The sequence below is a fragment of the Pleionea sediminis genome, from assembly GCF_007570825.1.
Classification (GTDB): Bacteria; Pseudomonadota; Gammaproteobacteria; order Enterobacterales; family Kangiellaceae; genus Pleionea; species Pleionea sediminis.
Window position 1 is genome coordinate 288,358 of the sequence record NZ_SUNB01000003.1, and the last position, 57,671, is coordinate 346,028.

Here is a 57,671-nt window from a genome sequence, read left to right on the forward strand (position 1 = left end):
AATAATTGAATCTTACTTTCATGATGATTCGGCGCACTGTCAATTAGGTAGCTCAAATTAGAGCGATCCATTGCCAATATGTAATCAAACTCTTCATAATCACTCATCGAGACCTGACGACTGGTGATTGATGAAATATCGTAACCTCGACGATGTGCAGCACTTATCGCTCGTGTATCAGGAAATTCTCCGGCATGATAACCACTGGTACCCGCTGATTCGATTTCTATGTCATCTGCCAATCCATTTTCATCGACACGTTGTCGAAAAACACCCTCTGCTGTCGGTGACCGACAAATATTTCCCAAACAAACAAACAGTACTTTAACAGTCATTAATCAACTCGCTTAATCCGCATTGTAACCGGCCGATAATTATCAAAAGTTATCTGTAGAATCCTTTAAGACTTTTGTGCTTGTGCATACTCAATAGCCATAAGTAAATCTTTCTCTGTATCAACACCCGCAGGTGGACTTTCAATAGCAACTTCTATTTCGATAGGGTAACCATTTTCCAACGCCCGCAACTGCTCAAGCTTTTCACAAGACTCTAACTGTGACACCGGTAAATCAGAAAACGTTTTCAAAAAATGAAACTTAAATCCATAAATTCCCAAATGACGAAAATAAGGAAGTCCATCGAAAGCTTGTCCATCGCGATTAAACGGTATACCAGAACGAGAAAAGTAAATAGCTCGATTGGATAAGGTTTTTACAACCTTAACAATATTCGGGTTTTGTATATCCGAATCTTCGTCGATAGGAACACAAAGCGTTGACATTACTGAATCAGGTTTAGCTAATAATTTGGCAACTTGCCGTATTGTTTGCGGCGGTATAAAAGGTTCATCGCCCTGAACATTCACAACGACAGCATCATCATCTAAGGACAACTTTTCACACGCTTCGCGAATTCTATCCGTTCCCGATTCATGATCATCTCGCGTTAAGGTAACCGTTCCAGAAAAAGATTCCACATGTTCCTGAATACGCTTATCGTCTGTTGCTATAGCAACACTTTGTGCGCCAGACGCTTTCGCCTGTTCATAAACACGTTGAATCATCGATTTACCAGCAATATCGGCCAGAGGCTTACCGGGAAGCCGCGACGACTGAAAACGCGCAGGAATGATTACGTGAAAGTCCATTAACGGAACCTCATTGATTGTATATCTTCGTCGCTTAACTTTTGCGCCGCATCGATCAACATATTAGGAATACCATCATTGATGCGAAAAGCTAATTTATCAAATGAGCAAACTAAGACATCTCCTTCTTGAGACATTTTTAATTTTCCATTACAACTCGGACAGACCAAAATTTCAAAAATTGCTTTATCCACTGACATAACCTTTAATCGTTATAATTTTTTAAACGCTCAATATTCTTTTGTAGCAACGACTCCAACCGCGCATCCGCTTTCACACCAACTTTTATGTACCACCAGCTAGATTGAGCAAACTCTCGGCATTTAACAGCGTCTTTTTCTGTCATTATAATATTTTTGTCGTTAAAATCCGCAAAATCTTCAACGATAAACTGATGATGATCGCTAAACTCATGAAGATGAAATTGAAACGACAATTGATCTAACGTCGCCTTAAATTTTTCCGGATTGCCAATACCACACACCGCTTCGCAATCAGTAAATGGAAGGTCGCTTTTACCTTCTTTCAGAGGTAGCTCGTCCCCGGTCAAAAGATTGATAAGAGATATCGGCTGTACTTCAAAGCGACCATTACTCGGCCACTTTTGCTCCAGCTCTGAAATAATTTCGGGGCGTCCGCCATTAATAATCCGCCAGTCACATAACCTTCCGCGACTAATCGGTTCGCGCAAAGGACCCATAGGCATAAGCAAGCCATTACCCCAACCACGATAACCATCAACAATACAGATTTCCAAGTCTCGCTCTAACTGGTAATGTTGGAGTCCATCGTCGCTGATAATAACATCCGGTTTCATTGTTTCTAAAACCGATTCGACGGCTCGAGTTCTTAAGGGGTCAACCACAACAGGAACATCCAGTCGCTTAAAAAGCATTTTTGGTTCATCACCACACTCAGCGGCCTTCGTACTTTCAGTGACTTTAAGGGGATATTTAAAACTTTGTCCGCCATAACCCCGACTGATAACCACCGGTTGCAACCCTCGTTGCTTTAAAGATTCTACCAGCCAGGTGATAATCGGGGTTTTACCCGTTCCACCCACCGTTATATTACCAACCACCCACACAGGCACATCGAAATGTTGGGTTCGGAAAAGTCTGACTTTGAAAAAGAAGCGACGCAAGAAAACGAGGCAGTATAAAAGGCAATGAATAGGAAAAAGTATCCACCTGAAAAGTGATCGACGATACCAGAGAGTCTCTATTCGATTCGTACTCATCAGTCTTCTGAAAATTGCATTTGGTAAAGACGGTAGTACTCTCCTTGCTGGCTTAACAAGTCGGCATGCTTACCCTGCTCCACGATTTTACCTTCTTTTAACACAACAATCTTATCGGCATTTTCAACAGTCGATAAACGATGCGCAATCACGATTGTCGTACGATCCTTCATTAAATTTTCTAACGCTAACTGAATCTTCTTTTCTGATTCATTATCCAATGCGCTAGTCGCTTCATCGAGAACCAAAATTGGTGCGTCTTTCAGCAAAGCCCTAGCGATCGCAACACGCTGTCGCTGCCCTCCTGAAAGCTTTGAACCACTGGTTCCCACCATGGTATTTAGTCCATCGTCAAATGAGTCGATAACCTCGGTTAAATAAGCGTTTTCAATGGCGCTATTGAGCGCTTCTTCATCGCATTTAGCTAATTCGCCATAAGCAATATTTGCTTTAATCGTATCGTTGAACAACACAATTTGCTGCGATACATAGGCAAATTGCTCTCTTAATGAATTCAACTCAATGTCATCAAGCGCATTACCGTCTAAGCGAATTTGACCACTTGAAGGATGATAAAATTTCAGTAATAAATTGGTTAACGTGGACTTTCCGCTCCCCGACGGGCCAACTATCGCAACCGTTTGTCCGCTTTCAATATTGAGGGAAACATTATTAAGTACCGGTCCCTTATCATCATACGCAAAGCATACGTTATCAAACTCAATACGCCCTCGAGATCGTTCCAGTTCAAGGGTTCCCTGATTTATTTCATTAGACTTATCAACTTCATGAAAAATGCTTTCTGCTCCGGCTATGCCTCTTTGCAAAACATTATTAACATTCGATAGATCTTTCAACGGCTTTAACATGTACATGATTTGCATAAAAAATGCGACGAATGATCCCTTTGTTAATGTGCCCGCCAAAAACTGCTCAACAGCAACCCAAAAAACAATGGCCATTCCCATACCGGCCAGAACCTGAATTAGCGGTGATGAAAAAGCTTTGACCGTAACCATTTTCATTGCTTGCTGACGATTCTTATTACTTGAATTAAAAAATTTATTTTTTTCATAAGATTCGCCGCTGAAAGTTTTAACAACGCGAATGCCTTCAACTGTTTCCTGAGTCGATTGCGTGACTAATCCCATGCTATCTTGCATGTTATGGCTGATTCTTCGAAATCGCTTAGCCGTTACATTAACGACAATAGCAATCAAAGGTGCCGCTATTAAAAAAGTGAGTGTTAAAGTCACACTGGTTAAAAACATGTAAGTTAACGCACCAATAATCCCAGCCAAACTACGGATTAAATTGGTTACAGCTTGCGTTGTTGCGTTTGAAACCGTCTCGGTATTAAATGTAATACGAGAAACTAAATCGCCACTGTTATTTTTTTCGAAATAATCAATCGGCAAATACAAGTATTTGTTAAATAAATCCGTTCGAAGTTCATGAACAATCCGTCGACCGATCCACTCCATACAATAAGTGGAGAAAAAAGTAGCTAACCCTCGAACGATCAAGATGACAATTAAAATCACGGGCGTCCAGCGTAGAATATCAATATTCTCTGCCGCCAATAAATCATCAATTAATGTTTCAAATTGCGCGATTAATCCAACTTCAATAAGCGCAGAAATAGCGGTGCAGAATAATCCAATAAAAAAAACCGTTTTATAACGACTGGTGTACTTCAATAGTCGTTTATAAATCTGCCACCCTGTCGGCTTACTCACTGACTCGATTCCTTTGGCTTACGCGTTGCCATTGTAAAATTAAAGTAACCTGTTTTACGTGATGCGTCCATAGCCGTTACTACGGACTGATAGGGCGCGTTAGCATCAGCGCTAATAATTACTGGCAAATCTTTGTTGCCCTGACTAATAATGTTTATGGCTTTCATTAAAGTTTCTAATTGAGTATTCACAATGGGTTTTGCATTGACAAAATAACGGCCTTCACTGTCGACACTAATCTCAATAACTTCGGGTTGCGTCTCAAGCGGATCGCCATTGGCTTGAGGTAATTCCAACTTAATTTGCGTCTCTCGATTAAAACTGGTCGACACCATAAAAAAGATAAGTAATAAAAAGACAACATCAATTAATGGCGTTAAATTAACGGAGACTTCTTGTTTTTTGCGACTATGAAACACTGCAGTCCCCTATCGTTCCACCATATCTCGCTCACCGTGGAGCACCTCAACCATTTTCAACGCTTCTTCCTCCATGATAACAACCAACTCATCCACTTTACGCTCAAAGTGCCGATGAAAAACTAATGCCGGAATAGCGACTGTTAGTCCTGCTGCCGTGGTTAACAATGCTTCGGAGATACCGCCTGCTAATGCATTAGCATCACCCACGCCTTGAAGGGTAATCACAGTAAATACTTTGATCATCCCGATAACCGTACCAAGAAGTCCTAATAAAGGAGTAATCACCGCAATAGTACCTAACGTACTTAAGAAGCGTTCAAGACCAACAACGACTTGTCGGCCGGAGTCACGAATGGCTTCTTTCATTGTTTCACGCCCATGCGCATGATTAACAATGCCAGCGGCTAAGATTTCACCTAGTGGCGAAGAATCTTTTAAAGATTTTAACTTCTTTTTATCCAACTGATTGTTTTTCACCCAAGTCCAAACTTGCGCCACCAAATGCCGCGGTGTAATACGAGAGCGACGTAACGTCCAAAAGCGCTCAATGCATATAATCAGTGCAATAACTGAACAGAGCACAATGGGCCAAATGACAAATCCGCCGTTTTTTAAAACATCAAATAACACGTTTAAACTCCCCAAAAATGATTGGCGCTAATTTATCACACTCTGTTGTAAAATTCTGCTTTCAAGTGTGTGGTTCCAAAACTTACCTGACTCACTTCGATGCGCAGAGACATCAATGGTTCCCTGTCCATCAAATTCAATCAATAATCGTCCCGTATCGGCCGTGTTCAAAGTTGAAATATCCAGAGCTTCATATCTTGAGATAACTGATATTGCCGGATGATTAAAACGATTTAAATAACCATTACTCACCACACCAATAGCAGCTTTTGTCGCCACAAGAAATGACCAGGTCGAGGAGGTTTTGCTGCCATGATGAGGAACTGAAATAACATCCGCTTGTAATGGAAACTGATTTTGTTTTATGAGTTCCCGTTCTGCAATTTCTTCTATATCACCCGTTAAGAGGATGGACTGCTCTCCCAAAGTGAAACGAGCCAAACAAGATGAGTTATTTCCTTGCCAAGCATTTTTACCAGATAAGTTGATTGTCGCAAAAGAGGCTTTATCACTGGTATCAATCTTCGAATGGTAGGAAGCAACAGAAGTTGTTTGCAATTTCATATCTCGATGTTTAATTAATTGTGGCGAGCAATTTTCTGCATTACCCCGAGTTGCCTCACCAAAATAAATCGACTTAGGATTAAATTGCTTGATAACCCACTCTAAATCACCACTGTGATCCACATCTTTGTGGCTGATGATCAAAACATCCAACTGACTAACCCCAAGTGAATATAGATAAGGGGCTATAATTTGTTGCGCTGTGCTAAATTCATCATTAGCAAATCCAGTATCGTATAAGGCGTTGAAACCTTCGTATTGAACCAAAATACTTTGCCCTTGCCCCACATCAATAAAATGAACGGACATTCCTTTCTCAGCCGAATCCAATACATATCCAATGCATACGACTAAGAAACTACTTACACATAACACTACAACTAATCGATGACGTAAAATCCATCCTGTAAAAAAACAGCCAACGCCAATCAATAAGAGCATTGCGAAGGACTGAGATAAAAACAATGATGAAAATAATTGATTCAAAAAGTGTAAGAATTGAAGCAAATAACGTAATGGATAATCTGCGATTGAGAATAATACACTCGCTGCTTCAACATGAAATAAAGCAACCAAATAGCCAATTAAATCGAGTGGCAACACGACAAAACTGATTATCGGAATTGCGAGAATGTTAGCAACTATCGAATTGATGCTAAAAATGCCAAACATCAATGAAGCGACTACCGCCATGCCAATGGACAAAAAAGCTTGAAGTTTGAGCCAAAAGACCAAGCCTTTATCGCGCGAACTTCCAGCAAGCCAATAAATCATCACCAAAGCGATTATCGACAGCCAAAAACCTTCACTTAAGACACTTAGAGGATCCAAAAGAAGTAAAACAATTAAAGTGAGTGACAGTAAAGAAAAATGAGACCATTCCATTAGCGTTAAACGACTGATGGACAAAATGGTTAGTGCTACCAAGGCACGTTGGGTGGGCGTATCAAATCCCGCCATTAGCGAGAACCCAGTTGTCAGCAATAATGCACAAAGGATAGATACTCGCTCAGCGGGTATCCATAGACAAAGGCGCGCACTTCTTCGCCACAAAAAATTAACAGCACTGAAAGCCCACAAAAAGACTAATCCGACATGCAGTCCAGAAATAGCAATTAAATGCGCGGTACCTGATCGCTTCAAAGTATCGAGATGTTCATCAGACAACATTTCTCGATAACCTGCCGTTAACGCCAGGTGCCATCCTTGATACTCGGTTTTTGCCGTAGCTTGCTGCAATACCTCGATCAACTCAGCACGCCATTGATTGATATTAGCGAATTGAAACTCTCCATGAATGCGCGCACCTTCAACCACATAGCCTGTCGCATCAATTTGCTCTGTTAATGCCCATCGTTCGAAATCGAAAGTTCCAGGATTTAACTTGGCATAAGGCGTTTTTAATCTTGCTGTCACATTCCAAAACTCTCCCACTTGAGGCATTCGTTCAGTGTAATACCAGGAAAGCAGTAATTTACGAATGGGATAATCAATGGACTCATTGTTTGCTGCTAAACAGAAAAAAAAGCGACTGGACGACCCCTTCTCAGAATCCGAACGCTTTGGTATCGAACACACCTGTCCAGAAACACGCACTTCGATTCGCTCAGAGGTTACCGGCAAACGGAAGCTTAATTGATAAGATGCCATTAAAGTTGCCCATAAACTTCCCAATGAAAATGCCAACGCAAATAGCACTGTGCTACGCAATAAATTCTCGTAAACAGGAGTGCAGGTTGAGCGAAAGTGACGACAAAAACGATAAGCAATAACGGACAATACGACTCCTGCCACCCAAAATAATATTGATGGCAGCTCTGAATAAAACCACAGGGAACTGCAGCCAAGTAAAAGCCCAAATGCAAAATTTTTCATTGATCTCCGTTTAAAATGCGTCTTTCCATGATTAAAGGTAGATTATGTCATAACCCACGGGCTACAATATTCTTATACATTTAATTAATTAGTCTGCAGTATGGCCCGTAAGCTCATTAAAAAGTATTTACCGGACCCTTCTTCCGTTAAAGACAATCGATTTCTCAAAATATTTGGCAACGCGTTACACGATCCTCAATTGTGGCATCTTACGCGTTATTCTGTGGCTCATGCTTTCTCTATCGGCCTATTCTGCGCATTTATTCCTGTACCTTTTCAAATGCTCATAGCGGCTGGTGCCGCCATTTTATTTCGCGCCAATCTTTTGTTGTCCATTGCATTAGTCTGGGTTACCAATCCATTAACCATGCCGGTTATATTCGGCTTTGCCTATTACGTCGGCACATTGTTTTTTCCGGAAGCAAGCGAAGCTTTTCAGTTTGAGCTCAGCTGGGAGTGGCTCAAAACCAGTTTAGGCGAGATATGGCAACCATTTTTACTGGGTTGTTTTGTGTGTGGTTTAGTATCGGCCATCATTGGCCACGCTGCCATCCGTATTTTTTGGCGCATTCACGTTGCTGGACAGTGGAAATTACGTGCCGCACAAAGAAACAAAGCACGCGAGTCCAGCAACTAGTCATCGGATTGATTAATGCGGCATTATTTCTTCTAAAACGCCATTGTGAAGCTCTAGTTGGCGAGAAGCCCGCATTGCCAACTTACGATCATGGGTTACGACGATAAGACTCGTTCCTAACTCTCGGTTGAGGTCAAGCATCAATTCGTAAACTCGTTCGGCATTTTCCTCGTCCAGATTTCCAGTAGGCTCATCCGCTAGAATACAAGCCGGTCGAGTGACCAATGCTCGGGCAATGGCAATTCGCTGGCGTTCACCACCGGATAATTCACCCGGCTTATGCTCACTTCGCTCCGCCAAACCAACTTTATCAATCATTTCACCCGCCTGTTTAAGCGCCGAAGCTTTATCATCGCCACGTACCAAAAGCGGCATAGCAACATTCTCAAGTGCAGAAAACTCAGCCAATAAGTGGTGAAACTGGTAAATAAACCCCAAGTGCTGATTTCGCCAGACACCTTGTTGCCGAGCGTTCATTTTATGAATGCTTTTTCCCATGATAATCACATCGCCAGATGAGGCATCGTCTAACCCTCCCAACAGATGTAATAACGTGCTTTTACCGGAACCAGACGAGCCAATAATGGATAAACTCTCGCCAGAGTTAAGCTGTAAATTCACGCCACGCAGCACAGCAATTTCTCGATCCGCATCCAAATAGCGTTTGGATAAATTTTCCGATTGTAATACTGGCGAATTATTCATACTTCAAAGCCTCCGCTGGACGGGTACGCGACGCTCTCCATGCAGGATAAACGGTAGCTAAAACACTCATCAATAACGCCGCAATAGTAATATTGGTCACATCCGATGTATTGAGTTGGCTCGGTAAAAACCCGATAAAATAGACATCTCCAGGCACCATAGAAACCCCAAACTGCTTTTCTACCCAGGCAACGATATCTGGCAAATTGGTCGCTAAGGCAACACCTGAGATAACACCCAATAGGGTTCCGAGTACGCCATTGACACTTCCCTGAACCATAAATATTTTCATCACCGTTGCAGGGGAAGCCCCTAGCGTTCGCAAAATGGCAATATCGGACTGTTTGTCGGTCACCACCATCACCATCGTAGAAACAATATTAAAGGCAGCCACTGCGATGATTAGCGTCAACAAGATGAACATCATGTTCTTTTCCATTTGAATCGCTTTAAAAAGAGGTCCTTGAGTGCGATTCCAATCCGTCACCCAGTAATCAAACCCAAGTTCGGCTCTCAGTCTTTGGGCAACAATATGCGCACTCAAAACATCATCGGTTTTTAACCGTAACGCGGTAACGCTGTTAGGTTTACGCACAAGTTTTGCGGCATCTTCAATGTGAATCATTGCAATGCGCGAGTCCAACTCAGACTTAGTCTCGAAAATGCCAGTAATGGTAAAGCGCCTGAATCGAGGCGAGATGCCCGCCGGAGAGACCGTCGAACCCTCGAGAACCATCAGCGTTATTTTGTCGCCGTGCCACAAATTCAGTCGTCTCGCTAACGCTACTCCAACGATTACACTGTAGTCTCCGCCTTTAAGATCATTCAGGCTCCCGTGAATCATATATTCCTCAATGACCGACACTTGCGCTTCTTTCTCAGGTAAAACGCCCTGCATGACACCAAATTCGGTGCCACCATAACTGCTTTGGAACATTGCCGTAGAATCAATGTAGGGCGATGCTGCTACCACTCCAGGATCTTTAACGACTCGATCGACTAATCCTTCCCAGTCCTGTAAACCGTCTGCAGTGCGCTCTCCCACAACTATATGCGGTACCGTACCGAGGATTCGCTCTCGCAATTCACGCTCAAACCCATTCATCACTGACATAACGGTAATTAACACCATCACACCAAGGGCGATGCCAATCATCGACGCTAACGCAATAAACGAGATAAAGTGATTTTTACGCTTTGCCCGGGTATATCTCAGGCCAACATAGGTAGAAAATGGAAACTTCATACGATATATTTAAAAACTCGCTAATTTTTAGTAAGTTATCACAGTTTTTTAAGCTATTATATTAAATAATGATGCCAACACTGTTGGGTTCGTCCTAACGAAGGGCTTAAATCAGTGCTAAGGTGTCAAATGTATACTTGAGGTTATTGACCTCTTTAAAGAATGAAAGAGCCGTCAATTCGCCCAGTTCGTTAGCCGCTATTGACCTGGCTCAATCAGTGAGCGACATATGCTACCGGGCCACCTGACGCAGCGCAAAGGTTTTGTTAAAAAATGAGTCAGAATGAAGAAAGACGTGAATTCTTTCGCATTGATGATTGCGTAACTATGCAACTCATACCTTTTAACGCGTCTGATGGAAAGGAAGTAAAAGCACTACCGGAAGAATTTGAAATACTCAATCAATTGCGCAAGGTCGAACTGGAAAGTGCGCAAACGTTTCGCGCGATTCAGGAAAAACACCGCGACATCGCACACTATTTAAAAGTGCAAAATGAAAAGTTCGATATTTTGGCGAATTACATTGCGAATCAATTAAAAGGTTCGTTTGAGCAAGAAAAAGTGAATATTAGCGGTAATGGGTTACAGTTTACGTCACCCAAGCCTTACCCGATTAATTCACGGTGGCATTTAAAGCTGTTGTTATTTCCTGACTGTTATGGCTTGTATTGCGAAGCCAAGGTTGTGAAGTGCGACCCCGTGAAAGACGCACATAAAATTGCCATTGAGTTTAGAAATTTGCATGAACGTGATCAAGATGCTTTGATCAAACATATCACCAAATTACAATCGAAGAAGCTGCGACAACAGCGGCTTAGCAACTAAGGAGTAGCCCATGAAAACATGGCTTCTAGCGGGTATTTTTTTGACGTCAATTTCAACGTTTGCCGCAACAGGCAACCTTGCGATTGGTGAGCAAAGTCAAAACAGCTATGACAAACCTCGCTCCGGTCAAAGTATGAATACCGTTCGTGAAAACTTTGGTACGCCCATTCGCGAAATTCCTGCTGTAGGTGAACCGCCAATCACGCGTTGGGTATACAATGGTTTCACGGTTTATTTTGAGCACGATCGCGTCATTCACGCTGTTGCTCACCGAAGTTAAGTTTTTTTAAGCATTGGTTCTAGCAAAGAGCCAATGCTTCTTAATGACAATCCTTTTCAAAGCCAGACGACGCATTCAGATAATATAGTTCTCTGACTTTTTTAATTTTGCAGACTATTTAATCCTTGCTCTGTTCAATTCCAGCCAATTCCGGTTGACTCATATTAACGTGCAACGTTGATGTTGGAAACGCAATTTCAGCGCCTGCTTGATCAATAATATCAGCAATTTTTAGTAGAACATCTTGCTTAACAGCATGAAACTCAACCCAGTCTTTCGTTTTCGTAAAGCAATAAATGAAAAAGTCGATCGACGATGCTGAGAAAGCATTGAAATTAACAATTAACGTTTTACTTTGCTCAATGTCCTCATGGCTTCTCAGCATATCGGTCACCTGATCCACAATGGATTTCATAGCGCCAATATCATCGTAACGAATGCCTACCGTTTCATAAATTCGACGATTGGTCATCCGAGAAGGATTTTCTACTGCAATATTATTAAATACAGCATTGGGAACATACAAAGGTCGTTTATCAAAAGTACGAATGCGCGTTTGTCGCCAGCCAATATGTTCTATAGTGCCTTCAATATTGCGATCTGGACTGCGTACCCAATCACCATGAGAGAAAGGACGATCCAGATAAATCATTAATCCACCGAAAAAGTTGGCCAGTAAATCTTTCGCGGCGAAACCAATAGCAATTCCGCCAATACCACCAAAGGCAAGCACCGCACTAATACTGACACCTATTGTTTGCAAAATTACCAGTACGACAGTGATGGTCACAGAAACCCGAAGCAACTTGCTGATCGCTTCTATGGTTGTATGATCGATTCGCTCATCTTCTTCTTTATCGACTTGGTGTGCAATCAAGTGCTGTTCTGACTTGCGTATAAATCTTGTTAAAAACCAACCGAATAAACCAATGAGAATCACTTCATTAATCATTACAGCCTGATTTTGACCGTCAAGCTCAATTCGAATTAAATCACTCACGTAATTCGACTGTGAAGAATCAATCGCAAAAGTAATACCGGTTACCCAAATGGCCCAGGTCATTGGTCTGTCAAGAGCCTCAACGAATGCATTATCCCAGTAGTTATTGGATTTCTCCGCACGTTGCAGAATTTTTGCATGCAATCGTCGCCAAACAAAATTAACGATTAACGTTGCTAGAACAATTAAGAAGATTTCGGTGATCCACGCAGACTCACCCTGCAAATGATACAATTGTTCTTTTAAAAACTGATAAACGCTTTTGTCTTGACTATTCATATAGTAGAAACCACTTTGGAAGATTCAATCCAGCGACGGTCAGTGCGAATATTCTCTAAACCAATATTACACTTCCCGTCTGTTTTCATTTTTAAAATTCGCTCACTCGATACGAGACTTTGATAATTTCGCAAATGTTCAAGGACATTGCCAGCTTCGTTGGGTGTATTACACACTAAAACCATATCACAACCGGCAGCAATTGCCGCATCGGCTCTATCATTATAGTCGCCCGCCTGCTCTGCGCCTTTCATGGATAAATCGTCGCTAAACACAACACCATTAAACTGATATTGTTGACGTAATATTGAATCGATCCAAACGTTAGAAAATCCGGCAGGCACCGCATCGATCGCAGAATAAATGACGTGCGCTGGCATAATGCCTTCTAATTGATTGGCCAATGCTTTAAAGACAGCTAAATCATCCTGCTCAATTTCAGATAGCGAGCGTTTATCAACAGGCATTTCGACGTGTGAGTCGCCTTCAACGAAACCGTGCCCAGGAAAATGTTTCCCTGTTGCCGCCATTCCTACCGAATGCATACCTTCTAAATAACGGGTCGCCAACTCAATAATTTTGGCAGGCTCTTCGTGAAAGGCTCGCTCGCCAATAACGCGACTGCTCGAATTACACACATCCAAACATGGAGTAAAACTGATATCAAATCCTGATGCCATAGTTTCTAACGCCATCAAGCGTGCGTGATGGTATGAACGCTCACTCGCCAATGTCATATCATGGTTGGCAGTCGATTCTATATGACGTAATGGCGGCAAAATTGAATATCCATCTTTCAAACGTTGCACACGCCCGCCCTCTTGATCAACAGCCAGTAGTAACGTAGGACGGATTTTGAGGATTTGTTGATTCAAGTCTCGAATCTGTCTGGCATTTTCAATGTTGCGAGAAAAAAGAATTACGCCACCACAAGCAGGATGATGCAACATCTCACGCTCTTCAGCGTCAATGGTAGTTCCTTTCAAATCCAGCATTACCGGGCCAGGTTTCGACATAGTATTCATTCTCTACAGCATTTAAGATGGCTAATGCTAACCAATTGCCCGCTTATCCCGCAATAATAACTTCGGCTCTCTTGAAGTTATAGGCTTGCTTCGTATACTCTTCAGCCTGTCTTAAATGGGTAACAGGTGAGTTATGAAACCAAAATCAAAAATTACCAGCCTGGTTATTGCTAGCGCATTGACTGCCGCGCTCGCTGGATGCCAGCAAGAGAGTAAACCAACCGAACCAAAAACAGAGGCACCGAAAAAGCCTACGGTGGCTGAAGCGACGGCATATGTCGCAGATGCCGAACAACGCATCGAAGATATTTACGAGTACGCTGCCAAGTCTGCCTGGGTTGCTCAAACTTATATCAACTCAGACACTCAGTATCTCGAATCCAAAGCTAACAAAGAATTTAAATTATTAGGCATTGAGCTCGCCAACGGAGCTGCTAAATTTAATGACTTAAAACTTCCGTATGACATTGAGCGCAAATTAAAACTGTTGCGTCTCGGCCTAACGTTACCGGCGCCAGCCAACGAGCCGGAAAAAGCAGAAGAATTATCGAAAATTGAGAGTCAATTATCGGCCATGTATGGTTCGGGCAAAACTCCCGATGGTAATGAATACGACTTAATTCAGTTATCCAACGTCTTGGTCGATTCCGACGACCCTCAAGCCATGCTTGACGCCTGGGTACAATGGCGCAAAGTATCTCCACAAATGAAAGAGCCCTATCAACGATTGGTAGAAATTGCCAATGAGGGCGCTAAAGACTTAGGCTTTAAAGATTTGGGTGCAATGTGGCGTTCTCATTACGATATGGATCCCGACGCCTTCGCACAGGAAATGGACCGAGTTTGGGGGCAAGTTAAACCACTCTATGAATCCTTGCATTGTCACGTCAGAGCAAAATTAAACGAAAAGTACGGTGAAGAAGTGGTTGCGAATAATGGCGCAATTCCGGCTCATCTACTCGGTAACATGTGGGCACAACAATGGGGTAACATTTACGATACGGTTGCTCCAGAAGGTGGCACTGGTGTCGATGTCACAGAACGTTTACAAGCAAAATCTTACGACGCTGTAGGAATGGTCCGAGAAGCGGAAGGATTTTTTACATCACTAGGATTCAAACCTCTACCCGATTCGTTCTGGACAAATTCTTTATTCACCGAACCGCGCGACCGCGATGTTGTTTGTCATGCTAGCGCCTGGGATATCACCACCGAAGATTACCGAATCAAAATGTGTATTCAAATCACGGGCGATGAGTTTAATACCATTCACCACGAATTGGGGCACAATTTCTACCAACGCGCGTATAACCTGACACAACCTATGTTGTACCGTGGGAGTGCAAATGACGGATTTCACGAGGCCATTGGTGACACCATTGCATTATCTATCACACCTAAGTATTTAAAAGAGATTGGATTGATTAATGAAGTTCCCGATGCCGATGGTGACCTACCGTTTCTGATGCGTATGGCGATGGATAAAATAGCCTTCTTGCCCTTCGGTTTAATGGTTGATAAATGGCGCTGGAAAGTCTTCAATGGCGAGTTAACGCCAGAGAGTTATAATCAAGGCTGGTGGCAATTACGTGAAGAATACCAAGGCGTTAAAGCACCTATTGCGCGAACAGAATCCGACTTCGATCCGGGTGCGAAATATCATATTCCTGGTAACACGCCTTATTCAAGATACTTTTTGGCGCACATTTTACAGTTCCAGTTCCACCGTGAGCTTTGTAAAATTGCCGGTCATGAAGGACCTCTTCATCGTTGTTCGATTTACAACAACAAAGAAGCCGGTGCCAAGTTAAAAGCGATGCTTGAAATGGGTCAAAGCCGCCCATGGCAAGAAGCATTAGAAACGATGACTGGTGCCAAACAAATGGATGCTACTGCAGTTCTAGATTACTTTGCTCCATTGCAAGCCTGGTTAAATGAGCAAAATACAGGCCGCGAATGTGGTTGGTAATATTTTGCTCTTGATTTAATGCTTTGAAAAATTTAAGGCAGAAAAAAAGGCGGCATCATGCCGCCTTTCTAACTCATATCAAATACTTCTTCGATCCCTCGTTCCCTAAAGTTTGTTGCTATCCTTAAATCAATCCCTGATGCTTATCTCTCCTGCTGACTTCAATCCACTTGAAGTTGTCATCCAATAACTCAGCACTCATCCTTATATCAATTTATCCTTAAATCCGATTACTCCATCAATCGACGTATCATTCCTTGATACTCCTCCTTCGAATAATTCAGTCCTTAAATCCCGTTTCCTGTCTTCAAAAACACATCCGTTGGCTTCAATCCTTGGTCATTCTTCCGTGGTGGTTCGTCCTGAACACAATTCCTATGTTACGTTTTTCCAAATCTGGAACAACCCTGAAAAAATCCATCTCAAAACCAACAACTTCATCTCATTTTATTTAATACCTTTAACTTCAATAAGTTAGAAATATAAAACCGTTAACTTATCCAATCACTCTGAGTCGATTTAACGAAAAACTGACCGAACCTTGAGACATCGCTTACACCGTCAAACGCTATGAACTGATGCATTGTCCATGTTCCTAAAATGATTCATCAAAATCATTAAGAACCACTTTTCAAAATCACGACTCATCTTCGACTATGACTCTGTTGTTGGCCGAATACGATAGAACATAGCGTACAATACAGGCACGACAACTAATGTTAAAATTGTCGCAAATCCCAAACCAAACATAATTGTTACCGCCATCGAACGGAAAAACACATCAAATAATAGAGGAATCATTCCTAAAATGGTCGTTATCGCAGCCATTGAAACAGGCCGAACTCGACTGACACCAGAGTCGATAATCGCTTGATACGGTTCCTTCCCTTCACATAATTCCAGATTGATTTGATCCACCAAAACAATACCATTTTTAATGAGCATGCCTGACAAACTTAATAATCCAAGTAATGCCATAAAGCTGAAAGAAGCATTCATGGTTAATAAACCGAGCGTCACTCCAATGATCGCCAATGGCACGGTTGCCCAAATGACCAAGGGTGCTCGCAATGCATTAAACAAAAATACGGTGATCATAAACATCGCCAAATACCCCAGAGGCAAAGAGCCAAATATTGCTTTCTGAGCATCACGAGAAGACTCATACTCGCCGCCCCATTCCATGGCATAACCACGCGGTAACTCGATCGCATCAATCGTTGGCTTAACGCGACTTAAAACAGCCGCGGCAGTGTCGTCACTTAAAACATCATGATCGGCTTGAACCGTTATGGTTCTCTTTCGATCGCGCCGTAAGATTAATGAGTTCTCCCACTCTACAGTAAAGTCACTCACCACTTGTGTGATTGGCACATAAACTTTTAATACCGGACTGTAAATTTGTAAGTCATTCAAACTATTAATGGTCAGTCGTTGACTTTCAGGAGCTCGAGCGATGATTGGCAACATATCAGTTCCATCACGATAAACGCCAACTTGTTTACCACTAAAGTTAGTTAACAAGAGTTCATCGAGATCTGACTTACTAATTCCTAACCGTTGCGCTACCGATTCGTTAAATTGTGGTCGAACAAGCTTGGTTTTTTCCTGCCAGGTATGGCGCACATTATGAGCGGAAGGTTCTTCTCTTAAAACTTTTTCTGCTTGCTGCGCCAGCTCTCTTAATACATCAGGACTCGGTCCAGTGAATCGCACTTCTAATTTTGCATCGGTGGAGGGACCAATTTCCATCGGTTTAATTTTTATCATGCCATTAAGAAAGTCAGAATTACCATATTCTCTAACTTTTCTCATGACAGCCGCAACTTGATCGCGACTTTGCACGCGAACAATGACCTGTCCATAACCCGAGTACGACTTTTGTGGTGCATAAGTTAACATAAAACGAGGTGCGCCTTGTCCAACTGTCGAAGTCACTTCAACAACTTCTTCCATGGATAAGAGATATGACTGAACTTTTTTAATATCCGCTTGTGTTTCTCGAATATCGGAACCTTGATAACGCCAATAATCGACGTAAAACATGGGCGTATTAGAAGCAGGAAAAAACGATTGTTTTACTTTTCCAAAACCAACTAATGAAACGAAAAGCAAAATAAATAATCCTAGAACAGTAATCACGCGATGCTTCATGGAGAATGATAAAATACTGCGATAAATATCGAAAATTGCTCCGCGATAGGGATCCGAGTCATTCTCCGACTGATTGGAAGATTCATCCTCACTGTTCGATTGCTTTGGCGACTTAAAAAACAAATCCGCGAAAAACGGTGTTAATGTAATTGCGGTTACCCAACTTAACAACAAAGAAATCAACAAGACATAGAACAAGCTACCGGCAAATTCTCCCGTTGCATCGGAAGATAATCCAATAGGCGCAAACGCAGTAATGGCAATAACGGTCGCTCCCAAAAGCGGCCACTTAGTTTGTCCGACAATGGCAACCGAAGCTTCAACCTTACTCAAGCCTTTTTTCAAGCCGACTAAAATACCTTCCGTTATTACAATGGCATTATCGACCAGCATTCCTAATGCGATAATCAGCGCTCCGAGCGAGATTCGTTGCAAATCAATCGCAAACAACTTCATAAATATAAACGAACCTAAAACGGTCAGCAGCAAAATTAAACCAATTAAAACTCCACTGCGACCCCCCATAAAAACGAGCAAAACCAGAATAACGATAGCAACAGCTTCCATTAAGCTAATGATAAATCCGTCTACCGATTTTTCGACTTCATCCGGCTGTTTGTAAACGGCATTGATTTTCATACCGATTGGGCGCTGGTAATCAATTTCTGATAACTTTTGATCGATGGCGGCACCCACATCAACAACATTAACGTTGCTGGCAAAAGAAACTCCGACGAAAATCGCTTGGTTATTATTGTAATTTACAACATGAGTTGGAACTTCAGCATACTCTTTGGTGACTTTAGCAACATCACCCAGGTAAATTAATTTTGAGTCTCCTGGCTGAGAAATTAATAACATTTCGAGTTCTGATACATCATTAAATTCACCCGTCGGATGAAAACGAATGGATTCACCCCCAACTTTAATTCGACCGGCATTCGAGACTGTATTTTGAGTATCTAACAGTTGAAAGATATAACTTGCGGGGATCCCTAATTGCGACAACCGATGGGTAGAAATTTCAACGACCACTTGCTCTTGTAGCTCACCAGAAACGGAGACTTTGCCAACCCCCGGAACCAGAACTAACTCTCGTTTTAAATAATCAACGTAATCACTCAGCTCTTCATAATGGTATCCGTCACCAGTTACCGCAAATAAAACGCCATAAACATCTCCAAAATCATCAATAACACGCGGCGCACGAACACCGTGGGGTAGTGTTTGTGCTGTATCATCAACTTTGTGTCGCAATTCATCCCATATTTGCTTGAGTTGTTTTTTTCGATAAATACTTTTCATGTCAACAATAATTTGCGATTTACCATTGGATGAAATCGAAGTAACAAAGTCAACATAAGGCAATGATTGAATGGCATTCTCAATTGGGAAAGTCACTTCTTCCTCTACTTGCGTAGGACTAGCACCAGGATAATGAGTAATGATCATCGCTTGTTTAATCGTAAACTCAGGATCTTCTAGCTGACCCAATCCCAGATAGCTGACTGTACCGCCAATCAATAATAACAGTGCCATCATCCAACTGATGACTTTCTTCTCGATTGATAACTGAGCAAGACTCATTACAGACCTCGCTCTTTTGTCCAAGGTTTAACTTTCATCCCTTCTTTTAAATGATGAACACCAGCAACAATAATTTGATCACCTTCACTGACGCCTTGTTTAATGACAACACCCTGACTGTGCACCTGACCAATCGCCACTTTTTGCAAGGTCACCGATTGAGTCTCTTCCAGATACTTCCAAATATACGCCTGTCCTTGTTCAGTTTCTTTCTCATCAGGCACAAATACCGCTTCTACGGGCAAAACAATGCCACTCAAACCCATGTGTGTGACCTGACTCAGATCGATATAAACGGTAGCTGACATGCCCGGAAGCACATTAATCGTTTCTGGTGACGGTAACGAAAAGACGACTTTATAAGTTAATGTTACTGGGTCAGCTTGTGTGTCCCACTCTTTAATTGAGATCAAAAATGGCTGCTCAGGCAAAGCATCAAAAGTGACCGTCGGTTGATAATTGGCGTCCCGTTTGACCATGGCCATAATTCGCTCAGGAACCTGGATCGAAACATCCATTAAATCACGGTTAAGAATACGTAGAATGTTTTGCTTGGCTTGAATATTTTCACGGTTTTTAACAAACACCCGAGCTACGGTTCCCTGATACGGGGCTCTTAATTCGGTATGCTCTAAATCGGATTGCGCTCGTTCCAGTTCTGCTTTTGTAATCAGCAAATTGGCTTGTGCTTCATCCAATTGTGATTGGGCAGCCAAACTTCTTTCTTTGAGAGTTTTTGCCCGTTCGAATTGAGACTTCGCCAGCTCAAATCGAGCTTGACGGTCGTTTAGACGCAACTGAAACTCTTGATCATCAAGACGAGCTAATAATTGTCCTTGCTGCACAACGTCACCAGGCTTAACTAAAAACTCTTCTATTTCACCGCTAACTCGAAATGCCAGGTTAGCCCCTTGGTTAGCCTCTACTATCGCAGGAAACTGACGAACCTGACTCTGAGCCAGAGAGGTCACCGTCATGATTTTCGCGGGACGCACCAAAGGTTCTTGATTATCGACAGGCTCGGGAGTGTCACAGGATATTAACACCAGGCAAGCAAAAAGCGTTATCAGGGATCGTAAGATCATCATGTTTTACCTTAAATCAATTAGTTGCCGCCATATTACGGCAGAAAGTGATAAAATAATATTTAAGCTTTCTTTTTATCTTATTAAGTTTTATTTATGAACTTTGAACAACTTAAAATTCTTCACCACATTATAGAGGATGGTGGCCTCAATGCCGCTGCACGACGCCTTAATAAAACTCAACCTGCCTTGTCGATAGCCATAAAGAAACTTGAGTCGTCCGTGGGCTTCGACATATTAAGTCGCGATCATTATCGCCTCGAGTTAACAGAACGAGGCAAAACCTTTTACCGTCAATCAAAAATGCTTTTGCAAGACATGGAGCGCCTAAAAACACTGAGCCAGCAACTGTCTAAGGGAGAGGAACCTTCCTTTAACATTACTTTCGAGCAGTCTAGCCCGCCCGATCATTACATGCCGGTGTTTAAACAATCGCTGCAGCGGTTTAAGGCCACTCAGTTTAAATTTTCCAGTGGTTATCGATTTTCAGCACTACAACACGTTAGCGAGGGTTTAGCTGATCTGGGTATTGGTCCCTGGTTTCATGTAATGCATTCAACTGGAGATTTTGAAACTTTACCATTAGGGGAATTTCATTTACTGGTTGTCGCTTCGCCCAATTTGATTTCATACAAAAAGCCGATCACGCTCCAATCTCTGAACGATTATCCTCTTATTACCACCCAGGAGAGCGGCCTCAATTTCGATAATGAAAGTTTGTCTTCGTTTAAATCAGCAAGCCAACAGTGCCGTGTTAACTCACCAGAGACTTCTCGCCAAATGTTGATTAATGAGATGGGTTGGGGAATGATTCCTAAACATTACGTTGAAGATGATCTAAAACAAGAACGACTTAAACCGTTAAAAATACTCGACTTTGAATCGGAATTTACTGGCGAAATACGGGCCTTTCGACAAAGGAATAAAACCCACGGACCTGTCGCGGAATTCATATGGCAATCGCTTAAAGAAAACTGCAGTTGATAAATAAATTAAATTAGTTTTGAGACGTTGAAGACTTAGTATTCATGACTCTACTAATCGTCTGACTAAGCTTATTAATATTGTATGGTTTATCAATGATGCCGTCACAGCCCCAGCTTCTCAAGTTTTCGGAGGTTCGAAGATTTAAATAACCAGTCACCAGTAAAATAGGAATGTCAGGTCTAATCGACTTAATTTCTTTCATCAACTCGGGGCCCATCAGCTTTGGCATGGAGTAATCAGTAATAATGAGATCAAATTTATCAGGAGCACTCTTAAAAGCCTTTAAAGCTTTATGACTGTCTAAGAAACTGGTAACGGTGTAACCAAGTTGTGATAAAACCTCTACCCCCATATTGTTGACAACAAGCTCATCGTCAACCAATAAAATATTTCCCTCTCCTAGCAAGAGTGACGGATGAGTTAAAGGCAATATTGCAGAGGATTTACCACTCATAATAGGAAAATAAATTTTAAACGTTGTACCTATATTAAGCTCACTTTCAACTTCAATAAATCCATCATGTTGCTTAACAATATTTGCGATTATTGATAACCCCAACCCGGTGCCGCGATGTTCATCTTTTTCTTTTGTGGTAAAAAACGGATCAAATATTTTTTCTATTGTCGCTTCACTCATTCCGCTTCCATTATCAGAAACGGTTAAACAAATATATTGAAACGCTGTTTTAATTTCATTTGTGGAATCATAAGGCTGAGTTGAATCAAGTGATAATACAACTTTCCCTTTTTGACTGATGGATTGAATCGCGTTCAACATCAAATTTAAAATAACCTGATAAATTTGTGAGGATTCTGCAGCAATGGGTGGTAAATCAGGCTCAATATTAAATTCAATTTGAATGTTAGGTGGTGCCGACGCTTTGATTACTGTCACGACTTCATTGGCGAGCTCATCTAATTGAACCGCATTCAAACTGGGTATTGATGTCCGACTTATCACTAAAATCTTTTTGACTAAATCTTTAGCTCGCTTTGCAGAGTCTTCAATGTGATTAATTTTTTCGATTAGTTTTTCTGATCCTTTTAATTGCAAACGCAACAATTCCGAATATCCAATGATGGGGGCTAGCAAATTATTAAAGTCATGAGCAATTCCACCAGCCAAAGTACCCAAAGCTTCCATTTTTTGAGCTTGCTTTAATTGCTTTTCTAACTCTAACTTATCCTCCTCTGCATGTTTTCTTTCCGTAATATCGACAAAGTTTATAATCGCTTTATCAAGCTCTCCGTCATCAGAAAAAATAGGCGTTGCATTGACCATCACCCAGGTAATGTACTCTCGATCCGGTCGATTTACTCCCAGTACAAGATTTTTAAGTGTCTTTTTAGTCGCAAAAACTTGGCTCACCGGATAATCGCCAACCTGCATTACCGTTAAATCTTCATGCAAGAAGCACCAGGCTTGATCAATAGCCCTCTTACCCGACATTTGCTCACGGTTCAATCCTAAAATATTTGACGCTTCGGGATTACTGTACAAAATACTGGTATCACGATCGTGAACAACAACACCTACCAGCAAGTCATGCAAAGTTGACTCAAAGTCTTGTTCACGTCCGAGACGCTTATTTTGAACTTTTTCACTCACGATAAGCGCTTAAAACAAACTGTTTAATTATGGTGTTCACAAAAACACTCCACGCACAGCTTGATATTGATAACGACTGAAGAAAAACCGACTTCTTACCTTTTCAAAATTAAATATCACCAAATAGAGATGACGTAACCTACGATTCGACAACAATTCCTTAATACAATAAGTATAGTTCAGTTTAAAAACATGACCGTCGATATTGATTAGTATTCATTTTCCTAATCCTAAGTTTCTTGAAATCATATATCTTAACAGCGATTGCTCTTCTTGAGATATCGAGTTTTGTAATCCACTAACCACACCACGCTGATCCGCCAAACTTCGATGCTGCCCCAACTTTTCTTTACCCTCTATCGATTCAATCGTTAATCGAAAACCGACAATGCCTTTGTTCAATTTCTTCTGGTATTCAGAAGTGAGAATTTCAGGCTGCTCCAATAAAGAAGGCTCGTATTGACGAATCAACTTATTAACTAATTTTAATGTTGCCTCTGAGTCGAGTAATTCCGTTACACCGGTAACATGTACGCTGCTGTAATTCCAGGTAGGTACCGCAGGTTTTGATTCGTACCAAGTCGGTGAAATATAAGCATGAGGTCCCATAAAAATGGCAAGTGCTTGTGCGTTATCTAAAGTTCTTGCATGTTCATTGGCAGCTGATACATGCCCCAGCAATGCTGGCTTATCAGCAGATAGATCTAAAACTAAAGGAATTTGGCTCGCGTTTAAGTCAGAGGTAACTAAGGTAGCAAAACCGTAGGTTTTAATAAAATCATAACACACGGAAAGTTCTTCAATGCGCCATTTGGAGGGCAAGTGCATGCTAGTTCGCTTTCTTTTTATAATAAACTTTCAACAATTTAGCATAAAACTTTAAATTTCAGTTAGTACTTCGGGCTTAACTGTCAGCGGACAAAAAATTGTTAACGTCCAGAACTCAGTTAATCAATCGAAATGATTTCAATACTCCAAGCCCACTCGATAAATGACGGCATCATGATAACCGGTAATAACACGTTTTGTTCCAGTCAGCTCCTCATCCAATTCAGGATCGCCACTGTCGATAATTAACGGACGTCCTTCTAATGCCTTCAGTTTTGACTTGGTTGCAATGACATGAATGTTATCCCAACCAAGCCTTCGAATGAATTGTGCAGAGATTTGTTGATTGCCTCGTCCTATGATGTGGCCTTGACCACCAATTAACGTGATGAATACTTCTAGTTCGTTACCCGCTGTTATCAAAGTGATTAAGTCGTGAGCCGTGACATCCGATTGAATGAGCTGTTGATTTTTAATGATATCAACACCAAGCAAAGTATTTTCCAGTCCGAGTTGTTCCATAATAAATGCGCAAGTTGAACCCGAACCAATGGCGTAATACACGTCCGGTTCCATCGATTCGATAACATCAGCCGCAATATCATCAAGGACCAGTTCTTCAACCTCTTTACCGCCTTCCTTTGTAGCCTGAACAAACTGCAAAACATCAGGGACATTCAAGCTGCCAAACGTGCGCGCTCTAACTTTACCCGCACGAAAAGCGTCTTCATCAATATCCATTACAGACGCTTCTTTCAACGATAATAATTCACCCAGTGCTAGTTGATTAATAACAATGCCTGCTGCTTTGGGTGTCACTGCATATACGCCAGAATGAATTTTGCACCCCGCTGGAACTCCAAGAACTGGAATATCTTTTTCCAGCGCGGCAAAAACATCTCGTGCCGTGCCATCGCCTCCAGCGAATAAAATAATATCAATACCCTCAGCTTCCATTGCTTTGACCAACCGTTGAGTATCTTCAGCAGTACTGGGCTGCTCAATACGCGCAAGAATGTCAGGTGTAAAGCCCGCTTCTTTTGCAGACCGTTCTCCCATATTACCCGATGCCGTTAAAATGCGGATGGACGACCGAACTGATGGGTCAATCATGTTAAGCGCTTGGGTCGCTTTGTTCATTGCCAACTGAAGTGCACCACGCGCCAAAGCTTCGTCTCGAATGGCTTCGCCATCACTACCTTTCAGAGCAACACTGCCGCCAATGCCAGCAAATGGGTTAACGATAAGCCCGAGTTTAAATTGCGTCACCACTTATATTTGCTCCATTAGCTGAGGGGATAATTGTGGTCGTCGGCCATTGTGGAATGTTCTTACCAACTGATCAAACAAACATTGTGCTCGCTCAGGCAAACCGCTGTGCCAATAATTCAGAAATTGTTGTGTCACAGCCTGACGAAATGTATCCGAGGGAGCCGCTTGTTCTTCCAGATTATCAGCTGATAAGTTAAAGGTATGCCCACACGCGATCGATAAAGCCCATTCGATTGCTTGTGGTTTCACTTCAACTTGCTCAAAAATCGATTGTTGATCCGCAGTACGCCCATCGGGCTCATACCAATAACCAAAGTCATCGAGTTGGCGCCTCTCAGCACCGGCAATGCTCCAATGAGCAATTTCATGTAAAGCGCTGGATAAATAGTCTTCTCGCGAAATAATTTTTGCGGGCTCGCCCTCTTTTGCCGCTTGATAAAATGGCTCGTCACCACCAAACAACAAACGGGTATTGTAGGTCCGAAAAAATAGTGCCTCGAATATGGATTTTAGTTGTTTCAATTTGGCAACTTCACTCATGCCATTACCCTACTTTATGGTAATCAATCTACCGGCGCTATTTTAAGCAATTTTGATTGAAATTCCAGTTGCAAAAGTGCGATATTTTCTCTCACAAAACATGAGGTTATCTCGACAAAATACTTGACTTGAGATGGGTAGCAAAAACATCCAAATATCTCAATAAAAAAAATTTTTTTTTTAATTTTTCTCTATTTTCAAGGATATAGCGGCCGATTGAATATTCCACAGCCATTTATCGATTTGTTTTGATTTGGCAAAAAAAAAATCTTGCTATATATTGTGTTTACTATCTGGATTCCTCCCACATCTAGTGATTGTTGAAGTCAAACAATCAAGAGGATATCCACAACCCAGTCTTGAGTTATTAACAGATTTACACACAGGCAAGTAAAAGGGATGCAATCACCATGACTGCGCTAAAAAAACAAATAGAAGCTAGCAATTTCGACATCGAACTCCAAACCACCTCCGTTGATATCTGGGATACCAAATATCGATTAAAGACCAAAGATGGAGCGCCCGTCGACAAATCGATCGATGAAACTTACCAACGAGTTGCTCGAGCTTTGGCCGATGTCGAGGCCAAAGACAAGCAAGAAGATTGTTACGAGCAATTTTTGTGGGCACTCAGGCATGGTGTGATTCCAGCCGGAAGGATCATGTCAAATGCAGGTGCGTTAGCGCACAAACCGGCAACATCCACCATCAATTGTACCGTCTCTGGCACCATCGGCGATTCGATGGACGGCATTCTTGAAAAAGTACACGAAGCAGGCTTAACACTCAAAGCAGGCTGTGGAATCGGTTACGAATTTTCAACATTACGTCCTAAAAATGCTTACGTTTCCGGCGCCGGCGCTTACACGTCTGGCCCACTTTCCTTTATGGATATTTACGACAAAATGTGTTTCACCGTATCAAGTGCTGGCGGTCGTCGTGGAGCACAAATGGCCACTTTCGATGTGGGGCATCCGGATGTCATGGACTTTATTCGTGCAAAACGCGAAGACGGCCGATTACGTCAATTTAATTTATCGCTTCTAATCACTGATGAGTTCATGCAGGCAGTAATCAACGATCAAGACTGGCACCTTGCCTTCCCCTTGACCGAAAAAGAAGTTGAAGTTGATAACATCGATATCAAAGATCCAAAACAAGTTATTTGGCGCGACTGGCCGGCAAAGGACAGTTATATCGTTGACAAAGAAGGTCGTGTTGCTTGCCGCATTCACAAAACCATTCACGCAAAAAACCTTTGGAACATGATAATGTCAGCGACCTACGATTACGCAGAGCCTGGATTTATCTTGATCGATAAAGTGAATGAAAAAAATAATAATTGGTTTTGTGAAGACATTCGAGCTACCAATCCTTGTGGAGAACAACCATTACCTCCCTATGGCTCATGCTTACTTGGATCCGTTAACCTGACCAAGTTTGTTAAAAACCCTTTCAGTGAAAAAGCTGAATTCGATTGGGATAAGTTTAAAAAAGCCGTCAAAATTTTCACTCGCATGCTCGATAACGTAGTTGAAATTAATGGATTACCATTAGATGGTCAACGCGATGAAATTTTAAGAAAACGCCGTCATGGTATGGGTTACCTTGGCTTAGGTTCTACTCTAACCATGTTGCGTAAAAAATACGGTTCAAAAGACTCGGTCGACTTTACAGAACAAGTTACTAAAGCGCTCGCAATGGAAGGCTGGCGAGCTTCTCTTGAGTTGGCAGAAGAGAAAGGCGCTGCGCCGATTATGGAAGAAACCTTTAAAGTAACCGGAGAAATGTTACGTAAACGTCCAGAAATGAAAAAAGATGGCATTAAAGTCGGCGATAAAATTAAAGGTAAAGTGTTGCATGCAAAATACAGCCGTTACATGCAGCAAGTGGGTCAAGAAGATCCAGAATTGATCGAGCAACTCGCCAAAGTTGGTGCACGATTTACTCATCACTCATCAATTGCACCAACAGGCACAATTTCGTTGTCATTGGCCAATAATGCGAGTAACGGTATTGAGCCAAGCTTCGCTCACCATTACTCAAGAAACGTCATTCGAGAAGGTCGAAAGTCAAAACAAAAAGTGGATGTATTCTCCTTTGAGTTACTGGCTTATCGAGCGCTCATTAATTCAAAAGCAATGCCCTTTTCGGATCAAGAAGACGAAAAGCTGCCCGAGTATTTCGTAGCGTCAGATGATATTCAACCGATGCAACATGTGGATATTCAAGCCGCGGCTCAAAAATGGATTGACTCATCAATATCGAAAACAGCCAATGTGCCGACCGATTTTGATTATGAAAACTTTAAAGATATTTATCTTTATGCTTACGAGCAGGGCCTAAAAGGTTGCACTACCTTTAGATTCAATCCAGAAGTATTCCAGGGCGTTCTGGTGAAAGAGCAAGACCTGGAAAATACTACCTATCAATTTACGCTTGAAGATGGTTCAACTCTTGAAGTAAAAGGTAATGAAGAAATTGAATACGATGGTGAAACACATACTGCAGCCAATTTATTCGATGCCTTAAAAGAAGGCTACTATGGCAAGTATTAACCAACGAATCTCAATTGTAAGGAATTAATCATCATGGTACACAAAATTACTAAAAGCATTGTTGGTTACAAGGTTAAAAAACCTGACGCGCAAGCGGAGCAACCAGCAGCAGAAGAAGCACCAAAGAAAAGTGCTGATATCGTGCAAATGCACGAAAGTGTTGAACGCCCAGAAATGTTATTGGGCTCCACTTATAAAATTAAAACACCACTATCAGAGCATGCACTTTATGTCACGATTAATGACATAGTGTTAAATCCTGGTACTGAGCATGAACTGCGTCGCCCTTTTGAAATATTCATAAACTCTAAAAACATGGATCACTTTCAATGGGTCGTTGCTTTAACTCGTGTTGTCTCTGCTGTCTTTCGTAAAGGCGGAGATTGCACATTCTTAGCGGAAGAGCTTAAAGCTGTATTTGATCCTAAAGGCGGCTATTTCAAACGCGGCGGTCGCTTTATGCCCTCATTGGTCGCTGAAATTGGCGAAGCCATTGAGTCGCATTTGAAAATGATCGGCTTACTTAAAGATGATGAGTTGGACGAACATCAGAAAAAGCTAATCGCAGAAAAGAAAGCTCAATATGAACAAGTCACTGCCAAAAAATCGGAAAGTGAATTTCCAGAGGGCGCTCAACTGTGTAATAAATGCATGGTAAAAGCGTCAATTATGATGGATGGTTGCATGACGTGTTTGAACTGTGGTGATTCTAAATGTGGTTGAGCAATGAATTTTATATAATAATGTAGACTGCATTATCCACCACAATATTCATTACTAAGCCCCCTAACACTGTGTTTTTGGGGCTTTTTCATGTCTCGATGTCCTACTGATAACACTACCCTGTAATATTCTTTGTTGGCCCCATTCGCATTGAGTAAAACTTTTATCATCTCTCGATATATCAGTAGAAATCTTCATCAATAGTGCGAACTCAGAAAGATGCTCAAAAAAAGGTATTGGAATCTGGATCAATGATATTATCGCAGCCTATTGCGCAACTTTGCTAGGTGCACTAAGCTCTAACGTTATTTATGAATCATCCAACCTAATTCTTATCATTTTTCTAGAGGTCACTCTGCTTAGTACATAGTTTAATTTATTAGAGCCCCAAAAAACAGTGATACGAGATTGACCTAAATACCGTGATTAAAATGTTCTTCTGCTTAAGCAATGTTGGAAAATTTTACGATTAACGTAAATAATTACGTTTAAGACACTTTTTAAAGATTTCGATGTTGAACGCTTAATTAAGAAGTGATTAATGAAAAACATTCTACAATCAACTAAATATCCACCTTAAACTCTATGGCCAATATAACAAGATTGCTGTTTCAATCGTTATTTTATCTTTTATTATTTACACCATGTATTTTGCATCTCAAAGGATATGCAAAAAAAGAGAGCCAAGCCGATCTATTTAGCTTAGGACAATTGAATTTTCAATTTGTCGCGGATGATGCAGCTATCTCCACCTGTTGTACCTCAATAACACAAGACCAGTCTGGATTTATCTGGTTGGGCAGCCAAAGAGGTTTATACAGATTTGATGGCTACGAATTCAAACGATATATACACGATCCCAATCAGAGAGATTCATTAGCCGGAGACTTTGTTTACAGTCTCTGGAGTGCAGCAGATGGAAAAATATGGATTGGTACCATAAATGACGGCGTTTCGACTTACCATCCTGAAACAGATAGTTTTAGCCACTACAGAGGGTCGAAAGAATCGAATACCGGTTTACTCAATAATGAGATACGTACTATAACAGGAGATAACAAAGGAAATATTTTTGTAGGAACCAATGAGGGATTAAGTCACATTAATGTCGAAACTAGAGAAATAACCAACTTTAAAGACATTCAAGGTTGCCCCACTGCTTACCAGACAAAGCAAATACGATCGCTCGTGTATGACGAAAAAGGCACCCTATGGATGGGTACCACATCAGGTCTGTGCCGGTTAACGCTGCCTGAACTCCGGAAGAGTCTCTCGGCACCGAACTGGATTGATTCGGTTAGGGGTGAGGAATGGTCTGACTTTAACTCTCAAACAGTCTATCGGTTGTTTAAATCAAGAGACAATAAGATTTGGGTAGGCACACGCAGTCATGGCGCTGCTAGCATTAACATCGCTACCGGGGAGATAATCCGTATTCCCTATTCACCCGATTCAAATGAAGCACTTGGTCATGGATGGGTATTCGCTATAACACAACCTAACGACACGGATATATGGATAGGTACTTTTGGTGGTGGAATTGATGTTGTCGATGCAAAAAGTGGCAAGGTAAATCAAAAACTACGTCATGATGCCTCTAACGAGAGGAGTCTGAGCTCAGATTACATTGGGGCATTATTAACTGATGAATCCGGGCTTATATGGGTAGGAACCTGGGGAAATGGATTAAGATTTTACAATACTCACAATAATGCGTTTCGAACATTAAGGCATAGTCCTTATAAGCCGATGTCACTTAGCAACTCAGATATCAGTGCTATGATAGAGCTTAAAAATGGCGATGTATGGATCGGCAACCGAAAAACAGGCATTGATATTTTAAAACCAGGAAAGGGATTGGTAAAAGGTATCCGCCCCAACTCAGAGAGCAACTTGAGTCTACCTGATGGTTTTATTAGGGTATTGCTTCAAACTTCCGATGGCGCAGTTTGGATAGGAACTTTTAATTCTGGACTTTACCGTTACACAGAATCTGAACCAGAATTAGAAAGTTTTGCTATCGACAATAAGGTCGCCAATATTCAAATTAGTGCGCTTTACGAGACACCTGACAAACATCTATGGGTCGGCACAAATTACAATATTGCTAAAATAGATTTAACCACTTTGCAATTCACTCCTTTAAAACAGTTCGAAAACATTGATTTAGTCAGAAATAAAGGTATTAACTCATTTAAAATGACGAAAGACGGGGTTTTGTGGATCGGCACCCAAAACGGTCTTTTTGCGCTATTGACTCACAGTAACAAATTACTTCCTATAAGTTTCGCCGCCGGCACTACAAATATATTATCTGATAATACTATTGAAAGTTTGGTGATCGACAATGAAGGAACTCTATTCGTTGGTACTTCTGAAGAAATAGTAAAGTTAGTTAGTTTCGATAACAGCAAGGCTGTTTTTGAGTCTGTTAGTAATAATATCGATACCCCAGACTTCAACAGTTCCAATCTCATGGTTGACCAGTTCGGCAAAATTTGGCACGCAGAAGGTTGGCTAAACCCTAAAGAGAAGACATTCCAATCCTTAAGTGAAGAAGATGGCTGGACTATAGGCAGCAATTGGTCTGGCTCTTACTACCAAATGCGTGATGGAACCCTGCTCTTCGGCGGAACTGAGGGATTACTGATGGTCGAACCAGAATTACTTAAACCTTGGGACTTCCAGCCCAACTTAGTCATCAGCCAGTTAGAAGTGAATAACAAAATAACCACCATTCCTCAAAAATTAACGTTAACACCAGATACCCAAAGTTTTTCTGTCCAGTTTTCAGCTCTGGATTATAGCGCCCCTGGCAAGATTACATACGCCTATCGTCTAGAAGGATATGATAATGACTGGGTTGAAACTAACGCGGGTAACAGACGTGCTACTTACACTAATCTACCTCCTGGCAATTACACACTTAAAGTGAAAGGAACAAATCGACACGGAAAATGGAGCGATAAACGGGTTAAGTTTGCCATTGTGCAGCAACCAGCTTGGAATGAGACTTGGTGGTTTAAGTTGATGCTTCTACTTGCTTTTTCGGGATTAACTTATTTCATAAGTTGGGCAAGATCAAGGTCATTAGAAAAACAAAAGGCTGAGCTGAATCACTTAGTTCAACTAAGAACATTGGAGTTGGAAGAAAAAAACAAGCAATTGGAAACAGCTAGCTTAACTGACCAACTGACCGGTGCGAAAAACCGCCACTTCTTCGAAAGATTTATTCATCAAGAAATAAAGCAGCAACAACGTACCAATGAAAACCCAAAAGCCTCGACTCGATCCTGCATCGGTATCATGATTGTAGACGCCGATCATTTCAAACAGGTTAATGACGTACATGGACATAATGCAGGTGACCAGGTATTGATTCAGCTGACCCAGGTATTGCAAAATTGTTGTAGAGAAAACGATTGGGTAATTCGGTGGGGAGGCGAAGAATTCCTAATCGTCTGTCGATCAACGACACTATCTGCACTACAAGAGTTAGCTGAAAGAATAAGAAAAGCCATCGAATTTCATGACTTTAATATCGGCGAGGGAAAAACACTTAAAAAAACCTGTTCAATTGGGCTCTGTGAATGTCCTTTCATTGAAGGAGAACAAATCTTTACGATAGAGCAAACCCTTCACATGGCAGACTTGGCGCTTTATATGGCGAAAAGTAATGGTAGAAATGCTTGGGTGAGTATATCTAATCTTGCAGAACATCCAGATGCTAGCACAAAACAGATAATCCTAGAAGATATTGAAGGAGCAACCGATAAAGGTTATTTACAAATTACTTCTTCAATAAAAAGACTAAACAAAAATAAATAAGTTTAATGAATTTTCATTAATGCTCTACTCACAAACTTATAAAATGATGAAAAACATAAAGTTGTCTGTGAGCCATTCAAATACATCTTTACAACGTTTTACCGAATACTTTCTTTCTCTTGCATAATTAATTTGAGTCTTTGTGTCATTTTCTCCATTGACTTGAGTTTTTCAATAATCGTCATTTCCTTGACCATCTCATCTACTTTTTCCACCAGATAACTTTCTTGCTCTTCACTTAAATCAAGAACATGGAATGAAGCATAAATAGTTTCCGCCAGCTTTTCTTTCATCGATCGTGTATCTCGAGCTAACTGCTCAATCGAATTTGAAAATGTCGTTGCTAAAGTCGAAATCTGCTCATCTATTTCCAATAATAGAAAGTCACTGAGTATGTCTTGCCATTTACTTTCCAGTACTTCAATGACGACAGCAACCATATCTCGTATACGACCGGATTTAATCTCATCATCAGGCAAGTTTTTAATAAGAATTGCACAATTTCGTCCATTACAAATAAGTCGCTGATTAAAATTAAACAGCCGGCCTTTATCCTCTAAAGCCGTAAAAAGCTGTGCGACTAATTCGGTTTCATTTTCCAATCCATAAACCTGACCACTCCGCGGCTCAAATAAGCGTATCGCACAAGTTAAACCGGCTTGACTAAAAAAATCTCGCAAATATTCGCAAATATCTTTGGCCGAAGACAAACTTAATAAGCTTTTCGCCATTTGAACAATTTGTCCGTATTCGGAAGCTTCCATCATAGCTTCAAATGCAACTGACTGAGACTGTTTTATTGCATCTTCATTTTGTAAATCTCTCTGAATATGTGAGATAGCCTGCTTGATCTTTAAAATAATTCCATAAGCTGACATTTGAGAAATGACAATCTCGTCAACACCTAGCTCAAACAAATCAATTAACTTATTAACTTCTTGATTTCGAATTAAGCTCACCGAAAAAAAGCCGGAAAGTATTTCTTTATTAAGATTTTTTTCATAGAAATCTCTAACATAAAAGAGAAGAACTTCTTCATCTTCATGAATACTTGGTAGATCTGAGACATCTTGATACCACAAAACTTTATTAAAATATTCGCTGATTGATTTAAATAATACGTTTACAGAGTGATCATTGGATTCAATAATATGCAAAGGAGGAAGCTCATTACCTGGTTTCTTTTCAAATCGCATGACTCCCATTTGATGAAAAACAGGCGTTAAATCTTGACCGGCGTATTCTAACAGTTCATTAAACTCTAAAGGTTTTGAGAAAAAGAATCCTTGAAGTAATGCATCTCCCAAATCCAATACCCTCTTAAGTTGCTCAGGATTTTCAATACCTTCAACAACGATTGAATAATCCAGTTCTTGCGACAATGCGATTATCGATTTAACAATGGCCAAGCTCGATTCTTTTTGATCAATTTGGCTAGTAAATGATCGATCCACTTTTATTTCGTTGAAAGGTAATTCTTGAATACTTCCTATGGTTGAGTAACCGGTGCCAAAATCATCAATCGAAAGTCCAAATCCCTTAAGTCGCAATTTAACCAATGCCGCTATCGCATCGCTCGTTGGAGAAATCGCACTGGATTCAGTTACTTCAAGAGTTACGCGCTTACTAGGAATTTTATAACGCTGAAAGAGCTCACTAACAAAATCGACAAATGAAAGATTTATATCTTCAGCAGATATATTAAATGACATATTGATTTCTAAACCAAAGGTTTGCAATTGCTGACAGTAGTTTGCGCTAGTTTCTAAAAACAACCGAGTAAACTTAGACATCAATTGATATTCTTCAATCTTGTGAATGAACTCAACGGGATTAACCACCCCTCGTTGTGGATGTTTCCAACGAGCTAAGCACTCTACCGATGTCATACTCATACTCAAACTACTGATTTGTGGTTGAAATACAGGAAAGAATTGCTTTTCGGACAATGCTCGTTGAATTTCACTTTTAGTAACCCATGTTCCAATAGGTTTTGAGTTCAAGCTTTTTGCTTCCTTATCGCTTTTCTTAGCCGAAATGATCGGATTAACCATCGATTTGAAAGTATCAAATGAAAAAGGTTTGGATAAGTAACCATCTATCGTTAAGCCATTCTTTTTTGCCAAAGAACAGCTGGATTCGATAACCGAGTTATCCAATCCAGAGACAAAGACAATATGACCTTTGTAGGTTCGCTCGACGAGCTTCTTGATGACTTCTAATCCATCCTCTCCGGGCATGTTGATGTCCAAAAAAATCAAGTCGAATTCTTTCGTTTTGTTTTTACTGTACTCAAACCAGGAGTCAAAATATTGACAATTAATCCCTATTTCCTTACAAAACTGGACGATTAAATCACCCACTAAGTCATTGTCATCGATAACAGCAGCAATACACATAACCATCTCTAAGCATTTTAAGTTTAACTCGCATTGTTATCTAAAAGCCAAGATTAAAGAACAATGAAATATCCGTCTCTCTAGTATAGTTAACACAAAATTAATCGCTCAGAACAAAGTGTCATTTCTCATAAAGAGATAATCACAAATACATTTAAACTCACTGTAATTAATCTATATTTAAAGATTATCGATTAACTTAGTTTGAAGTTTCTTAGATAACTCATCTCTAAATGTGATTTCAAAAGTATTTCGTGAATGTATAGAGGTTTTGGATGCAATGTGAATAAAAGTAAAGCTGCGAATACCAAAGTTAAATTGATATGGATATGAATTCGAACCAAATTACATTCCAAGAATCTCTCACAGTGCTAGAGACCAGTAATGTGATGATTTGTACTGTCGATCAGAACGGATATTTTGTTTACCTCAATCCATCTTGGACCGAAAATCTTGGGTGGTCTATCGAAGAACTCAAAAGAAAACCCTTCGCAAATTTTCTTCACCCTGATGATATCGAAATCTCAAAACAGGCCGCTCAAAGTGTTTTTTCTACGAAACAAGAGGTTAAGTTTTTTACCAATCGATATCGCACCAACTCGGGAAACTACCGCACATTTGAATGGTCAGCTCGGTTGTCAGACTCATTAAATTTAATTATTGCGACAGCTACAGATATTACAGACAAAGAGAAATTACGAAGAGACTCAAAGTTTTCATCACAAGTATTATCAGCCGCCGCGGATGTAGCACACTTAGGTTATTGGAAAGTTGATTTAACTAGTCAATCTGTCGAGTGGTCTGACGAAGTATATCGAATTCATGGCGTTACGCGGGATACTTATCGGCCAACTTTAGAGTCAGCCCTTAATTTTTATCATCCGGATGATTTTGAAAAAGTTAAAAGCTTAGTGACTCAAGCATTGAAAAGTCAAAAAGAATACTATTATCAAAAACGAATTGTACGCCCCGGAGGAGAAATTCGGCATGTTGTCGCGAAAGGTGTCATAGAGCGAAATGAAAACAATGTTCCAAAGAGTGTATTTGGAGTATTCCAAGATATCACCGAGATACAGCAAATTATCAGCGAGAAAGACCTACTTTCTAAAGTCGCGGAATACACAATTACTGGAATTGTCGTTACCGACTACCGAAAAAAAGTCCTGTGGGTAAATCAAGCTTTTGAAGCGATGACAGGCTATAACCTGGAAGAAGTTCATGGCAAATCACTTGGTCAATTCTTGCAGGGAGAAAAAACAAATAAAGAAACCATTACCGAAATTAAAGAGCGTTTAGCTCAAGAAAAGCACGTGAACGTTGAGATTCTCAATTACCACAAAAAAGGGTTTAGCTATTGGAATCACCTCTATATTGCACCGGTTATTCAAAATGGAAACGTTACCCACTTTATTGGTATTCAACACGACATAACAAAGCAAAAAGAACATCAGGATATTATCGCCAGAATGCAGCGGATGGATACCATTAGCGAGTTGGCAGCAGGAATTGCCCACGACTTTAACAATTTACTCGCGATTATTGAGGGTAACCGTGAGCTTATCGAAATGAAAGCTAAGCAATTAGAAGTGAATGAGCATTTATCAAAAATGAAATCAGCTATTAGTCGAGCAACGCAAACGACCCAAAAACTCTTAAAATCATCCAAAAAATCTTCGCTCGAAAAAACACACTTTAATGCCAATGTTCTTCTAAATGACCTTATGGATTTACTCAACGAAGCCATCCCCAATAACATTTCACTGACTTGGGAAATCGACTCCGAGTGTCTAATTAAAATAAGTCGCTCAGATCTCGAAGACTCCATTACAAATATCATTATTAATGCATGCAATGCAATAGAGCATCACGGAACAGTCACTATCAAATCCAGCATAACCCATGAAATGAATCATTCAATGGATGGAGAATTTATTTATATAAAGGCTTCTGACAGTCAACGATATTGCCGAATTTCGATCCGTGATGATGGTTGTGGTATTGATGAAAGCCATCTCGAAGAAATCTTTTTGCCATTTGTCTCTTTAAGCCCTAACAAAACAGGAACCGGACTCGGTCTCTCAATGGTTGCCGGATTTGCCGCCAGAGAAGGTCTTGGCATTTCAATTAACTCAAAGCCCGACATGGGAACCGAATTCAACCTGTGGTTGCCTATTTCGGAAGACCTACCACAAGAACCTCAAAAATTAACGGTCAGTCCGGTCATCAATTTATCTGAGATTCATGCTGTGCTTATTGACGATGAAATGATGTTGCTTGAAACCAGTCATCAATTGCTGGAGTCTATGGGCATAAATGTACGCAGTTTTCTTCAACCCTCCGAAGGACTCAGTTACATCGACAATAATTTGGATAAAATCGATATTATTCTTACCGACGAAATTATGCCAGGCGAAATTCAAGGACATAATATTTATCAAAAATACCATACACTAAAGCCAGTAATAATTATTAGCGGTTACGAAGGAAACCTACCAGAAAGTCTTGCTAATGTGACAGTCATTAAAAAGCCCTTCGATCGAATGCTATTGCAAGATTCTATTAACGAAGCTATTGGTGAATTCAACGAGAAATCCTTTTAAGCCTTGTTTTCCTCCTCCAAGGCACATTTCCAGTAGAGATATTCACAACCTAAGCTGATTAAGCTATAATCAATATTCGCTGTGTATGTCGAAAAATCACTCCTTTCGGAGCCTTTTTCGTGTTTTTGCAGTAATCTTTTTGTTAAACCCGTTGTTCAAGTAGTTTTTCATGCCGACACAAATCGTAAAAGTTCAGCCCGCACGTCTCGATGAGGGCTGTATGGAAATCACTCTACGCTTGCTCCCAAGCAAAATTGAGAAGTGGTTGGGAAAAAAAGAAAAGTTAGAAATCTACAAAGGACAAGATACCGACTGGTATCGCTACCCTTGTTATACACCTGCAGCGCCTAAATTAGCCAAATTCTTAAAATCGATTTATCGAGGGTGGGAATTCCGCCATATTCAATATCAGTTCAAACAAACACTGAAAAAAGCCGCCAGTTAACGGATTGCCGGCGACGGATAATCAAGTAATGACAAGGTTAAAAGCCCGCATCCACCAGCTGCTGCCTGGTTAACGCAAAAACGCCATCACCACCTCGTTCAAACTGAATCCACTCGAAAGCAAGCTGTGGATAGTTATCAGCCAAAGCTGGCCAACTATTTCCCACCTCGACAATCAAAACTCCCTGCTCCGAAAGGTATTGGCTTGCCTCTTGGATAATACGGTGGGTTAAATCAAGACCATCTTTACCGGAAGCCAGTCCCAGCTCAGGCTCTTTCAGAAACTCATCGGGTAAATCGGACATATCCTCAGCATCAACATAAGGCGGATTAGACACGATCAAATCGAAAGTTTGTTGTGGTATTTGAGAAAATCCATCGCTCTGTAGCAAACAAACTCGGTCGTCCACCTGATGATGCTGGACATTGATGGTTGCAACATCGAGTGCATCTTCCGACAAATCCGTTGCGGTCACAAAGACATTCGGAAAATAATGCGCGCAAGCGACAGCAATACAACCACTACCAGTGCATAAATCGAGAATGGTCGACGGCTCTTGCACCCAAGCTTCAAAGTGCTGCTCTATCAATTCAGCAATGGGCGATCGTGGAACTAACACGCGGTCATCAACATAAAATGGCAGCCCACAAAAATAGGCTTCGTGTGTGAGATAAGCCAATGGGGTACGTTGATTAATACGTAATTTCATTCGCTCCAAAATTAATTCTTTTTCACGAGTAGTAAGCCGCGCATGGTAAAGCGAATCTGGGCAATCAAATGGCAACCGTAACGATTGCAAGACCAGCGCGACAGCCTCATCCCATGGATTATCCGTGCCATGACCAAAATACACTTCAGACTCATCTAATCGACTGGTGCACCATCGCAACCAGTCCACTACTGTGAACAATTCTTTTTTTGCTTCTGAGCAAAGCGTATCATCCAGAAAATAACTCATTAAAACTGCCCCATCTCAGGCTTGAGCAAGTCAAGCATCTTTTCTCGAACCTTTTGCGATAACTGACTCCGCTTATCAAGCGTAAACTCTGAAGCATCGATTGGTTGGCCGATACGGAACTCAACCGTTTGATTACAGTTCATACGAAATCGGTTTTTTGGTAAAACACGGTGAATGTCTTTAATCACAACCGGAACAATCATCGCCTGAGTTTCAATGGCCAGATGCATACCCCCTTTTTTAAATGGCAATAACTCACCATCAACCGAGCGTGTTCCTTCCGGTGCAATCCAAATCATTATGCCATCTTGCATGCGTTCTCGCGCCAGCGCCAAATCCCTTTTTGCCTCATCTTTATTCGAGCGATTAATAAACACAAATTCGCTCATTTTCATTGCTCGTCCAAACAGTGGAATCCGAAACAGCTCTTTTTTAGCCAGCATTCTTAGAGTGCCCGGAATTGCCAGAAAGCTCACCGGAATATCGTAGATGCTCGAATGATTGCACATTATAATGTAACGCCGACCTTCGATCGGTTCAAAATGGCCTTTAATTTCAATGTTTAAATTAACGATTTCAACGAGTTTTGCCGACCATTGTCGAATAACACGATCCACTTTCGTTCTTGGCGACTTAGAAGTCAGTACCGTGTAGATTGCTTTCCCGCAGAAATAAAAAGTAACCAGCCAAGAAGCCAGAGAAATCAGTAAAGTGCGCAATAACCCTAGCTTTTGCTCGGTCGAAGGAGCCCTAGAGGAGATCGATTTGTTCAACAATATAGCACCTCACCAAACAGTAAACCGGCGATTTTACGAGTTTTCTAAGTGGATTTCTAGAAAGACAGTCGATTAAGCAGTTTTATCAGGTGAGTAAATCGCAGAAACCTGCCACCGCCCTTCGGTACCCGTAGAAGAGCACTGAACAATCTGCGCGGTTTGATAACCGCCTATTCGATCATCTGAGGTTAACACCTGAGTCAATCGAGCCACCAAAGGCATGTGACTCACCAAAACCAAAACATCAGCGTCGGAATGCTCAATAAACTGAGCTAAAATCTCAGGATCCGCGTCGGGCGTTAGCAGCTTTTCTTCAACTCTTTCTGATGGAACCATCGATAGTGACTCCAGCAATAAATCACAAGTCTGCTTAGCTCGGCGGTAAGGACTGTGCCAAACAACACAGTCACTTGCCAAATCCAACTTGCGACAAACCGATACAACTTCTTCTCTGCCGAGATCCGTTAGCTCCCGCTCAACGTCACTATTGGCATGCCATTCGGCCTCGCCATGACGCATAATATAAAGCGTTCTCATCAAAGTTCCTTTAAAAAGTTTTTGACCAACTGCAAGCCTTCGCTCGACAATCGAGGCCCAAACTCTTGTACCAGCCGTGCAGAGGCAAAGCTCGCCAACCGACCTGAGGTTTCATAATTGAAGCCGTGGGTAATTCCGTAGAGAAATGCTCCTGCAAACAAATCGCCCGCACCGTTCGTATCAACCGCTTTCACTTTGTGCGCGTCAATGTCAATTCGACGCTCACCGTCCCATAGAACAGCGCCTTTTGGGCCTCGCGTTATTGCAAATGTTTTTGCAACATCCTTTAAAGCATCGAATGCTCGTTCAATATCAGATGATTCTGTATAGGTAATGGCTTCTTCTTCATTACAAAACAAGATATCGACGCCAGTGCCCACCATATCTTTTAAACCATCATGGAAAAACTTAACCATACTCAGGTCAGAAAAAGACATCGCGACTTTCAAGCCCTTACTTTCAGCAATTTGTTTGGTTTTCATTGCTGCTTCGCGTGCCGCATCAGTACTGACCAAATATCCCTCAATGTACAACCACTCGGATTCATTTAAAGCTTGTTCATCCACTTGCTCAAAACCTAAGTCTCCGGTAATTCCCAGATGAGTATTCATCGTTCGGTCTGCATCGGGAGTCACCATAACGATGCAACGCCCTGTATGCCCAGCTTCTCGGGTTTGCTCAGTCAAATTAGAGTTCACACCCTCACGCTCCAAATCCTCGGCGTAGAATGTGCCCATTTCATCATTCGCTATTTTACAACTGTAGAAGGTCTTAGCGCCCAATTTTGCAGCACCGATTACCGAGTTCGCTGCCGAGCCGCCACAAGCACGATGATGATGAGTACCGGGTAATGCATCGAGCAGAAAATTTTGACGTTCTTCATCAACCAACGTCATGATGCCCTTCTCGATTTCCAATTGTTTTAAGTTTTCCTCGCTAACTTCAACTTCAATATCAACGAGTGCGTTACCGATCCCATAAATATGGTATTTCTTCATACTTGAGTGCCTTGTTTTATCGCAAATGTGTTAAAATTTATTCATTGTAACGAATAGACTGCATTAAACAGGCAGAGCTGAATAATTTCAAGACATGACGACATTATTTGTTGAACAACTTACAGTGATTGATTTTTCTTATTTTCACCCAACGCGCGGAATCGTTGGTGAAAGCTGGATTATGGATGTTGAACTCGAGGGCGATCTCGATGACAACGGTATGGTTTTTGACTTTACTCATGTCAAAAAACAAATTAAATCTCACGTTGATAAACTCATTGACCATAAATTCGTCGTGGCTAAAGATTACCCACTGTTAGATACTCGTTTAAAACATGACGAACTAGCGCTCGAACTAAAAACAGAAAGCGGAAAACTTTACCGCCATCTCTCGCCAGTTCAAGCCGTCGCTTTTGTTCCTGGTAATGAAATAACCATTGCAAACGCAACACCTTTCATCCATGACAGCCTTATGGCCATTCTTCCCAAAAACGTCACAGGATTAAACATCACTTTAAGGGAAGAAGTGATTGATGGTGCTTTTTATCATTACTCTCATGGCTTAAAGAAACATTTTGGAGATTGCCAAAGAATCGCTCATGGCCATCGATCACGCATCAACGTTTTTAGAAATGGTCAAAGAGACTCTCATTGCGAGCAAAGTATCGCAGAACGCTGGAAGGATATTTATTTAATTACAAAAGAAGATATTGCTGAAAAAACTGAACTTGGTGGACAACCCTACTATATTGTTCGTTATAGCGCTAATCAGGGATTATTTGAGCTAACTATTCCAGTGGAAGTTTGCGATATTTTATCAACCGACTCTACCGTAGAGTTAATTGCAGAGCATTTATGTCAATGCCTTAAAAAAGATTATCCAAACGATCGAATCAAAATTCGAGCTTTTGAAGGCGTTCAAAAAGGCGCTGTTTCAGAACACTAGCAAAGAATGCAATTAACAAAACTTAAACTCATTCAGTTGATGCCTTGTTAATTGCTCTATCTAAATAATACACCAATACTAAAGTTTGAACTCACTCCATATCGGACAGTGATCGGATGGTTTTTCCATACCGCGAATGTCATAGTCAATTCCTGCAGCGACACACTTGTCGTATAAATTTTTTGTCGCAATAATCAAGTCAATTCTTAGACCTCGTTTAGGATCATCTTCAAATCCTTTACTGCGGTAATCGAACCAGCTGTAACAATCATCCACTTCAGGATAGTATTTACGAAAAGTATCAAAATATCCTTTGTCCATTAATTCGTTTAACCACTCTCGCTCTTCCGGCAAAAAGCTGCATTTCCCAGTACGTAACCAACGCTTTTTGTTTTGCTCGCCAATACCGATATCAATATCTTGATGAGAAATATTAAAATCACCCATGATGATGAAGTTTTCATGAGGTTCTTTCTCGACCATTTCATTTAGGTCTCGGTAAAACCGTTCTTTTGCGGGAAACTTAGTTTCGTGAGCTCGGTTTTCACCCTGCGGGAAATAACCATTAAACACGCCTATCATTTTCCCATCAACGTCAAAAAATGTCGTTAATGCACGCCGCTGTGCATCCACTTCATCCGTTAAAAATCCTTTGACAACTTTAACCGGCTTCGTTTTCGAAAGTGTTGCAACACCGTAATGACCTTTTTGCCCATGAAACTCAACGTGATATCCAAGCTTTTCAACGTCTTCAACGGGAAATTGCTCATCAGCAACTTTTGTCTCTTGGAGCCCAATAACATCAGGCTGCAAACGATTAATGACTTCTTCAAGCTGATGTAACCTTGCGCGAATACTATTTATATTGAAAGAAACGATTTTCAATTGAAATCTCCAACAACTTTGTTTTTTTAGTTCTACTCTTTGTGTTTATCGAAATACCGACCGAACAACACAATAAATAACAATCAATACCGACCATCCCGTCATTTATTTAAACGACAATAGTTCCTTTGAACTCGGCTATAACCAGATAATCGATGGCTTTTCAACACTCTCCTTTTTTAGCGAACAGGTGTTTTTGTCGGCTGCTTTCAGTGTGATTTTTCTTTCCATTAATTCATCCCGTCTAAAGCTATGAACTGAAACTTCATCACCTGGATTATATTCAGAAAAGCGCGAATCTATGGAGCTAGCATCGACCTTAATTCCATCTATCGCAATCACAATATCACCGGCCGACAATCCTGCCAGATGCGCATTCGAGTCATGATATACGACCGATAATTCAGCTCCCATACTATGACTTTTAACTAACGCACCCAAATTAACTTTTGCCTCATCCTTATCCGTTGTTAAATTTTTATAATCTTGTACAGTGTGCCAGGTTAATTGAACACCCGCTTCTTTTAGTAAATTTTCAAGAGGTAAATCTTCCGTTGAGTAAACAGCTTGTTGAATAAACTCAGCTAATTCAAGTTTAAACTCACTCTTTAATAAACTTTCTAACTCTGTTTCTTCCAAACCTTTATGTACGCTACCATAAGATTGCCATAAGTACTGCATGACATTCTCCAGCGATTGTTTGTTGCCTGTCTGCTGACGAATTATTAAATCCAAACATAAAGCAATCAATTTCCCTTTTGTGTAATAACTGACAATGGCATTCGGTGCATTCTCGCCCTGCAAGTAAAAACGCGTCCAGGCATCAAAACTCGATTCAGCCACACTCTGAGTTAAACGCCCCGCCCCTCGATACACTCGCGTGATAACTTGAGCGATTAGCTTTAAATATTGTTCTTCATTAATAACGCCCGCTTCATAAGTGATTCGATCTTCGTAGTAAGACGTGATTCCTTCAAAAATCCACAATTGCTCTGTATATGTTTCTTGACTCAAATCATATGGCAAAAAACTGGCTGGCTTAATTTGCTTTACATTCCAGGTATGAAAATATTCGTGACTGCACAAGGTTAAAAAATTGATGTAATTATCAGATAATGATTTATCTTCCTGGCTCGGCAAATCTTTACGAGAGCAATGAAGCGCTGTTGAACTTCGATGCTCAAGTCCGCCGTATCCATTGCCTAAAACCGTTACTAAAAATACATATTTATCAACACAATTTGGCAGTTCGCCAAAAATTTGAATTTGTCTTTCACAAATAAGTTTTAGATCAGCGACGATTCTCTGTGTGTCTGCCTTGTGTTTTCCATAAATAGCCAGCTGGTGAGGAACTCCCAACACGTCAAACAACTCGATTGTTAAGTCAGCCATTTCAACGGGGTGATCAATTAGCTCTTGATAATCCTCAGCGAAGAAATCCCAAGTTGAAACATTAGAGTCTTTAATCGGCTTTTCATGTTGAGTTGCATCACCGCTAGGTGTCATTGATGTCGCAATCACCCAGTCATTAGCAAAATTTTCTTTAGGTTTGTGAATGGATAACTCACACTCACTTTCTTCCATCCCCTCTGGAAAAAGAAATAAACTGGTCCCATTGAAAAAAGCGTGTGTTTGATCTAAATGCGCACCACGCACAGATAAGTCCCAGGCATAAACTTGGTATTCGAGAATAACATCACGCGAAGTATTTTTTAGTTGCCAGGTGGAGCCACTGATCTTTTTGTAATCAATGGATTGATTAGCGGCATCATATGCTTTGAATTGAACAATATGACGCGCAAAATTACGAATCATATAGCTGCCAGGAATCCACTGCGGAAGAGAGAACACTTGCGATTCTCTTGCACTATCCAACTCCAGACGTACTCTGAATAGATGAGCAGCGGCATCTTCTATCCATACTTGATATTTCATTACGTCATTTTGATTATTTTGAGCCATTGCATTCCCAAACGATTATCGATTTTCCACAATTCTATAATATTCGATCGGGTGATTGCACGTTACGGCTCATATCCTTTCTTCAAGTAAAAAGAAATCATCAAACCAATTCCTTTTGATTAGATAGGTGAGCGATTTCCCTTATATTTTTAATTGTTTTTAATGAGATTAAGCGGCGAATTTATCATCAGCTCCATGAAGTTCCATAAGTGCAATATAAAGCTCAACTGCTTCAGAAGCTTCTTCAGGAGTCGCATAAGGACCTAGCAGGTCGCCCTCTCTGGTTTTGAAATACCAGCTATTACCTCGTTGTACATAGCGAGAGCTACAACTGAACTCTTGCTCAAGAATATCCGTCTTACGCACAGTGTTGTCCTGCCTTTGTTAAAAACTATGACTCAAATCCTTTGACGAACGTCCCTTTAATCCGTTAGAAATCATAGTGAGAACCAGTTCACAGATCTAGGTTATTTGAGCGTTACTATTTCACAAAATCCTGTATAGCCCGGTTGAACACTGTTTTTTTGGCATTTTTAGATTCTTGAGGAAATAAAAAACATCATGTAGGAATAATGAGCTAAAAGACAAAGTTGATGCTTAATCGAATTAACGGATACTTTTATTCATCTTTGCAAATGAAGATTCTACGCAGAAATAAAAAGCCCAGCAAAAATTAAAGTCTTTACTGGGCTCAAATTAATTATTTTAAATATAGAGATTAATTTCAAATCTCTACTCTGCTTTTTATGCGACGTCTTCCAGATTTTCAAGCAAAGCCATTAGAATACTGGCCTTCCGAATAGTATCGTCGTAAGAAACTTCTGGTCCAACGGGAGGATTGTCTTGAATTTTCAAGTACCATCCATCATCGTTGTTATATATGAAATAACTTAACGCCGCAGCTCGATTTTCACTCGCTCTTTCCATAGCGTATACCTCACCTTCATTAGTAAATAACAAAAAACGACTCGCCAATTCCTTTGCAATAAGTCCGCTTCATCCTTGAGGGTTATCGTTCAAACTTTCGCCATTTTAATGTGATGCAAATCACATTTATAGGTAAATTATTAACAAATTTATTATTGATTATTCACAGTACTTGATACTTTTTCACAAAAGTCTCTTTTCCTTTATAATCATAGACTTACTGTGATTAGGAGGCTTCAAAACTTATACTTTCTCACTTATAAGCCAGAATGTTTATCCACTAAATGCAAATTTTCGGCACATGCTGAAAAATGCAGTATCAAGAAGAAAAGCATAGCTAATGAGTCTTGGAGTCAGCAAAAAACTTACACCAGTCAATGGTTTTGATTCGACGGATTCATAGTCTAAAACTACATAGGAAGCCTTTTGCTCTTACATTGACAGTTTCGCTAACAAACGCTGGCGATTTCTTACAAGCAAGGTAACTTCAACCTTTGAAGCAGGAGCAAAGAGAACCGATCATGGCTTCCTCTCTTTGTTCCTGCAGATCGTTCGTGAATAGAGAACCAGCCTTTTAAATAATGCTCTAAAACTCATCTTCCATTTAATTTTTCCTTAACTGAGCACAGCCAGAACTTTTATGGTCTTTTTAATGATTCCTGTATTTAGATAGTTTTAATCACGCGCTCGAACAAAAACAGGTGAATTAGGTTCCTCTACCACATCTTTTTTAACATTACTCCAATTAAGATTTGGGTATTTTTTTTGTAATAAAGCCAAATCTCTCTTAGACTTATCGGAAATCATCCAATAACCAGACCCGACTAAAGGAACTCCGATAAAGTTTTTTCCGTTGTATACCGGCTGAATTGCATATTCACCAATATAAATAATTTTTCCAGCCTCTGCTTGAAACTTAAGAGAAAATTCATCCTTTGAGCTCCAACGTGAGTGTGTATAAGCGTATGATTGAGTCATTTCAGTTGCAAAGATTTCATAGGTTCCAGCTGGAACTATATATGCGAAAATATTACCTGAGTTTTTACTTTCTTTGAAATCAAAGTCGTATCTACCAAAAGGAACATTTTTGTCCACTTTTCCCTTTATAATATTGCTGTAGGGATTTTCATCATTAATTGATCTAAATTGTAATGACCAACTGTCAAAACTTTGTAGTCCATTAGCTCTAGATAAAGAACCAACAATGAGAGAAGAGTTGCCATTTATAGCATCAGCCTTAATTACTTTTGGTAACTCAGGTCTGGCTGTACAGCCTGCAATAAAAAAACTAACGAATATTGTTATTGATGAAATAAATTTATTCATAGTTATCCTTTGATAATCTTTGCCATTATATAAAATACTTAACAGCCGTGCTTACGACGACGTTGAAGCGACAGAGCCACAGAAAAAAACGTACAGTATGTAAGTTATACAGTGTAGCATACCTCGGTTTAGTTTTTATCGATTCAAATTCCCAAGCGATTTAGTATGTCTATCGAGAATTTCTGAACAACCCTAAAAACCGAGCTATGAATAAAGGCGCAATAAATCTCTAAGCATTTCAGAGGATTCACAATACCTATCTTATTCTCCGACGTAAGAGGAAACGCGTACTCAACCAGCATTCAGTTTCACAACTGCGAGTAAAAAAACAAATATAATTAGGAAAGTTTACTTACGATTTTTAGGATATGGACCATAAGAATGATGCACGGAGCCGGAGTTTTTTTTCTATTTACTTCAATACATTAAAACTCACTTGGTGCACTTTTGATGTAAAGATTTGAATTGAATTCTGATATACAATCATTAACAATTCGCTTAGAAGCGCTGTTGTTTTTGACGCCTATCTTCAGCGCCTTGTTATGAGTATTTATAGGTGTACCAAATAGTATTGTCACCACTTTCATCACCTACTCCAATCTTATGGGGCAACCCAGCCGACTTAAAAATATTGTTCAGCTGAAGCATTTTCTCTTTTGCTTCCTCAAAGCTAGTTTCAATGTAACCACTCCCATTCATTAGTTCAGCGGTACTCGTTTCCATTCCAATCTCTATTTGGCTATCTACTCTATTTTTGAGAACGCCTTTATTGTTAAATCCAGACGAGTAAACATATAACCCTAGTTTAGCCAGTTCGATATGCGCTTTTATAGGTTCCAAACCTTTTGGAGCAACAACCTCAAAGTAAAAGCTACCTTCCATATTAATTACACATAACATCGTACACACTGGCGCAAAGCCGCAGGCGAAGCAAATGAGTGTGATGCACCTTGTTATGACTTTTTATTTGCTAACTTTTCAATTAGTTTAGGATCATTGTTTATTTGCTTCTCTATAATGTCAAGAAGGTCACTTGTACTTGGTTTCCCGATGGGAACGAAGTCAAGGATGATACTTACCAATACCACGCAGGCTAACGTGTATAGGTGAGGCTCACTATTTTCTATGATTCCAAAGCTGACTAAAGCTACAACTACCAAAGCATATGTAGCCATAGCACAGTAAAACGCTTTGATTTTGGTTTGATTTTTTCTTGCTACTAAGTACAGATTTAGATCACTTTCACTCATTGTTTCCTAATTCCTAAATTTAAGCATAATCAGTAATTATATTCACTAAAGCGCATTTAATAAGTATAAACAGCCTTAGCTTTTCAAATTACCCATAATTATCAGCTAGACATCAAAATATATCGCATAGAGATTTGCTTTATGGTAACTATTAAAAATCGAATAGAGAATGCCAAACGAGAAAAATATTAGGAACAGATATTAGGAAATATTCGGAAGTTAGTATGTGTTAATCATAAGAATGGTGCCCGGGGCCGGAGTCGAACCGGCACGGTGTTGCCACCGAGGGATTTTAAGTCCCTTGCGTCTACCAATTTCGCCACCCGGGCATTGCGCCCTCTAAAGAGGAAATGGAGGCTGGGGTCGGAATCGAACCGGCGTACACGGAGTTGCAGTCCGCTGCATGACCACTCTGCCACCCAGCCATCAGTCAGGGTTCTAAACGAACGACTAATAGCCCTGAGTTAAAAAAACCTCGAGACTTCTTCAGTTCGAGGTTTTTAACAGTTTAAGTAATTCAAAGAGTTAGAGTTACTTAAACTAGAATTTGGAGCGGGAAACGAGACTCGAACTCGCGACCCCAACCTTGGCAAGGTTGTGCTCTACCAACTGAGCTATTCCCGCGTCGTGTTAAGTGCGGTGCATTTTACAGTGTGAAATAAATCTGTCAAGCACCATTTTTAAATTTTTTCGTGAAATGTCATAACGGGCATTTTTTGTTCAAAAACAAGCTGTTACATCAACTCCACGGCGCGCATTATGCCAACTATTTTTGGGATGTCAAGTAGGGCCACGCAGCCTTTAAATAGATATACATTGACCACAATGTTAAAGCAACTGAGACATACAAAGTGAAATAACCCAAAATAATAAACAGTGGATAACCGTAGATATCAGCAATGGAAGGATTTGCCCCTCCCAAAATTAAAAAGAATATCGCTCCCAATTGCCATAACGTCTTCACTTTACCAATAAACGACACTTTAACGTCGGTCGATTTACCGTACTCTGCCATCCATTCCCGCAATGCTGTTATGGTGATCTCCCGGCCAATAATCACAAGCGCAGGAACGGCTATCCATGGTGTTTCGTAGAGCTCAACGATTAACACAATAGAAATGACGACCATTAGTTTATCGGCAACAGGATCAAGAAAAGCACCCAGAGGCGAGGTCATGTTATAACGCCGTGCAATATAACCATCAAACCAATCCGTCCAGCCTGCCACAGCAAAAATAATCGCTGCACCCTCATATTGCCAAGAAACAGGAAGATAAAATACCAGAACAAACACTGGAATCATTGCAATGCGGAAGGTCGTTAATATATTTGGAATATTCATGAATCGCTAAACTGTGGTCACTAACATTAATTGAAAAGCGTGAGACAATGATCGCTCGAATTGCCGTATTTTTCGCTCGCTCTTATTTTTCGTGGATGTGATTATAAATCTTTTCGGCAAGATGTGTATTAATCCCACGAACCTTTTTTAAATCTTCTAACGCGGCTGACTCAATATTTTGTAAACCGCCAAAATGCTTCAGTAGTTCTTGCCTCTTTTTCGCGCCAACACCTGGAATTTCTTCAAGCCAAGATTTTACTCGTGTTTTTCCACGTTTTGCGCGATGACCCGCTATTGCAAATCGATGCGCTTCATCCCTTATATGTTGAATAAGATGTAACGATGCCGAGCTATCAGGTAAGACCTGTGCAATGGAGTTACCGGGCTTAAATAACTGTTCCATGCCCGCTTTTCGCTCTGTTCCTTTAGCAACGCTGATTAAACAGGAATCGCTCAGGCCTAGTTCATCAAATGCTTTTTGCGCCGATTTTAACTGCCCTTTACCGCCATCGATTAAAATTAAATCGGGCATTGATGCTTCTTCTTTCAATAGCCGAGCATAGCGCCGACTGACCGCTTGCTCAATTGCGGCATAATCATCTCCGGGAGTCACATCAACAATATTAAACCGGCGATAGCTCTTTCGATCGGGCGCCCCCTCTTTAAACACAACACAAGAGGCAACGGTGCCCTCACCCATCGTGTGACTGATATCAAAACATTCCATGTGATTAGGAGCTGACGGTAAATTTAAATCCTTTTGTAAGGCTTGTAGTTTTTTCGTTTGATTGGTTTGCGAATTCAATCGCGACATCAAAGCTTGTTCACAATTTTGATTCGCCAACTTCACCCAACTCGCTCGATCACTTCGCACATTGTTGGAGACACGCACTTGTCGGCCTGCAATTTCACGTACGGCGGCAGACAACACGTCAATATCAACGTCACATTCACCTAATATAACTTCCGCTGGGACTTCACGACTGGATAAATAAAATTGCACGATAAACGACTCGGTTAATTCTTTTAGTGAATTAATAGACGTTACCTTTGGGAAAAAGCTTTTCGTTCCTAGCACTTTCCCTTGTCGAATAAAAACAGCTGTCACACAGGCAACACCAGCTTTTAAAGCCACCGAAAACACATCGGCATTGACTTCAGAGCCCGAAATGACCTGCTTTTCAACAACCTTACGCATACTGCTGATCAAATCACGATAATAAGCCGCTGACTCAAACTCCAATTGGTTGGACGCCTCTTCCATACGGCCTTTAAGCTCATCAATGACCTGTTCATCCTTTCCCTGATAAAACAGTCGAGTGAGCTTCACATCTTTGGCGTATTCTTCTTTAGAAATGTAATTGACACAAGGTGCTGTACAACGCTTTATTTGATACTGCAAACAAGGACGTGACCGATTTTGAAAGACAGAATCTTCACACTGCCGCACTCGAAACAGCTTTTGCAATAAGGTTAAACTTTGTTTGACAGCACCAGAGCTTGGAAATGGACCAAAGTAATCGCCTTTCGCTTTTTTCGCGCCTCGATGATAAGCGAGCCTGGGAAAATCTCCCTTCGACAAAAAAACGTAAGGATAAGACTTATCATCTCGAAAAATGACGTTGTAACGCGGCTTTATTTGCTTAATATAATTATTTTCTAATAACAGCGCTTCCGTTTCCGTATTAGTGACCGTAAATTCGATTTCTCGAACTTGCTTAACCATCACCTGAGTTTTAATCGACAAATCTGTTTTATTAAAATAACTGGAAACGCGTTTTTTTAGATTTTTGGCTTTACCGACGTAAATAACTTGGTGCTCACTGTCGAGCATACGATAAACGCCCGGCTTCTCTGTCAATTGAGCAAGAAAAGCCTGGATATCAAAATTGCTATCTGAGGAGGTGTTCATAGAAAAGAGGACTGAATGACTCAGCCCTTTTTAATTCATTTTGTCGCTATTAATCAGGCCGTGTCGAATGGCTAAATGAGTCAGTTCAACGTCGTTATCAACCATCAACTTCTCAAACAAACGATAACGATAACTGTTTACCGTTTTGGGGCTCAAACACAATTTATCTGAAATCTGCTGCACCTTTTGTCCTTGAGTGATCATCATCATCACTTGCATTTCACGCTCAGACAAAATATCAAAGGGATCTTCATCCGCTTCATTAAACCGCTTGAGCGCCATCTGTTGAGCAATTTCAGGCGTTAGGTAGCGTTTACCGCGAGACACTTGCTTTATGGCAATCACCATCTCTTCAATGTCCGCGCCTTTAGTTAGGTAACCAGCAGCACCGGCTTGCATGAAACGAGAAGGATATGGTTCATCGGCATGAACACTCACGACGACGACTTTTACATCAGGATCGTATCGAATAAGACGTCGGGTCGCTTCCAAACCACCGATTCCCGGCATGTTTGCGTCCATTAGAATCACGTTAGGGGTTAATTCGCGAGATTTAGAAATAGCCTCTTCACCAGTCGATGCCTCACCAACAACGGAAATGCCTTGAACATCACCCAACAAACGCGTTATTCCGGTCCTGACCAGATCATGATCATCGACAATCAATACCTTGATCAAACTTGCACCTCATTCGTTATTATTGGTTCGGCGATAACACTTGGAAGCTCGGTTAATTATCAGCCAAACTCTTGATTTATTAAGAAAAGAGAACCTATGCAGAGCCAAGCTTACCACTTTTCTTTAATAAGGCAATCATTTAATACTGCCTTGACACGCACCAACAAGCTATAAGTTTAGTTCGTCAAACGCCGACCGACAATATGAAAACAAAACTTGGCAACGAGTTTATAAAATTTATCGTTTATCCTGCAATTCTGAAGCCTTCAAATACATGTTTGAGATTATCTAGCGTTATGATACAAGCTAAGGCCATTGAGAATTGCCTGTTTTATTGTCTTAAACGACGAAAGAAATCATAACTCCAGCGATTACTGTAACACGCGTCTCCTCCACCGACTTGAATGCACCTTTCGACATCCGATATTTCGAAGGGACCATAAATCTGCCTGGTTCCAGAAGAAGAGTCGGCAGAGCTCTCAATACAGTATCCTTCATAAAATGTATCCGGGTAACTCCCCGCCATACACACTCCGGTTCCGCGTAATCGTTGCGTAAAACTTTTCGACCATCGCAAAACACCCACCGTTCGCCCTGCAATTAAAACAAAGTGACGTCGAGTACATGCTGAACCACCACCTGAATTTTGGCAGTTTAAAGTCATGGTTTGAGTAAAAGGCCCGTAAGCATATTGAGCGTCTTCACAATATCCCTTTTCAATATTGCCCTCAGCTCCCAGAGGACAAAACAAATGATTCGTGTTATTTGAATTATTGTCGTCAAAATCTGGATAATAACTTCCATCAATACTCCATCGTTGTGGCGTATACAATGCAGCAGTTGCACGAATACTTTCAACCTCCATCAAAGCTTGTTGCGATGACAGTTGATGTTTGAACATATAGCTCGCTGCACTTCCCGCAGCTATTCCGCTGGAGAACTCGATGGGTTGTAAGCGGGTTGCTGCATTAGCCATAAATGATTGCGCCATCGTTTTACCAGCAACTAATAAATTACTCATGTCTCGATTGGTCAACGCTCGAAAAGGAATGAAAAAAGGTAATACTTTTTTCTCACCATAAACATAAGATGGAAAAGAACCTTGCATAGGATGAATATCGGCAGCATAAACTCCCATTGCTAAGCGATCGTAAAATGGTGTTGCAATTTTATCAGCAGCATTTCCCGTAAGATCATCAATGGACAAAATAAAATTATCAATGCCAATACTACGCCGCGTATCTCTTAGATAAGGGAGCTTACTTAATCCATGCGTTGTTCCAGACATGCGAGTGTCCATCGAATAATAATCATACGCACCAAAAGGATCGCGATTGGCAAACCAATGAAACCAACCAAACGCGTGACGCTCTGCCGCCTGCATAGTAGAAAAATTTAAGCCGCCATACCAATGGTTGATTTGTTGTTGTGCATAAGACTTAGGGACAAAAAGATAACCGTATGGATAATCGTTACCCGGGTTCCAATTTTGGTTAGACACCTCTCCAGCATCAGAATTACCAGACCCAATCACTCTGCGGTATTGCCAAACGTATTCCCAACCATGAGAAGATATATCGTAAAACGCCGGAAACTCAGCGGTTATTTCAGGCACTGCGCTATCCACTGGGCGACTATGCAACCGCATATAAAATGGAAATACCATTGCCTGACCTAATTGATCGTTTAATATTTGAGTACTGCCCTCTGAGACTTCAACCCCTTGCAAGTAAGATGCACGCGACAATACCAATACATCTCCAAATTCAGTCGCATCAATGACAACCGGTGTTTTATTCTGATTGCTGAAAGATAAATTTGTTTTGGTGTATCGCATCGAATCTCGAACATCATACCAATCCCATATGTCTTCCGATAAACGTTTATCAAATCCGTTATTACGAACATTTTCTCTGGGCGTTCGCTGAATGGCATTAACTCGAACGATCTGATTTTTTCCATTTCTAATTTCTGTTTCAACCGACTTTACGACTGTCATGTAAAAAACAGTTAAATTCCGTTCTCGCGTAATCGCCGGCTGAATTGCCTGAGTTAATAACTCGACAGGATCAAAGCAGTAAGTCGAAACTCGACAGTCTCCGGTATTTCCCACTTGATTGAGCCACTGCATCAGTTCAGAAGGTTGGTTAACAGCGTTTTTTCCAATCCGTCCAACATCATAACCATCGACTTTGTGCCAGGCAAAATCAATAGCGGGAACGCCACTGGCCGTTAACTGTCCTCCCGGCCAATCTGTCGGTTCTAATAAACAAGTTTTCTCACCTTGTCGTGCCGAAGTTAACGCAGCAGACAACGCTGCTGTTGAACCGCCAGCGATAATCACATCACAGTTATGTTGTTCTGCGTAAACCCAAGAATGAAAAGCAAATAGCAAAATGCCTGTCATCTTTATTTTCATAAACTCAGTAAACTCCGTCATTTGAAATAATTTAAATTAAGATCAAGAAGCCCATTACTCGAACGATTGTTCGCTCTATTGATGAGCTGGATACCAAACGGGACGGAGGTTAGAGAAGGCCCCAGTTGAAAACAAGCGTGAAAAACAGTCACCGAAAAGATAAAAAAAGACAGGCGCTGCAAACGCCTGTCATAAGGATATTTCAATCGAGTTTCGTTATCTCTATTTGTAGTTGTTGTGTATTATTTACTAATTATTCAAGGCAACTTTCCATTGCTTGCCTCTATTGTCTTTTAACAACATCCAATACTGAATAGCGTTATCAGGAACACACTGTTGTTCTTCGACTTCCCTAACGAGTGGAATATTTCGAACTCGATTATGGAAGAAAATAGAGGTCAATTTTCCATCTGCAGCTTCAGCTACCAATTGCCATTGAATCAGACAGCGTTGATCCTTAGCGCATTGATTACTATCGTTATTCACGACATAGGCTTTACTGTCAAAAACATCCGCTTTGTTCAAACGACGATGCAATGAAAAGTCGACAACAACCGCATCATCTTGCTCACTTTTAAATTGATTAAATCGTTTTCTTGAGACACGATTAAGTTTTTCAACCGGTATTTTACATTCAGCTGAATGAAGCGTATCGAGTTTCGACCAATTGGTTTTAACAAGCTTTGATTCCCGCTCGATATTTTTTGAACTAAAGTTGCTACGCCAAGGTTTAATAGGATCATAATAACAACTGCGATAACCGTTTTGACAACTCTTTCCGGTTGCTCGGTCATTAAAATATCCAGCACTGCGTCTCTCAAAATGCAAGTGAGGACCGCTACCGCATCCAGACCTTGGGTATTGTGAGATATAAGCCAAAAGTTGTCCCGACGACACTCGACTCCCCGATGAAACCTGCGGTTGATTTAAATGAACATAACGCCACAATGTTCCAAAATCATCTTCTACGTACGATATATAACCGCAAGTTGAGCTGTAGGTCGTACTTTTCATACGTCCTTCTTGAACTGCAACGGCTTTTTTGGTGCCACTTCTCGAAATATCCTGACCAATGTGCGGGCTAGTGCCGATATTACGACATACGCACCACCCACTCGTGTAATACCCGCTTGGCAATGGAAATGCCCAAGCGGGTTCTGCCGGCTCGACGTAAGGTTTTTTCCACGCTGTATGATCATAATAAACAAAACCCGATTTAAAATCGCAACCCTCTAAATCGGTGGCTAACGTTACCTCGTAATGAGTCTCGCCAGAGGTGCTCGCGTCCGCACCCAAAGCGTAAACGCCAATCGGTAACGAACACTTTTCGGACGACGGTAATTCCGATGATTGTTTAGGCTCAGTTTTGAAAACTGAATTTTGCGTTATTTGAATTGCCATAGAGCCTTTTTGCGTGTGCCCTTCCCAAAAATATCCTTGACTGAAACCACAATTTGTTAAAAGCTCTTTAAGATTAACGTAGTAATGACTACTTTCAGCAGTTGGAACATTATCTTGAGCAGCGTAAACACCTGGCGTTACAGAGCACTTTTCTTCTGGTGGTAATTGTGAAGAGTCTATTCTGTGTTTTTTAAAAACGGTGTTTGCGGTTACCGTTATTAACTTTTGTTCACGATCAACATGCGGTTGATAAAAATATCCTGTTAAAAAGCTACAACCCGATAAATTATTCTGCAAAGTGACTTTAAAGTGAACACCTGAGCTACTGATAGACTTTGTACTCATCAGCGTATTGGCCGGAACCTGACATTTAGAGCTATCAGGTAAGTCCGATGACTGTTCCGTCGTTTTTTTAAAATAGGTGTCATAATTCGTTAATAAGTCTTCAGAATAAACCAAGCCGCAAAATAGACTGACACCAATAGTTATTAGTTTTTTCATGAGTTATCTCCTACATTGCAATAACAATATGCGCTTGATAAGTTACTTCCACTATCACAATTGAATTCAGCCGTTTGCCATTGCTTAATTTTTGAATTCACGAGTGTAATACTCTGATCACCTTTTGGATCGTTGATTGATGACTCAAGAATACGACTTCCTATTTGAGCACCCTTTTGTACATAATGAGAAATTAATTGCGCGACGAATTCATTGGTTGCCAAAACATCTTTCACTTGAGGAATATCTATTGGTATATCAATCGCCGTAACCTCACTTTCAAATGTGGCATCCGAACTTATGTAAAATTCATATCGATAATGCGCCGGCATATCTCTATCCCATATCGCAACAAACTGATAATAGTTATCATCAATCTGCCAAAACTGAGTTAAAGATAAATAAAAAAGATCTTCCTGATAGCGCGACTGAGTATCGGAATAGGTTTTGCGCTCAAAGTTTTCTTCCAGTGATAACTGTGAATTTAACCACGATTTGGATTGACAGCTCGTATCAAGCTCTATAGGAGTGTCCGCTTTCGAAAACCGATCTTCTGAGACAAACTGCGGCGTATCAAACCACCAGCGTTTATTATTGTCGGAAAGTCGAGCACTTTGAATTGAATCTCGTTGGCGTTGCTCCTTATTGATAAAAC

47 protein-coding genes and 3 tRNA genes (2 of these 50 only partly in view) are annotated in these 57,671 nt (G+C 40.8%); 11 read left to right on the plus strand and 39 right to left on the minus strand.

Annotated elements, in window-relative coordinates; translation table 11 throughout:
• From FAX86_RS15195 to FAX86_RS15230, 8 genes are all read right to left on the minus strand, one after another.
• Nucleotides 1-335, minus strand: partial view of a low molecular weight protein-tyrosine-phosphatase gene (locus tag FAX86_RS15195; protein ID WP_144394315.1) — the 5' portion only. Its footprint begins 145 nt before the window's first position; only the first 335 of its 480 coding nucleotides appear in the window; its start codon is at nucleotides 333-335; its stop codon lies beyond the left edge, outside the window.
• Between the two features lie 65 nt (nucleotides 336-400).
• A complete protein-coding gene (kdsB, locus tag FAX86_RS15200; protein ID WP_144394316.1) occupies nucleotides 401-1,147 on the minus strand; it encodes a 3-deoxy-manno-octulosonate cytidylyltransferase in 747 nt (248 codons plus the stop codon).
• Nucleotides 1,147-1,341, minus strand: coding sequence for a Trm112 family protein (locus FAX86_RS15205; protein WP_205859223.1), 195 nt, complete (start codon nucleotides 1,339-1,341; stop codon nucleotides 1,147-1,149). Before FAX86_RS15205 ends, kdsB begins: the two co-directional genes overlap by 1 nt.
• Nucleotides 1,342-1,352: 11 nt before the next feature.
• Nucleotides 1,353-2,387 carry a tetraacyldisaccharide 4'-kinase gene (gene lpxK / locus FAX86_RS15210; RefSeq protein ID WP_144394318.1) on the minus strand — a complete coding sequence of 345 codons (1,035 nt, stop codon included), beginning with the start codon at nucleotides 2,385-2,387 and terminating at the stop codon, nucleotides 1,353-1,355.
• Entirely contained in the window at nucleotides 2,387-4,126 is a 1,740-nt protein-coding gene (gene msbA, locus FAX86_RS15215; RefSeq protein WP_164503606.1) for a lipid A export permease/ATP-binding protein MsbA, read from the minus strand. The genes lpxK and msbA overlap by 1 nt, the downstream gene beginning before the upstream one ends.
• Nucleotides 4,123-4,545: an ExbD/TolR family protein gene (locus FAX86_RS15220; RefSeq protein ID WP_144394320.1), complete on the minus strand. Its 423-nt coding sequence runs from the start codon at nucleotides 4,543-4,545 to the stop codon at nucleotides 4,123-4,125. Before FAX86_RS15220 ends, msbA begins: the two co-directional genes overlap by 4 nt.
• A 9-nt stretch (nucleotides 4,546-4,554) precedes the next feature.
• Entirely contained in the window at nucleotides 4,555-5,178 is a 624-nt protein-coding gene (locus FAX86_RS15225) for a MotA/TolQ/ExbB proton channel family protein (RefSeq protein WP_205859224.1), read from the minus strand.
• A gap of 27 nt (nucleotides 5,179-5,205) precedes the next feature.
• A complete protein-coding gene (locus FAX86_RS15230) occupies nucleotides 5,206-7,617 on the minus strand; it encodes a DNA internalization-related competence protein ComEC/Rec2 (RefSeq protein WP_144394322.1) in 2,412 nt (803 codons plus the stop codon).
• Between the two features lie 100 nt (nucleotides 7,618-7,717).
• Between FAX86_RS15230 and FAX86_RS15235 the strand changes: the two genes are divergently transcribed.
• Nucleotides 7,718-8,254 carry a DUF2062 domain-containing protein gene (locus FAX86_RS15235; RefSeq protein ID WP_144394323.1) on the plus strand — a complete coding sequence of 179 codons (537 nt, stop codon included), beginning with the start codon at nucleotides 7,718-7,720 and terminating at the stop codon, nucleotides 8,252-8,254.
• 12 nt (nucleotides 8,255-8,266) lie between these two features.
• Here the strand turns inward: FAX86_RS15235 and lolD are convergent, their stop codons facing one another.
• Nucleotides 8,267-8,959, minus strand: a complete 693-nt coding sequence (gene lolD / locus FAX86_RS15240) for a lipoprotein-releasing ABC transporter ATP-binding protein LolD (RefSeq protein WP_144394324.1) — start codon at nucleotides 8,957-8,959, stop codon at nucleotides 8,267-8,269.
• The gene (locus tag FAX86_RS15245) at nucleotides 8,952-10,205 is read right to left on the minus strand and encodes a lipoprotein-releasing ABC transporter permease subunit (protein WP_144394325.1); all 1,254 of its coding nucleotides are present in this window, start codon (nucleotides 10,203-10,205) and stop codon (nucleotides 8,952-8,954) included. The genes lolD and FAX86_RS15245 overlap by 8 nt, the downstream gene beginning before the upstream one ends.
• 273 nt (nucleotides 10,206-10,478) lie before the next feature.
• Here FAX86_RS15245 and FAX86_RS15250 point away from each other — a divergent pair, with 273 nt between their 5' ends.
• Both FAX86_RS15250 and FAX86_RS15255 read left to right on the plus strand, forming a co-directional pair.
• The gene (locus FAX86_RS15250) at nucleotides 10,479-11,030 is read left to right on the plus strand and encodes a PilZ domain-containing protein (RefSeq protein WP_144394326.1); all 552 of its coding nucleotides are present in this window, start codon (nucleotides 10,479-10,481) and stop codon (nucleotides 11,028-11,030) included.
• A gap of 10 nt (nucleotides 11,031-11,040) precedes the next feature.
• A complete protein-coding gene (locus tag FAX86_RS15255) occupies nucleotides 11,041-11,310 on the plus strand; it encodes a phosphodiesterase (protein ID WP_144394327.1) in 270 nt (89 codons plus the stop codon).
• Nucleotides 11,311-11,428: 118 nt separating this feature from the next.
• Here the strand turns inward: FAX86_RS15255 and FAX86_RS15260 are convergent, their stop codons facing one another.
• Nucleotides 11,429-12,589, minus strand: a complete 1,161-nt coding sequence (locus tag FAX86_RS15260; RefSeq protein ID WP_144394328.1) for a mechanosensitive ion channel family protein — start codon at nucleotides 12,587-12,589, stop codon at nucleotides 11,429-11,431.
• The gene (gene nagZ / locus FAX86_RS15265) at nucleotides 12,586-13,605 is read right to left on the minus strand and encodes a beta-N-acetylhexosaminidase (protein WP_164503607.1); all 1,020 of its coding nucleotides are present in this window, start codon (nucleotides 13,603-13,605) and stop codon (nucleotides 12,586-12,588) included. The genes FAX86_RS15260 and nagZ overlap by 4 nt, the downstream gene beginning before the upstream one ends.
• A gap of 142 nt (nucleotides 13,606-13,747) precedes the next feature.
• On the opposite strand from nagZ, the gene FAX86_RS15270 reads away from it, so the two are divergent.
• Nucleotides 13,748-15,583: a M2 family metallopeptidase gene (locus FAX86_RS15270; protein ID WP_144394330.1), complete on the plus strand. Its 1,836-nt coding sequence runs from the start codon at nucleotides 13,748-13,750 to the stop codon at nucleotides 15,581-15,583.
• Nucleotides 15,584-16,237: 654 nt separating this feature from the next.
• Here FAX86_RS15270 and FAX86_RS15275 read toward each other — a convergent pair.
• Nucleotides 16,238-19,324 carry an efflux RND transporter permease subunit gene (locus FAX86_RS15275; protein ID WP_144394331.1) on the minus strand — a complete coding sequence of 1,029 codons (3,087 nt, stop codon included), beginning with the start codon at nucleotides 19,322-19,324 and terminating at the stop codon, nucleotides 16,238-16,240.
• Nucleotides 19,324-20,412 carry an efflux RND transporter periplasmic adaptor subunit gene (locus FAX86_RS15280; RefSeq protein WP_144394332.1) on the minus strand — a complete coding sequence of 363 codons (1,089 nt, stop codon included), beginning with the start codon at nucleotides 20,410-20,412 and terminating at the stop codon, nucleotides 19,324-19,326. The genes FAX86_RS15275 and FAX86_RS15280 overlap by 1 nt, the downstream gene beginning before the upstream one ends.
• Before the next feature lie 93 nt (nucleotides 20,413-20,505).
• Here FAX86_RS15280 and FAX86_RS15285 point away from each other — a divergent pair, with 93 nt between their 5' ends.
• Complete coding sequence (locus tag FAX86_RS15285; RefSeq protein ID WP_144394333.1) at nucleotides 20,506-21,393, plus strand: LysR family transcriptional regulator; 888 nt, start codon at nucleotides 20,506-20,508, stop codon at nucleotides 21,391-21,393.
• A 13-nt stretch (nucleotides 21,394-21,406) separates the two neighbouring features.
• Here the strand turns inward: FAX86_RS15285 and FAX86_RS15290 are convergent, their stop codons facing one another.
• The 4 genes from FAX86_RS15290 to FAX86_RS15305 form a co-directional block, all read right to left on the minus strand.
• Nucleotides 21,407-23,005, minus strand: coding sequence for a hybrid sensor histidine kinase/response regulator (locus tag FAX86_RS15290; RefSeq protein WP_144394334.1), 1,599 nt, complete (start codon nucleotides 23,003-23,005; stop codon nucleotides 21,407-21,409).
• A 216-nt stretch (nucleotides 23,006-23,221) separates the two neighbouring features.
• Entirely contained in the window at nucleotides 23,222-23,833 is a 612-nt protein-coding gene (locus tag FAX86_RS15295) for an FMN-binding negative transcriptional regulator (RefSeq protein WP_144394335.1), read from the minus strand.
• Between the two features lie 138 nt (nucleotides 23,834-23,971).
• Complete coding sequence (locus FAX86_RS15300; protein WP_342778963.1) at nucleotides 23,972-25,105, minus strand: ATP-NAD kinase family protein; 1,134 nt, start codon at nucleotides 25,103-25,105, stop codon at nucleotides 23,972-23,974.
• The gene (locus tag FAX86_RS15305) at nucleotides 25,106-25,645 is read right to left on the minus strand and encodes an elongation factor P hydroxylase (protein WP_144394336.1); all 540 of its coding nucleotides are present in this window, start codon (nucleotides 25,643-25,645) and stop codon (nucleotides 25,106-25,108) included.
• 410 nt (nucleotides 25,646-26,055) lie between these two features.
• Here FAX86_RS15305 and FAX86_RS15310 point away from each other — a divergent pair, with 410 nt between their 5' ends.
• From FAX86_RS15310 to FAX86_RS15320, 3 genes are all read left to right on the plus strand, one after another.
• The gene (locus FAX86_RS15310; protein WP_144394337.1) at nucleotides 26,056-28,203 is read left to right on the plus strand and encodes an adenosylcobalamin-dependent ribonucleoside-diphosphate reductase; all 2,148 of its coding nucleotides are present in this window, start codon (nucleotides 26,056-26,058) and stop codon (nucleotides 28,201-28,203) included.
• A 33-nt stretch (nucleotides 28,204-28,236) separates the two neighbouring features.
• Nucleotides 28,237-28,926, plus strand: a complete 690-nt coding sequence (locus FAX86_RS15315) for a TSCPD domain-containing protein (protein ID WP_144394338.1) — start codon at nucleotides 28,237-28,239, stop codon at nucleotides 28,924-28,926.
• Between the two features lie 711 nt (nucleotides 28,927-29,637).
• Complete coding sequence (locus FAX86_RS15320; protein WP_164503608.1) at nucleotides 29,638-32,754, plus strand: ligand-binding sensor domain-containing diguanylate cyclase; 3,117 nt, start codon at nucleotides 29,638-29,640, stop codon at nucleotides 32,752-32,754.
• Nucleotides 32,755-32,852: 98 nt separating this feature from the next.
• Here FAX86_RS15320 and FAX86_RS15325 read toward each other — a convergent pair whose 3' ends face one another.
• On the minus strand, nucleotides 32,853-35,153 hold the full coding sequence (locus FAX86_RS15325; RefSeq protein ID WP_164503609.1) for an EAL domain-containing response regulator: 2,301 nt from the start codon (nucleotides 35,151-35,153) through the stop codon (nucleotides 32,853-32,855).
• A gap of 329 nt (nucleotides 35,154-35,482) precedes the next feature.
• Here FAX86_RS15325 and FAX86_RS15330 point away from each other — a divergent pair, with 329 nt between their 5' ends.
• Nucleotides 35,483-37,753 (plus strand): PAS domain S-box protein, encoded by a 2,271-nt coding sequence (locus FAX86_RS15330; RefSeq protein ID WP_164503610.1) that lies wholly within the window; start codon nucleotides 35,483-35,485, stop codon nucleotides 37,751-37,753.
• Nucleotides 37,754-37,922: 169 nt separating this feature from the next.
• Nucleotides 37,923-38,198 carry a hypothetical protein gene (locus tag FAX86_RS15335; protein WP_144394342.1) on the plus strand — a complete coding sequence of 92 codons (276 nt, stop codon included), beginning with the start codon at nucleotides 37,923-37,925 and terminating at the stop codon, nucleotides 38,196-38,198.
• A 37-nt stretch (nucleotides 38,199-38,235) separates the two neighbouring features.
• Here FAX86_RS15335 and prmB read toward each other — a convergent pair whose 3' ends face one another.
• The 4 genes from prmB to FAX86_RS15355 all read right to left on the minus strand — a co-directional run bounded on the left by prmB (nucleotide 38,236) and on the right by FAX86_RS15355 (nucleotide 41,467).
• Nucleotides 38,236-39,156, minus strand: coding sequence for a 50S ribosomal protein L3 N(5)-glutamine methyltransferase (gene prmB / locus FAX86_RS15340; protein ID WP_144394343.1), 921 nt, complete (start codon nucleotides 39,154-39,156; stop codon nucleotides 38,236-38,238).
• A complete protein-coding gene (locus tag FAX86_RS15345) occupies nucleotides 39,156-39,929 on the minus strand; it encodes a lysophospholipid acyltransferase family protein (RefSeq protein ID WP_144394344.1) in 774 nt (257 codons plus the stop codon). Before FAX86_RS15345 ends, prmB begins: the two co-directional genes overlap by 1 nt.
• A gap of 75 nt (nucleotides 39,930-40,004) precedes the next feature.
• Nucleotides 40,005-40,469: a phosphohistidine phosphatase SixA gene (gene sixA / locus FAX86_RS15350; protein ID WP_144394345.1), complete on the minus strand. Its 465-nt coding sequence runs from the start codon at nucleotides 40,467-40,469 to the stop codon at nucleotides 40,005-40,007.
• Nucleotides 40,469-41,467 carry an adenosine kinase gene (locus tag FAX86_RS15355; protein WP_144394346.1) on the minus strand — a complete coding sequence of 333 codons (999 nt, stop codon included), beginning with the start codon at nucleotides 41,465-41,467 and terminating at the stop codon, nucleotides 40,469-40,471. Before FAX86_RS15355 ends, sixA begins: the two co-directional genes overlap by 1 nt.
• A 94-nt stretch (nucleotides 41,468-41,561) precedes the next feature.
• Here FAX86_RS15355 and FAX86_RS15360 point away from each other — a divergent pair, with 94 nt between their 5' ends.
• Nucleotides 41,562-42,413 (plus strand): 6-pyruvoyl trahydropterin synthase family protein, encoded by an 852-nt coding sequence (locus FAX86_RS15360; protein WP_144394347.1) that lies wholly within the window; start codon nucleotides 41,562-41,564, stop codon nucleotides 42,411-42,413.
• Nucleotides 42,414-42,491: 78 nt separating this feature from the next.
• Here FAX86_RS15360 and xthA read toward each other — a convergent pair whose 3' ends face one another.
• From xthA to FAX86_RS15440, 16 genes are all read right to left on the minus strand, one after another.
• Nucleotides 42,492-43,298 (minus strand): exodeoxyribonuclease III, encoded by an 807-nt coding sequence (gene xthA, locus FAX86_RS15365; RefSeq protein ID WP_144394348.1) that lies wholly within the window; start codon nucleotides 43,296-43,298, stop codon nucleotides 42,492-42,494.
• A gap of 138 nt (nucleotides 43,299-43,436) precedes the next feature.
• Entirely contained in the window at nucleotides 43,437-45,260 is a 1,824-nt protein-coding gene (locus FAX86_RS15370; RefSeq protein WP_144394349.1) for a M61 family metallopeptidase, read from the minus strand.
• Nucleotides 45,261-45,428: 168 nt separating this feature from the next.
• Complete coding sequence (locus FAX86_RS15375) at nucleotides 45,429-45,626, minus strand: DUF6316 family protein (RefSeq protein ID WP_144394350.1); 198 nt, start codon at nucleotides 45,624-45,626, stop codon at nucleotides 45,429-45,431.
• A gap of 378 nt (nucleotides 45,627-46,004) precedes the next feature.
• The gene (locus FAX86_RS15380; RefSeq protein WP_144394351.1) at nucleotides 46,005-46,187 is read right to left on the minus strand and encodes a hypothetical protein; all 183 of its coding nucleotides are present in this window, start codon (nucleotides 46,185-46,187) and stop codon (nucleotides 46,005-46,007) included.
• Between the two features lie 675 nt (nucleotides 46,188-46,862).
• Nucleotides 46,863-47,513, minus strand: a complete 651-nt coding sequence (locus FAX86_RS15385; RefSeq protein ID WP_144394352.1) for a hypothetical protein — start codon at nucleotides 47,511-47,513, stop codon at nucleotides 46,863-46,865.
• Nucleotides 47,514-48,053: 540 nt separating this feature from the next.
• Entirely contained in the window at nucleotides 48,054-48,413 is a 360-nt protein-coding gene (locus FAX86_RS15390) for a hypothetical protein (RefSeq protein WP_144394353.1), read from the minus strand.
• Nucleotides 48,414-48,466: 53 nt separating this feature from the next.
• Entirely contained in the window at nucleotides 48,467-48,763 is a 297-nt protein-coding gene (locus FAX86_RS15395; RefSeq protein WP_144394354.1) for a hypothetical protein, read from the minus strand.
• Between the two features lie 242 nt (nucleotides 48,764-49,005).
• Nucleotides 49,006-49,092: transfer RNA gene (locus FAX86_RS15400), tRNA-Leu, on the minus strand.
• Nucleotides 49,093-49,114: 22 nt separating this feature from the next.
• Nucleotides 49,115-49,188 (minus strand) — tRNA-Cys (locus tag FAX86_RS15405).
• A 123-nt stretch (nucleotides 49,189-49,311) separates the two neighbouring features.
• Nucleotides 49,312-49,387, minus strand: a tRNA-Gly gene (locus FAX86_RS15410).
• Nucleotides 49,388-49,529: 142 nt separating this feature from the next.
• Nucleotides 49,530-50,105 (minus strand): CDP-diacylglycerol--glycerol-3-phosphate 3-phosphatidyltransferase, encoded by a 576-nt coding sequence (gene pgsA / locus FAX86_RS15415; RefSeq protein WP_144394355.1) that lies wholly within the window; start codon nucleotides 50,103-50,105, stop codon nucleotides 49,530-49,532.
• 82 nt (nucleotides 50,106-50,187) lie between these two features.
• Nucleotides 50,188-52,017: an excinuclease ABC subunit UvrC gene (gene uvrC / locus FAX86_RS15420; RefSeq protein WP_144394356.1), complete on the minus strand. Its 1,830-nt coding sequence runs from the start codon at nucleotides 52,015-52,017 to the stop codon at nucleotides 50,188-50,190.
• Nucleotides 52,018-52,047: 30 nt separating this feature from the next.
• Complete coding sequence (gene uvrY / locus FAX86_RS15425; protein ID WP_144394357.1) at nucleotides 52,048-52,695, minus strand: UvrY/SirA/GacA family response regulator transcription factor; 648 nt, start codon at nucleotides 52,693-52,695, stop codon at nucleotides 52,048-52,050.
• A 331-nt stretch (nucleotides 52,696-53,026) separates the two neighbouring features.
• On the minus strand, nucleotides 53,027-55,114 hold the full coding sequence (locus FAX86_RS15430) for an FAD-dependent oxidoreductase (RefSeq protein WP_164503612.1): 2,088 nt from the start codon (nucleotides 55,112-55,114) through the stop codon (nucleotides 53,027-53,029).
• Between the two features lie 249 nt (nucleotides 55,115-55,363).
• Nucleotides 55,364-57,016, minus strand: coding sequence for a peptidoglycan DD-metalloendopeptidase family protein (locus FAX86_RS15435; RefSeq protein ID WP_144394359.1), 1,653 nt, complete (start codon nucleotides 57,014-57,016; stop codon nucleotides 55,364-55,366).
• Nucleotides 57,013-57,671: the 3' portion of a hypothetical protein gene (locus tag FAX86_RS15440; protein ID WP_144394360.1), read on the minus strand. Its footprint extends 208 nt past the window's final position; only the last 659 of its 867 coding nucleotides appear in the window; its start codon lies beyond the right edge, outside the window; its stop codon occupies nucleotides 57,013-57,015. The genes FAX86_RS15435 and FAX86_RS15440 overlap by 4 nt, the downstream gene beginning before the upstream one ends.

Bases quoted from the DNA above. Each gene is read 5' to 3' on its own strand.
- FAX86_RS15250 (WP_144394326.1), top strand. From the start codon at position 10,479: ATGAGTCAGAATGAAGAAAGACGTGAATTCTTTCGCATTGATGATTGC.
- FAX86_RS15305 (WP_144394336.1), bottom strand. From the start codon at position 25,645: ATGAGTGAAGTTGCCAAATTGAAACAACTAAAATCCATATTCGAGGCA.
- FAX86_RS15385 (WP_144394352.1), bottom strand. From the start codon at position 47,513: ATGAATAAATTTATTTCATCAATAACAATATTCGTTAGTTTTTTTATT.
- FAX86_RS15335 (WP_144394342.1), top strand. From the start codon at position 37,923: ATGCCGACACAAATCGTAAAAGTTCAGCCCGCACGTCTCGATGAGGGC.
- FAX86_RS15430 (WP_164503612.1), bottom strand. From the start codon at position 55,114: ATGAAAATAAAGATGACAGGCATTTTGCTATTTGCTTTTCATTCTTGG.
- sixA (WP_144394345.1), bottom strand. From the start codon at position 40,469: ATGAGAACGCTTTATATTATGCGTCATGGCGAGGCCGAATGGCATGCC.
- FAX86_RS15270 (WP_144394330.1), top strand. From the start codon at position 13,748: ATGAAACCAAAATCAAAAATTACCAGCCTGGTTATTGCTAGCGCATTG.
- uvrC (WP_144394356.1), bottom strand. From the start codon at position 52,017: ATGAACACCTCCTCAGATAGCAATTTTGATATCCAGGCTTTTCTTGCT.
- FAX86_RS15260 (WP_144394328.1), bottom strand. From the start codon at position 12,589: ATGAATAGTCAAGACAAAAGCGTTTATCAGTTTTTAAAAGAACAATTG.
- FAX86_RS15325 (WP_164503609.1), bottom strand. From the start codon at position 35,153: ATGTGTATTGCTGCTGTTATCGATGACAATGACTTAGTGGGTGATTTA.
- FAX86_RS15395 (WP_144394354.1), bottom strand. From the start codon at position 48,763: ATGAGTGAAAGTGATCTAAATCTGTACTTAGTAGCAAGAAAAAATCAA.
- lpxK (WP_144394318.1), bottom strand. From the start codon at position 2,387: ATGAGTACGAATCGAATAGAGACTCTCTGGTATCGTCGATCACTTTTC.
- FAX86_RS15295 (WP_144394335.1), bottom strand. From the start codon at position 23,833: ATGCACTTGCCCTCCAAATGGCGCATTGAAGAACTTTCCGTGTGTTAT.
- FAX86_RS15355 (WP_144394346.1), bottom strand. From the start codon at position 41,467: ATGAAGAAATACCATATTTATGGGATCGGTAACGCACTCGTTGATATT.
- FAX86_RS15230 (WP_144394322.1), bottom strand. From the start codon at position 7,617: ATGAAAAATTTTGCATTTGGGCTTTTACTTGGCTGCAGTTCCCTGTGG.
- kdsB (WP_144394316.1), bottom strand. From the start codon at position 1,147: ATGGACTTTCACGTAATCATTCCTGCGCGTTTTCAGTCGTCGCGGCTT.
- FAX86_RS15370 (WP_144394349.1), bottom strand. From the start codon at position 45,260: ATGGCTCAAAATAATCAAAATGACGTAATGAAATATCAAGTATGGATA.
- lolD (WP_144394324.1), bottom strand. From the start codon at position 8,959: ATGAATAATTCGCCAGTATTACAATCGGAAAATTTATCCAAACGCTAT.
- pgsA (WP_144394355.1), bottom strand. From the start codon at position 50,105: ATGAATATTCCAAATATATTAACGACCTTCCGCATTGCAATGATTCCA.
- nagZ (WP_164503607.1), bottom strand. From the start codon at position 13,605: ATGTCGAAACCTGGCCCGGTAATGCTGGATTTGAAAGGAACTACCATT.
- FAX86_RS15315 (WP_144394338.1), top strand. From the start codon at position 28,237: ATGGTACACAAAATTACTAAAAGCATTGTTGGTTACAAGGTTAAAAAA.
- FAX86_RS15275 (WP_144394331.1), bottom strand. From the start codon at position 19,324: ATGAGTCTTGCTCAGTTATCAATCGAGAAGAAAGTCATCAGTTGGATG.
- FAX86_RS15310 (WP_144394337.1), top strand. From the start codon at position 26,056: ATGACTGCGCTAAAAAAACAAATAGAAGCTAGCAATTTCGACATCGAA.
- FAX86_RS15280 (WP_144394332.1), bottom strand. From the start codon at position 20,412: ATGATGATCTTACGATCCCTGATAACGCTTTTTGCTTGCCTGGTGTTA.
- FAX86_RS15255 (WP_144394327.1), top strand. From the start codon at position 11,041: ATGAAAACATGGCTTCTAGCGGGTATTTTTTTGACGTCAATTTCAACG.
- FAX86_RS15380 (WP_144394351.1), bottom strand. From the start codon at position 46,187: ATGGAAAGAGCGAGTGAAAATCGAGCTGCGGCGTTAAGTTATTTCATA.
- prmB (WP_144394343.1), bottom strand. From the start codon at position 39,156: ATGAGTTATTTTCTGGATGATACGCTTTGCTCAGAAGCAAAAAAAGAA.
- FAX86_RS15235 (WP_144394323.1), top strand. From the start codon at position 7,718: ATGGCCCGTAAGCTCATTAAAAAGTATTTACCGGACCCTTCTTCCGTT.
- FAX86_RS15285 (WP_144394333.1), top strand. From the start codon at position 20,506: ATGAACTTTGAACAACTTAAAATTCTTCACCACATTATAGAGGATGGT.
- FAX86_RS15360 (WP_144394347.1), top strand. From the start codon at position 41,562: ATGACGACATTATTTGTTGAACAACTTACAGTGATTGATTTTTCTTAT.
- FAX86_RS15435 (WP_144394359.1), bottom strand. From the start codon at position 57,016: ATGAAAAAACTAATAACTATTGGTGTCAGTCTATTTTGCGGCTTGGTT.
- FAX86_RS15390 (WP_144394353.1), bottom strand. From the start codon at position 48,413: ATGTTATGTGTAATTAATATGGAAGGTAGCTTTTACTTTGAGGTTGTT.
- FAX86_RS15330 (WP_164503610.1), top strand. From the start codon at position 35,483: ATGAATTCGAACCAAATTACATTCCAAGAATCTCTCACAGTGCTAGAG.
- FAX86_RS15245 (WP_144394325.1), bottom strand. From the start codon at position 10,205: ATGAAGTTTCCATTTTCTACCTATGTTGGCCTGAGATATACCCGGGCA.